General features: G+C 64.3%; 43 protein-coding genes and 1 tRNA gene (1 of these 44 running past the window's edge). 27 read left to right on the plus strand and 17 right to left on the minus strand.

The features are described from left to right. Positions 1–171: 171 nt before the first annotated feature. Positions 172–2,298 (minus strand): methyl-accepting chemotaxis protein, encoded by a 2,127-nt coding sequence (locus HU735_RS22655; protein WP_186715466.1) that lies wholly within the window; start codon positions 2,296–2,298, stop codon positions 172–174. 56 nt (positions 2,299–2,354) lie between these two features. Further along, on the minus strand, positions 2,355–3,689 hold the full coding sequence (locus HU735_RS22660; protein ID WP_186715468.1) for an APC family permease: 1,335 nt from the start codon (positions 3,687–3,689) through the stop codon (positions 2,355–2,357). Positions 3,690–4,298: 609 nt separating this feature from the next. Here HU735_RS22660 and HU735_RS22665 point away from each other — a divergent pair. From HU735_RS22665 to nadA, 8 genes are all read left to right on the plus strand, one after another. Further along, a complete protein-coding gene (locus HU735_RS22665) occupies positions 4,299–5,468 on the plus strand; it encodes a sterol desaturase family protein (protein WP_186715470.1) in 1,170 nt (389 codons plus the stop codon). Between the two features lie 3 nt (positions 5,469–5,471). After that, positions 5,472–6,779: an aminotransferase class I/II-fold pyridoxal phosphate-dependent enzyme gene (locus HU735_RS22670; protein ID WP_202888878.1), complete on the plus strand. Its 1,308-nt coding sequence runs from the start codon at positions 5,472–5,474 to the stop codon at positions 6,777–6,779. Next, positions 6,763–7,950, plus strand: a complete 1,188-nt coding sequence (locus HU735_RS22675) for a GNAT family N-acetyltransferase (RefSeq protein WP_186715472.1) — start codon at positions 6,763–6,765, stop codon at positions 7,948–7,950. Before HU735_RS22670 ends, HU735_RS22675 begins: the two co-directional genes overlap by 17 nt. After that, positions 7,940–9,133 carry a GNAT family N-acetyltransferase gene (locus HU735_RS22680; protein ID WP_186715474.1) on the plus strand — a complete coding sequence of 398 codons (1,194 nt, stop codon included), beginning with the start codon at positions 7,940–7,942 and terminating at the stop codon, positions 9,131–9,133. Before HU735_RS22675 ends, HU735_RS22680 begins: the two co-directional genes overlap by 11 nt. Further along, the gene (locus HU735_RS22685) at positions 9,039–10,925 is read left to right on the plus strand and encodes a hypothetical protein (RefSeq protein WP_186715476.1); all 1,887 of its coding nucleotides are present in this window, start codon (positions 9,039–9,041) and stop codon (positions 10,923–10,925) included. Before HU735_RS22680 ends, HU735_RS22685 begins: the two co-directional genes overlap by 95 nt. Beyond that, positions 10,918–11,550 (plus strand): N-acetyltransferase, encoded by a 633-nt coding sequence (locus HU735_RS22690; RefSeq protein ID WP_186715478.1) that lies wholly within the window; start codon positions 10,918–10,920, stop codon positions 11,548–11,550. Before HU735_RS22685 ends, HU735_RS22690 begins: the two co-directional genes overlap by 8 nt. 105 nt (positions 11,551–11,655) lie before the next feature. Then, positions 11,656–13,167, plus strand: coding sequence for a YdgA family protein (locus HU735_RS22695; RefSeq protein ID WP_186715480.1), 1,512 nt, complete (start codon positions 11,656–11,658; stop codon positions 13,165–13,167). 235 nt (positions 13,168–13,402) lie between these two features. Beyond that, a complete protein-coding gene (gene nadA, locus HU735_RS22700; protein ID WP_062574878.1) occupies positions 13,403–14,461 on the plus strand; it encodes a quinolinate synthase NadA in 1,059 nt (352 codons plus the stop codon). 96 nt (positions 14,462–14,557) lie between these two features. Here the strand turns inward: nadA and HU735_RS22705 are convergent, their stop codons facing one another. Beyond that, positions 14,558–15,994, minus strand: a complete 1,437-nt coding sequence (locus HU735_RS22705) for a M48 family metalloprotease (RefSeq protein WP_050704284.1) — start codon at positions 15,992–15,994, stop codon at positions 14,558–14,560. A 107-nt stretch (positions 15,995–16,101) separates the two neighbouring features. Between HU735_RS22705 and HU735_RS22710 the strand changes: the two genes are divergently transcribed. Then, on the plus strand, positions 16,102–16,341 hold the full coding sequence (locus HU735_RS22710; RefSeq protein WP_028692991.1) for a sulfurtransferase TusA family protein: 240 nt from the start codon (positions 16,102–16,104) through the stop codon (positions 16,339–16,341). A gap of 20 nt (positions 16,342–16,361) precedes the next feature. Beyond that, positions 16,362–17,432 (plus strand): AI-2E family transporter, encoded by a 1,071-nt coding sequence (locus HU735_RS22715; protein WP_028692992.1) that lies wholly within the window; start codon positions 16,362–16,364, stop codon positions 17,430–17,432. 102 nt (positions 17,433–17,534) lie between these two features. Here HU735_RS22715 and HU735_RS22720 read toward each other — a convergent pair whose 3' ends face one another. Continuing rightward, on the minus strand, positions 17,535–18,008 hold the full coding sequence (locus tag HU735_RS22720; RefSeq protein ID WP_186715482.1) for a peroxiredoxin: 474 nt from the start codon (positions 18,006–18,008) through the stop codon (positions 17,535–17,537). A 10-nt stretch (positions 18,009–18,018) separates the two neighbouring features. Next, on the minus strand, positions 18,019–18,579 hold the full coding sequence (locus tag HU735_RS22725) for a glycine cleavage system protein R (RefSeq protein WP_028692994.1): 561 nt from the start codon (positions 18,577–18,579) through the stop codon (positions 18,019–18,021). Positions 18,580–18,839: 260 nt separating this feature from the next. Between HU735_RS22725 and dapA the strand changes: the two genes are divergently transcribed. The 8 genes from dapA to HU735_RS22770 all read left to right on the plus strand — a co-directional run bounded on the left by dapA (position 18,840) and on the right by HU735_RS22770 (position 38,348). Further along, positions 18,840–19,727, plus strand: a complete 888-nt coding sequence (dapA, locus tag HU735_RS22730; RefSeq protein ID WP_028692995.1) for a 4-hydroxy-tetrahydrodipicolinate synthase — start codon at positions 18,840–18,842, stop codon at positions 19,725–19,727. 17 nt (positions 19,728–19,744) lie between these two features. Next, positions 19,745–20,860: an outer membrane protein assembly factor BamC gene (gene bamC / locus HU735_RS22735; protein WP_186715484.1), complete on the plus strand. Its 1,116-nt coding sequence runs from the start codon at positions 19,745–19,747 to the stop codon at positions 20,858–20,860. Beyond that, entirely contained in the window at positions 20,861–21,619 is a 759-nt protein-coding gene (locus tag HU735_RS22740; protein ID WP_186715486.1) for an MBL fold metallo-hydrolase, read from the plus strand. Positions 21,620–21,648: 29 nt separating this feature from the next. After that, positions 21,649–22,359, plus strand: a complete 711-nt coding sequence (purC, locus tag HU735_RS22745) for a phosphoribosylaminoimidazolesuccinocarboxamide synthase (protein ID WP_011535129.1) — start codon at positions 21,649–21,651, stop codon at positions 22,357–22,359. A gap of 91 nt (positions 22,360–22,450) precedes the next feature. Beyond that, positions 22,451–22,540 (plus strand) — tRNA-Ser (locus HU735_RS22750). A 173-nt stretch (positions 22,541–22,713) separates the two neighbouring features. Continuing rightward, positions 22,714–22,902 (plus strand): hypothetical protein, encoded by a 189-nt coding sequence (locus HU735_RS22755; protein WP_110697886.1) that lies wholly within the window; start codon positions 22,714–22,716, stop codon positions 22,900–22,902. Between the two features lie 147 nt (positions 22,903–23,049). Next, entirely contained in the window at positions 23,050–37,668 is a 14,619-nt protein-coding gene (locus HU735_RS22760; protein ID WP_186715488.1) for a filamentous hemagglutinin N-terminal domain-containing protein, read from the plus strand. Positions 37,669–38,078: 410 nt separating this feature from the next. Continuing rightward, positions 38,079–38,348: a hypothetical protein gene (locus tag HU735_RS22770; RefSeq protein WP_186715492.1), complete on the plus strand. Its 270-nt coding sequence runs from the start codon at positions 38,079–38,081 to the stop codon at positions 38,346–38,348. Between the two features lie 25 nt (positions 38,349–38,373). On the opposite strand, the gene HU735_RS22775 is transcribed toward HU735_RS22770, so the two are convergent. Next, positions 38,374–38,856 carry a hypothetical protein gene (locus HU735_RS22775; RefSeq protein WP_186715494.1) on the minus strand — a complete coding sequence of 161 codons (483 nt, stop codon included), beginning with the start codon at positions 38,854–38,856 and terminating at the stop codon, positions 38,374–38,376. Between the two features lie 311 nt (positions 38,857–39,167). Here HU735_RS22775 and HU735_RS22780 point away from each other — a divergent pair, with 311 nt between their 5' ends. Continuing rightward, positions 39,168–39,647, plus strand: coding sequence for a hypothetical protein (locus tag HU735_RS22780; RefSeq protein ID WP_186715496.1), 480 nt, complete (start codon positions 39,168–39,170; stop codon positions 39,645–39,647). An 11-nt stretch (positions 39,648–39,658) separates the two neighbouring features. Continuing rightward, entirely contained in the window at positions 39,659–39,901 is a 243-nt protein-coding gene (locus tag HU735_RS22785) for a hypothetical protein (protein WP_186715498.1), read from the plus strand. A gap of 56 nt (positions 39,902–39,957) precedes the next feature. On the opposite strand, the gene HU735_RS22790 is transcribed toward HU735_RS22785, so the two are convergent. Next, positions 39,958–40,248 carry a DUF3077 domain-containing protein gene (locus tag HU735_RS22790; protein WP_186715500.1) on the minus strand — a complete coding sequence of 97 codons (291 nt, stop codon included), beginning with the start codon at positions 40,246–40,248 and terminating at the stop codon, positions 39,958–39,960. A gap of 28 nt (positions 40,249–40,276) precedes the next feature. Further along, complete coding sequence (locus HU735_RS22795; protein WP_186715502.1) at positions 40,277–40,513, minus strand: hypothetical protein; 237 nt, start codon at positions 40,511–40,513, stop codon at positions 40,277–40,279. A gap of 743 nt (positions 40,514–41,256) precedes the next feature. Here HU735_RS22795 and HU735_RS22800 point away from each other — a divergent pair. Both HU735_RS22800 and mqo read left to right on the plus strand, forming a co-directional pair. Beyond that, positions 41,257–41,448: a DUF4223 family protein gene (locus HU735_RS22800; protein ID WP_023630554.1), complete on the plus strand. Its 192-nt coding sequence runs from the start codon at positions 41,257–41,259 to the stop codon at positions 41,446–41,448. A gap of 328 nt (positions 41,449–41,776) precedes the next feature. Further along, positions 41,777–43,414 carry a malate dehydrogenase (quinone) gene (gene mqo / locus HU735_RS22805; protein WP_186715504.1) on the plus strand — a complete coding sequence of 546 codons (1,638 nt, stop codon included), beginning with the start codon at positions 41,777–41,779 and terminating at the stop codon, positions 43,412–43,414. A 90-nt stretch (positions 43,415–43,504) separates the two neighbouring features. On the opposite strand, the gene HU735_RS22810 is transcribed toward mqo, so the two are convergent. After that, on the minus strand, positions 43,505–43,840 hold the full coding sequence (locus HU735_RS22810) for a helix-turn-helix domain-containing protein (RefSeq protein WP_052896291.1): 336 nt from the start codon (positions 43,838–43,840) through the stop codon (positions 43,505–43,507). 51 nt (positions 43,841–43,891) lie between these two features. Between HU735_RS22810 and HU735_RS22815 the strand changes: the two genes are divergently transcribed. Then, the gene (locus HU735_RS22815) at positions 43,892–44,983 is read left to right on the plus strand and encodes an NADH:flavin oxidoreductase/NADH oxidase (RefSeq protein ID WP_186715506.1); all 1,092 of its coding nucleotides are present in this window, start codon (positions 43,892–43,894) and stop codon (positions 44,981–44,983) included. A 102-nt stretch (positions 44,984–45,085) separates the two neighbouring features. On the opposite strand, the gene HU735_RS22820 is transcribed toward HU735_RS22815, so the two are convergent. From HU735_RS22820 to HU735_RS22840, 5 genes are all read right to left on the minus strand, one after another. Beyond that, entirely contained in the window at positions 45,086–46,324 is a 1,239-nt protein-coding gene (locus HU735_RS22820) for an FAD-dependent oxidoreductase (RefSeq protein WP_186715508.1), read from the minus strand. 3 nt (positions 46,325–46,327) lie between these two features. Then, positions 46,328–47,905, minus strand: coding sequence for an aldehyde dehydrogenase (NADP(+)) (locus tag HU735_RS22825; protein ID WP_186715510.1), 1,578 nt, complete (start codon positions 47,903–47,905; stop codon positions 46,328–46,330). A 96-nt stretch (positions 47,906–48,001) separates the two neighbouring features. Next, positions 48,002–48,949 (minus strand): dihydrodipicolinate synthase family protein, encoded by a 948-nt coding sequence (locus tag HU735_RS22830; protein ID WP_186715512.1) that lies wholly within the window; start codon positions 48,947–48,949, stop codon positions 48,002–48,004. Positions 48,950–48,990: 41 nt separating this feature from the next. Continuing rightward, a complete protein-coding gene (locus HU735_RS22835; protein ID WP_186715514.1) occupies positions 48,991–49,917 on the minus strand; it encodes a 4-hydroxyproline epimerase in 927 nt (308 codons plus the stop codon). 23 nt (positions 49,918–49,940) lie between these two features. Continuing rightward, a complete protein-coding gene (locus HU735_RS22840; RefSeq protein ID WP_186715516.1) occupies positions 49,941–51,557 on the minus strand; it encodes an APC family permease in 1,617 nt (538 codons plus the stop codon). Between the two features lie 299 nt (positions 51,558–51,856). Between HU735_RS22840 and HU735_RS22845 the strand changes: the two genes are divergently transcribed. Together HU735_RS22845 and HU735_RS27415 are read left to right on the plus strand one after the other, a co-directional pair. After that, entirely contained in the window at positions 51,857–52,630 is a 774-nt protein-coding gene (locus tag HU735_RS22845) for an AraC family transcriptional regulator (RefSeq protein WP_186715518.1), read from the plus strand. Between the two features lie 111 nt (positions 52,631–52,741). Further along, entirely contained in the window at positions 52,742–53,593 is an 852-nt protein-coding gene (locus tag HU735_RS27415; RefSeq protein WP_202888879.1) for a tail fiber protein, read from the plus strand. 3 nt (positions 53,594–53,596) lie between these two features. On the opposite strand, the gene HU735_RS22855 is transcribed toward HU735_RS27415, so the two are convergent. Further along, positions 53,597–54,484: a LysR family transcriptional regulator gene (locus tag HU735_RS22855; protein WP_186715520.1), complete on the minus strand. Its 888-nt coding sequence runs from the start codon at positions 54,482–54,484 to the stop codon at positions 53,597–53,599. Between the two features lie 201 nt (positions 54,485–54,685). On the opposite strand from HU735_RS22855, the gene moaB reads away from it, so the two are divergent. Beyond that, positions 54,686–55,225, plus strand: coding sequence for a molybdenum cofactor biosynthesis protein B (gene moaB, locus HU735_RS22860; protein WP_186715522.1), 540 nt, complete (start codon positions 54,686–54,688; stop codon positions 55,223–55,225). A gap of 20 nt (positions 55,226–55,245) precedes the next feature. On the opposite strand, the gene HU735_RS22865 is transcribed toward moaB, so the two are convergent. Together HU735_RS22865 and moaA are read right to left on the minus strand one after the other, a co-directional pair. Beyond that, positions 55,246–56,145, minus strand: coding sequence for a bestrophin family protein (locus HU735_RS22865; RefSeq protein WP_186715524.1), 900 nt, complete (start codon positions 56,143–56,145; stop codon positions 55,246–55,248). A gap of 21 nt (positions 56,146–56,166) precedes the next feature. Then, positions 56,167–57,171 (minus strand): GTP 3',8-cyclase MoaA, encoded by a 1,005-nt coding sequence (moaA, locus tag HU735_RS22870; protein ID WP_186715526.1) that lies wholly within the window; start codon positions 57,169–57,171, stop codon positions 56,167–56,169. Positions 57,172–57,426: 255 nt separating this feature from the next. On the opposite strand from moaA, the gene HU735_RS22875 reads away from it, so the two are divergent. After that, positions 57,427–57,671 carry the beginning of an FdhF/YdeP family oxidoreductase gene (locus HU735_RS22875; RefSeq protein WP_186715534.1) on the plus strand. Its footprint extends 2,086 nt past the window's final position, so 245 of the gene's 2,331 nt are visible here — the first part of the coding sequence; its start codon is at positions 57,427–57,429; the stop codon falls past the right edge of the window.

Below are 57,671 nucleotides of genomic sequence, written 5' to 3' on the forward strand. Positions count from 1 at the left end.
CCCCAGCGCTTGACGGGCATCCATGCCCGTCACCTCCCTCCGCAAGGCCTGCGTTCGGCCTCCTGAAGTCGCGAAGGTACGGGCGGCGCCTAGGCTGACGCAGCTGTCGCTAGTGGGGAAGGGGTTAACCTTGCGATCAAGATCAAGATCAAGATCAAGATCAACCCACAGCTACACCCGGAACTGCTCCATCAACACCTGCTGCTGGTTGGCCAGGCGGTTCAGCGCCTGGCTGATCCTCGCCGACTCATCGGCCTGTCCGGCCAGCGACTCGGTCACATCACGTATCCCTGCCACGTTGCGGTTGACCTCCTCGGCCACGGCGCTCTGTTCCTCGGCAGCCGAGGCGATCTGCAGGTTCATGTCGGTGATGACCGCCACTGCCTCGCCGATCCGCTGCAGCGCCGGCAGCGTCTGCTCCATCTGCGCGGCGCTGTCCTGAGCCTGGCGCTGGCCGGCGTGCATCGCGCCGACCACGTCCTGGGTGCCTTGCTGCAGCCCCTCGATCACCTGGCGGATCTCCTCCACCGAAACCTGCGTACGCTGGGCCAGGTTGCGCACCTCGTCGGCGACCACCGCGAAACCACGCCCGGCTTCACCAGCGCGGGCGGCCTCGATGGCGGCGTTGAGCGCCAGCAGGTTGGTCTGCTCGGCGATGGCGCGAATCACCTCGAGCACCGAGCCGATCTGCTCGCCGCGGCTTTCCAGGGCGCGTGCCTCTTCCATGGCCGCGTCCATGCCACCGGCCAGCTCGCCGATCGCCTCGCGGGTGGCGGCCACCCGCGCCAGGCCGTCACGGGTCGCCTGGTCAGCGCCGCGAGCGGCTTGGGCCGCCTGGGCGGCATTGTGGGCGACGTCGTGGGCCGTGGCGCTCATCTCGTTGGCGGCGGTGGCCACCTGCTCGATCTCGCGGTGCTGTTGCTGCATGCCGTCACTGGTCTGGCTGGCGATCAGCGCCGACTGGTCGGCCGTACCACGGGCCTCCTGAAGGGAACCCTTGAGCTGGGCGATCACCGGCTGGAGCTTGTCGAGGAAACGGTTGAACCAGCCGGTCAGCTGGCCCAGTTCGTCGTCGCGGGCGTAGTCCAGGCGCCGGGTCAGGTCGCCTTCGCCGCTGGCGATGTCCTTCAGGCGGGCGGCCACGGCCAGGATCGGCCGGGTTACGCCGCGAGCGGTCAGCCACACCAGCAGCAGCCCCAGCACGGCGGCGCCCAGGCCGATCAGCAGGCTGACCAGGTTGGCGCTCTGGTTCTGACTGTCCAGGCGCTGGTTGAGGGCGACGGCGGGAGCCTGCAGCACCTGCTCGGGCAGCTCAAGCAGGACCTGCCACGGCGCCGCGCCGGGGATTGGGGCGAAAGGTCGGGAAATGCGCATGGTGCCATCGTCCAGACGCTCGACCGCCTGGCCGGCGCGCAGCGGGCCGGTCAGCGCGGTGGCGCTGGCGCCGAAGGCCTGCTCCACGGTCTTGCTCAGCTGGTTGGCGTCCTGGCTGTGGCCGGCGAGCAGGCCCGAAGGGCTGACGATGCTGACCTGGCCCTGGCCATCGAACAGCTCCTGGCGGCCAGCCAGGCTCAGTTGCTGCAGGTTGTCCAGGCCGATGTCCAGGCCGACCACGCCCACCACCTTGCCATTTTCCAGCAGCGGCAGGGCGATGCTTGTCATCAGCACCTGGTGACCGTTGACCTCGTCGAAGTACGGGTCGAGCACGCAGGCCTTGGCGGTCTCCAGCGGGCAGGTCAGCCAGCGGTTGTAGGGCGACCCGTTGGCGCCGATGCTGGTGTCGGCGAGCATCGACTCGGGCATTGCCTCCACCTCGAGGTTACCGGTGCCGGGCTGCGACCAGTACAGGGAGAAGCGGCCGCTGTCGTTGCTGCCGTTGTCGACCTGGCCGGCGAAGCGGGCGTCCTGTTGGTCCAGGGCGTTGGGCTGGAACACCAGGTACAGGCCGATCAGGTCGGCGTTGCCGGCCAGGGCGGCGCGCGCCTCGCGGCTGAGGTCGGCGCGCAGGTTGGCGCCGCCACGGGCCTTGAGTGCCTGTACCAGGCGGGCGAAGCCGTTGCCGTACTGGTAGGCGTCCATGAAGTAGCGCTGGATGCGCAGGGCCTGGGTCTCGCCGTGGGCCTGCAGGCGCAGGCGGGCGCTGTGGTCGAGCAGCTCGGTGTTGGCCTGGAACACCTGCTCGGCGCTGCGCCGGGCCTGGGTGAGCGAGGTGGCCACCAGCAGGGCGACGATGGCCAGCAGGCAGAGGCCGGCAAGCAGGGTGATCTTCCACTGGATGGAGAGACGGCGCAGCAACATGGGCTTTTCCTTCTCGGGCAAACAGGACGCCCGCGGTCAGGCGGGCGTCGGCGGGGTCAGTCGGCGATGCAGTTCGGTGGCGCTACCCTGAAGGCCTTGGTCAGCCAGGCCAGGTAGAGCACGCCAAGCAGGGCCCAGACACCGCCGAACAACAACGAGTGTTCGTTCAGGTCCAGCCACAGCGAGACGATGATGCAGAAGCCTATCGTCGGCGCCACCAGATACTTGAGGTTGTTCGTCAGGCCCTTGTTCTGACCCTCGCGGATGTAGCAGTGGTTGATCACCGACAGGTTGACGAAGCTGAACGCCACCAGTGCGCCGAAGTTGATCACCGAGGTGGCGGTGACCAGGTCGAAGAAGATCGCCGACAGCGAGATCAGGCCGACCACGGCAATGTTCAGCACTGGGGTCTTGTAGCGCGGGTGCAGGCGGGCGAACACCCCGGCCGGGATCACGTTGTCGCGGCCCATCACGTACAGCAGGCGCGACACGCTGGTCTGCGAGGCCAGGCCCGAGGCGATGGTGTTGATCACCGTGCAGGCGATGAAGATCGACTGGAACAGCTTGCCGCCGACATACAGGGCGATTTCCGGCAGGGCCGCTTCCTGGTCATGGAAGCGCGCCATGGTCGGGAAGTAGGCCTGGATGAAGTAGGACACGCCGATGAACACCACGCCGCCGATCAGCGCGGTGAGGAAGATCGCTCGTGGGATGGTCTTGCCCGGGTCGCGGGTCTCTTCCGACAGGCAGGTCACCGCGTCGAAGCCCAGGAACGAGAAGCACAGGATGGTCGCGCCGGCGGCCAGGGCGGCGAACTGGGTTTGGTCGTCGGCGAACGGCACCAGGCTCCAGGCGGTGCCCAGCCCCTCGCCGTGGTCCAGGCCACGCCAGCACAGGTAGATGAACACGCCGATGATCGCCACCTGCACGGCGACGAACAGCAGGTTGAAGTGCGCCACCAGGTTGACGCTGCGCATGTTGATCAGGCTGATCAGGGTGACGAAACCGGCCACCCACACCCAGGCCGGTACCTCGGGGAACATCGCCGACAGGTAGAGCTTGGCCAGCAGCGCGTTGACCATGGGCAGCAGCAGGTAGTCCAGCAGCGACGACCAGCCCACCAGGAAGCCCACGTGCGGGTTGATGGCGCGCTGGGTGTAGGTATAGGCCGAGCCCGATTGCGGGAAGCGTCGCACCAGGGTGCCGTAGCTCACGGCGGTGAACAGGATGCCGGCCAGGGCCAGGAGGTAGGCGCTGGGCACATGCCCGGCGGTGATGCCGGAGACGATGCCGAAGGTGTCGAACACGGTCATCGGGGTGAGGTAGGCCAGGCCGATGATCACCACATGCCAGAGACGCAGGGACTTGCGGAACTGGGCGTCAGGCTGCATGACGTGCCTCCTCTGGCGGGCGGACGGAGGTGTGCGGCAAGGACGTGCGGATGGGCTCCATGTTATTCACCATTTGTAGTTGGAGCGGCAGGTAACGCCCGAGGGCGTGGCAGAAGGTACGCGGATCAGCCGATCGAGGGGCCGGGGCGTGGATGGCGGACGTGCACGAGGGGGTGGCGAAGATGATTCGAGGACGGGATCGGCATGATCGGGGCGCTTGCCTGTAGTTGTGGTTTATCGGGCGCGACGCAAAGCGGGAAAAATAAACGACGAAGGGGGTAGGGGTGTCAAGTGAAACACGACAGCATGTCGGGTTTGTGTGAATTTTTATTGAATGACTAGTCGCTATTTTGGTTTTTTCGTCGTTTTTTGAGTGTTTTCCTCGTTATGTGTGTTGATAAAAATTAACGCTTACCTGAAATGTGTTGTGACGAAATACGTCGCGCTTGCGACGGCTGTCATGGATTTTTCCTTTATCCCTTCTAGGGTGATTCGTTCTAGTAAAAGTACTCGCCTGGCGGCCCTGCAACGGGTTGGCCGGGCCGGGCTCCACGGATCAGGAGTCTGCTGGCGCGCCAATCCTGGCACGCCCTGGGCAAGGGAGCTGGCATGGAGAGCGCGGCGTTTCTGGATTACCTGCTGGTGCTGGTACTCGGCTCGATCGTGGTCGAGGGGGCATGGCTGGCCTGGCGCCGGACAGCGGACTGGCACCCGGCCGAGGGACTGGTCAATTTCGTCCTCGGCATCGGCAACCTGGCGGTCGGCGTGCTGTTCGCCGCGACCAGCCTCGGGCTTTATGCTTACCTGCACAGCCACTGGTCACTGGGGCTGGACCTGGGCAGCCCCTGGGCGAACATCGCCTTTGCCTTCCTCGTCTATGACTTCCTGTACTGGGTCAATCACTGGGCCCATCACAAATGCGCGCTGCTCTGGTGCAATCATCTGATCCACCACTGCGGTACGGCCTTCAATCTCACGACCGCCGTGCGCATAGGCTGGCTGGGCAATTTCACCGTCTGGCTGTTCTTTCTGCCCATGGCGGTGCTGGGCATCCCCCTGCAACACTACCTGTTGGTGGTGGCCGCGCAGCTGATCTACCAGTTCTTCATCCATTCGCCACTGATCCCTGAGCTGGGCGTGCTGGAGCGAATCCTGGTCACACCGTCCCAGCATCGGGTCCATCACGCCAGCAACGACCGCTACCTGGACAAGAACTTCGGCTGTTTCCTGGTGATCTGGGACCGCCTGTTCGGTACCTACCAGCGTGAACTGCCGCAGGAACCGGTACGTTACGGGGTGACCACGCCGATCAGCCAGCCGGGCTCGCCTGGCCACCTGAACTTCTTCCTCTATCGGCATTGCCTGCGTTCGGCGCGGGAAGCCAGCGGGTTGCGTGGCAAGTTGCGGGTGCTGTTCGGCAGTCCGGCGCATACCCGGGTCGTCGAGCAACACGCCAGCCTGGGGCAGGGCGCGTTCGCCTGGCCGGACTACCTGCCGGCCTTGTTTCTCGGTTTTTTCCTGGTGACCCAGTACGCCGTCCTGCCGCCGGGGCAGGCGGCCCTGGCGGCGCTCGCATTCCTGTTGGCGGCCAATAGCGCCGGGCACCGCGAGTCCGGCCTGGCGCACCTGCGCTGGCCGTTGTATCTGGGGCTGGCGCTGGCCAGCCTGTTCCTGTGGTGGCAGGCGACCGGCGGAGCCTGGTTGCTGCTGTTGGCAATCCTGAGCTGCTGCCTGCCCCTGCTGGCCGTGCGGCGCAATCCATTGTTGATCAAGGAGTGATTGATGAACCCGACAAGCGCCTTGCGGGGCTCGGCCGACGACGGGGCGCAGCCCCAGCGGCTGGCCCGCGACAACCAGGCCCTGGAAAGCCTGCTCGAACGCCTCGAAAGTCTGGTGGGGCAGGGCTACATGGATGTCATCGGCCGGGTGTTCCATTCGATGCCGACCAAGCATGCCTCGGTCAGCTTCAGCGAGCATGCCAGGGTCCCCGAGCGCCGTGACGTGTTGCACCTGGGGTCGTACAACTACTCCGGGCTCAATGGCCATCCCCGTATCAACGAGGCGGCCATCGACGCCATACGCCATTACGGCACCACCTCCAGCGGCGTGCGCCTGCTCAACGGTACCAGCGAGCTGCACCTGGAGATGGAGCGGCGCCTGGCGGAGTTTCTCGGGGTCGAGGCGGTGATCACCTTCTCGTCGGGGTTCGCCGCCAACCTGGCGGCCCTGGGCACCCTGTGCCGCGAGGGCGACGTGGTGCTCAGCGACATGCTCAATCACCAGTCGATCGTCGATGGCCTGCGTCTGAGCGCGGCGCGGGTAGTGCCTTACCGCCATGCCTCGCTACGCAGCCTGGAGAGCCACCTGCAGCGCCTTCCCGCGCAACAGCGCAAGTTCATTGTCACCGATGGCGTGTTCAGCATGGACGGCGACCTTGCTCCGCTGGACCGGATCGCCGAACTCGCCAGGCGCTACAACGCCTTCCTGGTCGTCGACGATGCCCATGGCACGGGGCACCTGGGGCCCCATGGGCGGGGCACGCCGGCGTTGTTCGGGGTAGCGGGGCAGGTCGATGTGCTGACCGGCAGCCTGAGCAAGGGGTTGCCGGGTGTCGGCGGCTTCATCGCCACTCGCCATGAAACCGCCAGCCTCTTGCGTGCAGGCGCCAACCCTTACATTTTCTCGGCGTCGCTGCCGCCCCCTGTGCTGGCCTCGATCATCGCCGCGCTGGATGTGCTGGAGGCTTCGCCACAGATCATCGAGCAATTGCGCGACAAGACCGAGTACTTTGTCGCGACCCTGCGCGCCCGTGGCTTCGACCTGCTCGACACACGCAGCAGCATCATCCCGCTGATGACCTACGAAGAGCACAAGGCCTACGAGCTGGCCAAGGCCTTGCACCTGCGCGGCGTTTACGTCAATCCGGTGGCTCACCCGGCGGTGAGCCGTTCGCGTGCCCGGGTGCGCATCAACCTCAGTGCCAATTTCACCCGAGAAGAACTCGACTACAGCATCGAGGCCATCACCGACGTTGGCCGGACACTGCGGCTGATCGATGCGCACGGAGCCCGGGATGGCCGTCGTGTTTGAGTGGACCCGGCAACTGAGTGATATCGGACGGAGCGAATGGCAGGCCTGCTTCGGCGCCGGCAGGGTGACCGCCTCGTACGAATTGCAGCAGGCGCTGGAGCGAGCAGGCATCGTCGACAGCTTTCATTACCTCAGGGTGCTGCGTGACGGCCGGTTGGTCGGCATCGTGCCGTGCTTCGTGATGGACTATTCGTTGTCCGACCTCGCGCCGGTGGAGGTTCAGGCCGTGGTGCGGCAGGCGCGCAGGGTGTATGGGCGCTTGCTCAAGGCACGCCTGTTCGTCATCGGCAGCCCGTTGGCGATCTGTTCCGACCTGTTGGGCCTGCCCGGGGTACGGGAGGGGGCCTGGGATCCGGTGCTTGCGATGCTGCATCAGGAACTGCAGGCCAGGGCCGACGCGTTGGGTATCGGTTTCGTCTGCCTCAAGGAGTTCGACCAGGCCCTGCAGCGTCGGCTTTCAGCGGCATTCGGCGAGCACTACCTGCTGTGCCGCAGCCCCGACACCACCTTTGTGAGCACTGCGGCGGTGAATGGCATGGCGTATGTCGACAACATGCTCAGCAAGTACCGCAACGTGTTGAAGAAGCGCCGCAGGACGTTCGACGAAGCGGGTTTGCGCTGGGTGGTCGAAGCGAACTTCGCCGATCATGCAGCACAAATGCATCGGCTCTACCTGAACGTGCTCGAACGCTCCAGCACCCGATTCGAGCGTCTCTCCGAAGCGTTCTTCCGTGAGGTCTGCCACTGCCTTGGCACCCAGGCCTACGCCTTGCTCTGCTTCGATGAGCAGCGTCTGGTGGCGTTCGAGTTGTTCCTCGTGGGCGATGCGTTGCATCCGCTGTACCTGGGCATCGATTACGCCTACCGCGATGCCGGCAGCCTGTATTTCAACTGCCTGTACCGCATCGTCGAGGAGGCCGAGCGTCGTGGCGTGCCGTACATCGAGCTGGGCCAGACCAGCTACGAGGCCAAGTTCAGCATCGGGGCCGTTTCCTCACCGCTGTATTTCTACATCCGCCATCGTCGAGGCTGGGTCAACCGACTGTTGTACCTGCTGCGCGACGGACTGTTCCCGGCGCCGCAGATTCCGGCGCTGCGCAATGTGTTCAAGCACCACGATGCCTACCTGGACAGCCTCAAGGCCCAAGGATTGCTCGACCATGCTGATTGAAACCTACGACCTGGATACCTGGCAGGTGCAGGTTTTCGACAGCATCGACGACCTCGACCAGAGCCTGTGGGACAGCACCCTGGCCTTCCATCATCCGTTTCGCAGCCACGCGTTCATGCAAGTGGTCGAGGCTTGTTTCCACGATCGTGACTACCGCTACCTGGTGGCGCGCCGGCCTGGATCGGCGCAAGTCGCCGGGATGCTGTTCGTCACCCAGCAGGACCTGGACCTGATGGCCGAAGCGCCAGCCTGGTTGCGCCGTGGCGTTGGCCCGCTGCGGCGGCTGGTGCCGCGGATCGGCATGCTGCGGGTGGCCATGCTGGGCTGTTTCGAAACGGCAGGGCAGCACTGGTGGGTAGCGCCGGAGCATGACCAGGACGAACTGTTCGCGCTGCTGGTGACCAGTGCCGAACGGGCGCTGCCGCGGGCCCGGGTGCACGTGGTGCGTGACCTGGACCGCGAGAACGCCAGTCATGCCGCATTCGACGGCCTGCTGCACAGGCGCGGCTTTCGTCATTGCCACAACTACCCCCTGGCGCTCATCCACCTGCACGGCCTGGACTGGGCAGGGCATTACGCCCGGCTCAAGGCCAACAGCCGCAAGATCCTCAAGAAGGCACTGAGCAGTTTCGAAACCTCCGGTTACCGGGTGCTTCACCATGAGGGCGAGGTGCCCGGCCTTGAGCGGCTGTACGAGCTGTATGTGTGTACACACCGGCATGCGACCGAGTACCAGCGCGAGCAATTGCCACTGGCTTTCCTTCAGCGCCTGCAAGGCAGTGACCAGGCCGTGTTCTCGGTGTTGCTTGATCCGCATGACCGGGCCGTGGCGTTCGTGCTCAGCGGTGTGGGCGAGCGGGTCATCAACCCGTTCCTGTTCGGCCGTGACTATGCCGTGGACCTGCCGGTTAACGCCTACTATGTGCTGCACATCGACCTGTTGCGCCGGTTTGCCTCGCCGGCCACGGAGCGGGTCGACCTCGGCATCACCAACTATTTCGTCAAGCAGAACCTCGGCTCGCAGCTCAGCGGCAGCGGCCTGTACCTGAAGCTGAAGAACCCCGTCCTGAACAGGATCCTAGGACCTCATGTCGCAGAAATGTTCGATATCAAGCAGCCCAGCCAGCGCCGCGTCTTCCGCGCCGCCGCCCAGTCAGAAGCGGAACCGGCAGGCCCTGCGTGACGACTTCACGGCCAGGTCGAGCCGTCATCGGCAACAGGTCGTCCGGCTGTCGGCACGCCTGCGCAAGACCGAGTGGGCGCGCCTGCTGGTGTTCCTGGCCATGCCCACCCTGGCCTGGCATGGCTATGAGAACGGCTTCGCGCCGTGGCTGTGGTTGGCCTTCGGCGGTTGCCTGGCGCTGTTCGTGGCGCTGGTCCGGCGTCATGCCGGTCTGCGCGAGCGTATCGCCCACCAACAGCACCGGGACACGCTCAATCAGTGGGCCCTGGCGCGGCTGGACCGGCGTTTCGACGACCTGCCCGCGTGTCCAACCAGCCTGCGTCCACTGTTCGACAAGCAGGACCTGGACATCAACCTGTTTGGCCCGGCATCGCTGGGCCAGCTGTTGTTCAGCCAGTCCACCAGCCTGGGCGACGAACGCATCGCCGCCTGGCTGACCCTGCCGGCCACCACGGCTCAGCTGGCCGAGCGCCAGGCGGCCATTGCCGAGTTGGCCGAGCGCCGGAGCCTGCGTCAGGTCCTGGCGGCTCACGCGCTGCAGATCAATGCGCGTGGCTACGGGCTGGGGCGGCTGGCCGCATGGGTGGTTCGGGTGGATGCCGGGGTGTTCCCGCCGGCGCAGGTCGTGCTGGGATTGCTTGCCACGCTCGCCAGCCTGGGTGGCGTCGTGGCGGTGCTGGCCGGCGTGGTGCCGCCGTTGGCGTTGCTGGCCTGCATCGTGGTCAATCTGATGTTCTACGGCTGGCGGGCCAAGGCCTGGCACAAGGTGTTCGACGGTGCGGACGATACCGCCGATGCGCTTGGCGGCTTGTCGGACTGGTTGGCCCTGGCCGTTACGCAGCGCTTCGACAGCGCGGGTCTGAGCCGCCAGGTGGCGCGCCTGCAGGCCGATGGCCGGGCACCGGCAGCGGCGATTCGCCAGCTTGACGGCATCCTCGGCTACGCCCGGCTGCGGCACAACCCGACCGTCAGCGTGTTCGCCCAGGCCCTGCTGCTCTGGGACTTCCATTGCGCCCGTGCCCTGGCCCGCTGGAAGCGCGAGCAATGTCGTCGCTTGCCCGAGTGGCTGGAGGTGGTCGCCGAGCTGGAGGCCCTGGCGGCCTTTGCCGGATTGGCGGACGAGAACCCGGGCTGGTGTCGGGCCGAAGCCATCGGCGAGGCCGAAATTCATGCCGAGGCGGCCAGTCATCCGTTGATTCACCCGGAGCGGGCGGTCGCCAACCCGATCGATCTGGTACCGGGGCGGGTCACGGTGATAACGGGCTCCAACATGTCGGGCAAGACCACCTACATGCGTACCGTGGCCCTCAATCTGCGCCTGGCACAGGCCGGCTCGGTGGTGGCGGCGCGGCATTTCGCTTTCGGGCGGATGCGCATGGTCTCGTCGATCTCGGTCAGCGACTCGCTGGAACAGGGGTTGTCGTACTTCATGAGCGAGGTCATGCAGGTCAAGGCGGTGATCGACACCGTGCGCCAGGCAGCGGAGCCGGTGCTGTACCTGCTCGACGAGCTGCTCAAGGGCACCAACGAGAAGGAGCGCAACCTGGCGATCATCGAGATCCTGCGCGCCCTCTGCGCCCATAAGGCACTGGGCATGCTCACCACCCACAACGTGGCGCTGGCCACCGCGCCTGAACTCCAGGGGCTGGGCCGCAACATCTACTTCGAAGAAGGTTTCGAAGAGGGCGAGGCACAGGCGCTGCGCTTCAACTATCAGCTGCGCCACGGCATTTCGCGCAACACCAACGCCATCCGCCTGCTGCGCAGCATGGGAGTGCTCAAGGGTGACTGACACACTGGACATGGGCGGGCAGCTCGCCGATGCCGGGCATGTCGGCCAGGTCGTGCCGCTGGTCGCCAGCATCGCGCCGCAACCCCTGGCGTTCATCTACGGGACACGCCATCTGGAGCCTTACCTGGCGCACGCCTTTGCCCGCAACCTGGGTTGGTTTGGCCATGCCCGGCATCGGGTGCTGGTGCAGGCAGGGGAGTGCCAAGGGGTTGTGGCTACGCTTGGTGCCCGCGAAAAGACCCGTTTCGACCTGGCCCTGCTCACCTCGATACTGCGTTTCTATCCGGGGTTGTCCGGGTTGCGGGTGATCCGCCGCCTGCAGCGGTCGGTGGCGCGCCATCCGCGGCCTGGTCACGATGCGTTGTGGCTGTACAACCTGGCCGTGGCGCCACAGGCGCGCGGGCGGGGGTTTGGCACGCGGCTGCTGCGAGGCGCCATCGCCCGGGCACGGGCGGCGGGGCATGGGCGCCTGCAACTGGATGTGGACGCCGACAACCAGCTGGCGCAGCGCTTGTACCGGGCCCATGGTTTCCAGGTTGACAGCGAGATACCGGGGGTGTGTTGCGACGGTTTTCTGTTCGCCGACCAGTTGCGCATGAGCCTGGACCTGGGCGACCGCGGATAACGATGCGAAAACTTGCGTCTCACGCCGGGCCGGTCAGTGCTAATCTTGCATACCCCCATTCGAGGGGGCCTATCAGCCCTATATGGACAGCAATCGGTTCTATTCATGAAGAAATCAGTAGGCATCCTTTCCGGTCTGGCCGTGGCCATCGCCGTCGCAACCACCGCTGGCGCCTGGTACACCGGCAAGCAGTTGCCCGCGGAGCTGGAGCGCTCCGTTGCCCGCGGCAACGAAGAGCTGAAGAAAGCCCTGGCCGGCAACGGCGGCAGCATGACCATCGAGCTGGTCTCGCTGGACCAGCACTTCTTCACCAGCACCGCGCACTACCGCCTGAAGGCCGAGAACGTGCAGGTCGGCGAAGCCGAGGCACTGAACTTCCAGGTGGGCGTGACCGACCAGATCGAGCACGGTCCGTTCCCCTGGTCGCGGGTCAAGGCCTTCAAGCTGATGCCGGTCATGGCCACCAGCAACAGCGCGCTGGACAAGGATGACTTCACCACCGGCTGGTTCACCGCCGCTGGCGACAAGGCGCCGGTCACCGCCCAGGTCAGCCTTGGCTACGACGGCAGCGTTGACAGCGATATCCGCCTGGCGCCGGTCACGCTCAAGGAAGACGGCGGCAATGTCCTGGACTTCTCCGGCCTGCAGCTCAAGCTGCGCGGCGACCGCGAAGGCAAGGCGGTGGAGATCCACAGCAGCGCCGAGCGCCTCGAGCTGAACTTCGTCGACGAGCAGCAGGCGCCGGTGAAGATCCTGCTCAACGGTTTCAAGGCCGGTGGCAAGCTCACTGAGACCGCCCACGACATGGTTTATGTCGGCAACTTCGACCTGGCCCTGGCCGACACCCAGGTGACCTTCGGGCCGAAGCAGGAAGTGCTGGTGCTCAAGGGGCTGCAGCAGAACAACCTGTACAACGCCGAGGGCGAGGCCAAGGACAAACTGGCCGGGCGCCTGGAGTACAAGGTCGACGACATCAGCTACGCCGGCCGCAAGGTGGGCAGCGCGGAAATGGTCCTGACCATGAAGTCCATCGACATTCCGGCCATGCAGGCGTTGATGGAGTGGTACCAGACCCAGTTGCCGCAGATGCAGCAGGCCGCCGCCGATGGTGAAGCGCCGTCGCTGGAGATGACCCCGGAGGAACAGGCCAAGGTCCAGGGCGACCTGCAGAAGCTGCTGGTGGCCAAGCCGCAGGTGGCGGTGGAGAAGCTGGCGTTCAAGACCGCCAATGGCGAGAGCCACTTCAACCTGGCGATGGACTTTGCCAGCCCGAGCTCGTTCGACCTGCCGCCTGACCAGTTGGGCAAGCAGCTGCTGACGCAACTGAAGGCCAAACTCAGCGTTTCCAAGCCGATGGTCGCCGACTTGGCCACCTTGCAGGCGCTGCTCGCGGGCGAGACCGATGCCCAGACCATCGCCCAGCAGTCCAGCCAGGCCGGTGAAATGGTCGGCATGATGGCGCTGCAGAGCGGCATGGCCACGGTGCAGGGCAGCGACGTGGTGTCGAGCCTGCAATACGCCGACGGCATGGTCGACTTCAACGGCAAGAAGATGACTGTCGAAGAGTTCGCCATGCTGATCAGCGGCCACCTGGCGGCACTCCAGCCGCAGGGCTGATCCCTCAGGCAGACCCGCTCCCGTCGTCTTCGTGGGAGCGGGCTTGCCCCGCGATTGTCTCGCCCCGCAAAAACCCCTTTTGCATCCCTCCGATTGCCTGTAGCCTTCGCGTCCGATAAGAATCCGCGCCCGCAGAGGGGCCGAGACGCTGGCCGTCCGGCACCAATAGCCGATCTGCCAGGGCCGGGTGATACACTCGACTGACGCGCTCTAGCGCCCCGCAGGTCCAGCGATCATGACCCAGATTTCCGAACGCCTGTTGGTCCAGGCCCACCTCGATGCCAAGCAGCCCAACCCGCTGACGCCCGCGCAGGAGGCCGAATACCGTGCGGCCATCGCCGCCGAGCTGAAAAAGCAGAACGCCGTGCTGGTGGCCCACTACTATTGCGACCCGGTGATCCAGGCCCTGGCCGAGGAAACCGGTGGCTGCGTGTCCGACTCGCTGGAGATGGCGCGCTTCGGCAAGAACCATCCGGCCGAGACCGTGGTGGTGGCGGGTGTGCGTTTCATGGGCGAAACCGCGAAGATCCTCACCCCGGAAAAACGCGTGCTGATGCCCACCCTGGAGGCGACCTGCTCCCTCGACCTGGGATGCCCGGTAGAGGCGTTCTCGGCGTTCTGCGACCAGCATCCCGAGCGCACCGTGGTGGTCTATGCCAACACCTCCGCCGCGGTGAAGGCCCGTGCCGACTGGGTGGTGACCTCCAGCTGCGCGTTGGAGATCGTCGAAAGCCTGATGGACAACGGCGAGACCATCATCTGGGGTCCTGACCAGCATCTGGGCCGCTACATCCAGAAGCAGACAGGTGCCGACATGTTGCTGTGGGACGGTGCCTGCATCGTTCACGAAGAGTTCAAGTCGCGCCAGCTGGCCGACATGAAAGCGCTGTACCCGGACGCGGCGATCCTGGTTCACCCGGAGTCGCCGGAAGCGGTGATCGAGCTGGCCGACGCGGTGGGCTCCACCAGCCAGCTGATCAAGGCGGCGCAGACCCTGCCGAACAAGACTTTCATCGTCGCCACCGACCGCGGCATCTTCTACAAGATGCAGCAACTGTGCCCGGACAAGGAATTCGTCGAGGCGCCGACCGCCGGCAACGGCGCGGCCTGCCGCAGCTGCGCGCACTGCCCGTGGATGGCGATGAACACCTTGGAGCGCACGCTGGACTGCCTGCGCAAGGGTAGCAACGAAATCTTCGTCGAGCCTGCGCTGATTCCCAAAGCGATCAAGCCGCTGAACCGCATGCTCGATTTCACCCAGGCGGCGCGGTTGAAGTTGTCGGGTAACGCCTGAGCGGGTCCTGAAAGCATCGCGGGGCAAACCCGCTCCCACGCCAGATGACTTGAAGCGTGGGAGCGGGCTTGCCCCGCGATGCTTTCAGGCTATGTATCAGCGCCCCATCATCTCCTTGACCATTCGCTGCTGTTCCATGATCTCGCGCTGGCGCTGGTCGATCTGCGAGGCCAGCGGGAAGTTGCTGCCCGAGCGGCGCTTGGCGTAGTCGAGCTGCTGGATCGCTTGGTCGAAATCACCGACCAGGGTGAAGTATTCGGCGCGGGCGCGGTGCAGGCCGATGGTGTTGCCCGACAGCCCGCGCACTTCGGCGACGTCGTACCACACGTCCGGGTCATCCGGGCGGTTCTTGACCAGGTCGTCCAGCACCTTCTCCGCCTCGGCCGGCTTGTTCTGCTTGATCAGCAGGTCGGCGCGCACCTGTTTCAACGGATAGTTGGCCGGGTACAGCGCCTGCATGCGTTGGGCGCGTTGCTGGGCATCGGCCAGGCGGTTGTTGGTGATGTCCAGGTCGATCTGCGCGAGGTTGTAGGTAATGTCGTTGGGCGCCTTGGCCAGTAGTGGCTTGAGGTTCTCCCGCGCTTCGTTGAGCTGGCCACCCTTGATCTGCGCCAGCGCCAGGCCATAGCGCGCGGCGTCCATCTGTGGATTCTCGTCGAGCTGGGCGCGGAAGCGCTTGGCGGCCAGGCCCGGGGTGCCTTCATAGGTGAGCTGTACCCGTGCACGAATCAGCTGGTAACGCAGGCTGTCCTCGACGCCCCCCTTGGGCGCCTGCTCGGCACGGTTACGGGTATCGGCTACCCGCGACTCGGTCACCGGGTGGGTAAGGAGGAATTCCGGCGGCTTGGCGTCATAGCGGTACTGGCGCGCCAGGCGTTCGAACATGCTGGGCATGTTGCGTGGGTCGTAACCGGCTTTTTCCAGATTCAGGATACCGATACGGTCGGCTTCCTGTTCGTTCTGCCGGGAGAAGCGTCGCTGCTCCTGGATCGCCGCCGCCTGGGTGCCGGCAATCACACCGATGCCGGCATCGCCACCACCGCCGGCGGCCAGGACGATACCTGCAAGCAGCGCGGCCATCATGGGCAACTGCATGCGCTGCTGGGCTTCGACGCCACGAGCGAAGTGGCGCTGCGACAAGTGCGCCAGTTCGTGGGCCAGGACCGAGGCGTACTCGCCTTCGGTCTGTGCATTGAGGAACAGGCCGCCGTTGACCCCGACAATGCCACCAGGCGCGGCAAAGGCGTTGAGTTCCTTGCTGTCGATGAGGATGAACTCCAGGCGCCGGTCCTGCAGTTGGCTGGTCTCTGCCAACTTGTACACGCTGGTTTCGACGAAGTCCTTGAGCTGCGGGTCGTTCAGCTGGTTGACCTGGCCGCGCAACAGGCTCAGCCAGGCGCGACCGAGCTGGTGTTCCTGTTGCGGCGAGACGATCGCGGAGCTGGCGTCGCCCAGTGACGGCAGGTCGTCGGCGTGGCCGGGAAGGGCCATCAGGCAGGCCAGCGTCAACAGGGTAGGGCGCAGTAGATTCATGCAGAAGCTCGCGTCGATGAAAAGCCTTACTGTAGCCGGGTCGCGCGATGCCGACCAGTGGCGGTATCCTACCAGACCTTTCTGTTCATACCCCGGAGACGCGCCCGATGAGTGACACCCCGACCAGCGACGCCGAGCTCGACGCCAGCGGGCTGAACTGCCCGCTGCCGCTGCTCAAGGCCAAGATGGAACTCAATCGCCTGGCCAGTGGCGCGGTGCTCAAGGTGATCGCCACCGACGGCGGCTCCCAGCGCGACTTCCGCACTTTTGCCCAGTTGGCCGGTCATACGCTGCTGCACGAAACGGCCGAGGCCGGCGTGTACACCTACTGGCTGCGCAAGGCCTGAGTCTTTCCCAAGGATCGTCAATGTTCAAAGTGCTTCGCGACTGGATGCAGCGCTACTTCTCCGACGAGGAGGCAGTGGTGCTGGCGGTCCTGCTGTTCCTGGCCTTCACCGTGGTGCTGACCCTGGGCGGCATGCTCGCGCCGGTGCTGGCGGGCATGGTCCTGGCGTTCCTCATGCAGGGCCTGGTCAATGCCCTGGAGCGCTTGAAGGTACCCTCCAGGCTAGCGGTCTGGCTGGTGTTCGCCCTGTTCATGGGGGCGCTGGCGGTGTTCATGCTGGTGCTGGTGCCGCTGCTCTGGCATCAGCTGATCACCCTGTTCAACGAACTGCCGGGTATGCTCGGCAAGTGGCAGTCGCTGTTGCTGCTGCTGCCCGAGCGCTATCCGCACCTGGTGTCGGACGAGCAGGTGCTGCGCGCCATCGAATCGGTGCGCGGCGAGATCGGCAAGTTCGGCCAGTGGGCGCTGACCTTCTCGCTGTCGAGCCTGCCGTTGCTGGTCAATGCGATGATCTACCTGGTGCTGGTGCCGATCCTGGTGTTCTTCTTCCTCAAGGACCGCGAGCTGATCGGGCGCTGGGTCAGCGGCTACCTGCCGCGTGAGCGTACGCTGCTCAACCGGGTGGGCGACGAGATGAACCGGCAGATCGCCAACTACATTCGCGGCAAGGGTATCGAGATCCTGATCTGCGGGATTGCCACCTATATCGCGTTCATCAGCCTGGGCCTCAACTATGCCGCCTTGCTGGCGCTGCTGGTGGGCCTGTCGGTGGTGGTGCCGTATGTCGGCGCGGTGGTGGTGACGGTGCCGGTGACGCTGATCGCGCTGTTCCAGTGGGGCTGGGGCGACCAGTTCATCTACCTGATGGCGGTGTACGCGATCATCCAGGCGCTCGATGGCAACGTGCTGGTGCCGCTGCTGTTCTCCGAGGCGGTGAGCCTGCACCCGGTGGCGATCATCTGCGCGGTGCTGCTGTTCGGCGGGCTGTGGGGGTTCTGGGGGATCTTCTTCGCGATCCCGCTGGCGACGCTGTTCAAGGCGGTGCTGGATGCGTGGCCGCGGCAGGACAGGTCTGTGGCGCCGATGCTGTAGCCTTTTGGGTCTGAGGCGGGCTGTCGTGGGAGCGGGCTTGCCCCGCGATTGAGTTCTATCGCGGGGCAAGCCCGCTCCCACGTCGGTGGTCCGGCGTCAGGCTCACGCCTTGCTCAGGGCCTGGGCTGCCGCCAACACCGCATCCACATGCCCTGGCACCTTCACCCCACGCCATTCCTGGCGCAGCACTCCGTCCTTGTCGATCAGGAAGGTGCTGCGGTCCACACCCATGTATTCCTTGCCATACAGCTTCTTCAGCTTGATCACGTCGAACAGCTGGCACAGCGCCTCGTCCTTGTCGCTGATCAGCTCGAAGGGAAACGCCTGCTTGGCCTTGAAGTTCTCGTGCGACTTGATGCCGTCGCGCGACACGCCGAACACCACGGTGTTGGCGGCCTGGAACGCCGCGTATTGGTCGCGGAAGCCCTGGCCCTCGGTGGTGCAGCCCGGGGTGCTGTCCTTGGGATAGAAGTACAGCACCACCTGCTGGCCCTTCAGGTTAGCAAGGCTGACGGTCTGGCCGCTGGTGGCCTGGACCTGGAAATCGGCGACGGGTTGGTCGAGTGCTACGGCCATGGGAGCTTCCTTACATGGGGTTCTGTGGGCGCCACGGTTCGATCAGCGCGTCCAGGTTCAGGGCGTCGGCGAAGTCGAGGAACTGGTCACGCAGCCAGCTGATCTGGGTGCCGGCCGGCAGGATCACAGTGAACTGGGCGTTGAGCATGCTGCTGCCGGTTTGCGGCGCGAGGTAGGTGTCGCAGGTCATCGCTTCGAGCTCGACGCGGTGGTCGAGGAAGAACTGGCACAGCTCGTTGATGATGTCCGGGCGATAGGCGGCGCTGACGTAGGCTACATAAGGCAGGGCCTGCGGGCGCACTTCCTGGTCGGCGCTGCGCACCACGTCCAGGGTCAGGCCGTGCTTCTTGCCCAGGCCCGGCAGGGTGGCTTCGAGGCGGGCCAGGGCATCCCAGCTGCCGCCGACCTGCAGCACCAGGGCGCTGGTCTCGCCGTGGCGCGACAGACGCGAGGTGACCACCGCGCAGCGGTTGTCGAAGGCCGCGCGGCTGAGAACGTTGGCCAGTTCCATGGGGTTGGGGCCCAGGGCGCTGATGACGAGAAATTGTTCGCGAACGGTGGGGGTGGACATGCAGCATTCCTAAAGCGATGAGCGGTCGGTGCAGGACGGGGGCAAGCCTCCTGCATCAGCAGGGCCCGGGCCGGTTTTGGCGGCTGTGGACGCAGGCCGGTAGCACTGTCGACGGCCCGGCGGGCCGTGCTGCACCGATCAAAGGATCAAGGGTAGCGAAAAGCGGCGCGAAGGGGAATGCTCCGCCCGCCTGCTTCGCTTGTGCAAGGCCGATGGCGCCAGTACCATTACCGCTCTCTTTTTCCGGCAGGAGCAGTTACATGATTGCGGGCAGTATGGTGGCATTGGTCACTCCCATGGATGCACAAGGGCGTCTGGACTGGGACAGCCTCGACAAGCTTGTAGACTTCCACCTGGAAAACGGCACCCACGCGATCGTAGCTGTCGGCACCACCGGCGAGTCCGCCACGCTGGATGTCGAAGAGCACATCCTGGTCATCAAGCACGTGGTCGAGCGGGTCAAGCACAGCAACAAGCGGATTCCGGTGATCGCCGGTACCGGTGCCAACTCCACTGCCGAAGCCGTGCACCTGACCAAGAACGCCAAAAATGCCGGCGCCGACGCCTGCCTGCTGGTGGTCCCGTACTACAACAAGCCGACCCAGGAAGGCCTGTACCAGCACTTCAAGCACATCGCCGAAGCCGTCGATATCCCGCAGATCCTCTACAACGTGCCCGGCCGCACCTCCTGCGACATGCAGGCCGACACCGTGATCCGCCTGTCGAAGGTCAAGAACATCATCGGCATCAAGGAAGCCACCGGCGACCTGGTCCGTGCCAAGGCCATCCTGGACGGCGTCGACAAGGACTTCATCGTCCTGTCCGGCGACGATCCGACCGCCGTCGAGCTGATCCTGATGGGCGGCAAGGGCAACATCTCCGTCACGGCCAACGTCGCCCCGCGCGAAATGGCCGACCTGTGCGAGGCCGCCCTTGAGGGCAATGCCGAGAAGGCCCGCGCGATCAACGAAAAACTCATGCCGCTGCACAAAGACCTGTTCTGCGAAGCCAACCCGATTCCGGTGAAGTGGGCGCTGGTGGAAATGGGCCTGATGCAGCAGGGCATTCGCCTGCCACTGACCTGGCTGAGCGAAGGTTGTCACGAAAAAGTCCGTACTGCCTTGCGCCAGTCCGGCGTACTGGTTTAATCGAGGAAGTACACCGCATGAAGCGACTGGCTGGTCTTTCCGCTCTCGCCCTGATCATCTCCAGCACCAGTGGGTGCGGCTGGCTGTGGGGCGAGGATGGCTATTTCCGCGACCGTGGCAGCGACTACCTGCAGGCGCAGCCGACCGCGCCGATGCAGCTGCCGCCGGACGCCAGCAACGTCAAGCGCCTGGATCCGCTGCTACCGATCCCGCGCAACGTGGCCGACGATCGCGCCACCGGCGAGTTCGAGGTACCCCGTCCACAGCCGCTGTCGGCCACCGCCGACATCAGCGATTTCAGCCTGCAGCGCAGCGGCAACAGCCGTTGGGTGCTGGCCCAGCGCTCGCCTGCCGAAGTCTGGCCGGTGACCCGCCAGTTCTTCGAGGACAACGGTTTCCGCATTGCCGAAGAGCGTCCGCAGACCGGTGAGTTCAACACCACCTGGCAGCGTTTCGACGAGCTGTCGGCTTCCCTCGGCCAGCGTTTGGCCAGCACCTCCAGCAGCACGGACAGCGAAGTCCGTGTGCGGGTGCGCATGGAGCCCGGCGTGCAGCGCAACACTTCCGAGGTGTATGTGGTCAGCGTCGAGCGTCCGGCCGGCAGCACCGCCGAGCCTGACTTCCCGTCCGCGTCCAGCAACACCGGCACCGACGCGCTGTTGGTCGACGAAATGCTCGCCAGCATGAACCGCAGCGCCGAGAAGGGCGGTTCGGTCTCGCTGCTAGCCGCGCGCGACTTCGATGCCCCTAGCCAGGTCAGCCTGAGCGAGGACGGCAGCGGCAACCCGGTGCTGTTCCTGGGCTCCGACCTGGACCGCGCCTGGTCCGGCGTCGGCCGCGCCCTGGAGCAGGGCGAGTGGCGTGTCGAGGACATCAACCGCAGCCTGGGCCTGTACTACATCAACCTGTCCGAGAAGCCCGACGACAAGCAGAAGGAGCCTGGCTTCTTCAGCCGCCTGTTCGGCAGCGAGCCGAGCAAGGAAGAGCGTGAAGCCCGTGCCGAGCGCTACCAGGTTCGCCTGAGCAAGGTCGGCGACAACGTCCAGGTGACCGTCGAGAAGAACATCAACACCGTGGCCCCGGCCGATGTCGCCCGCCGCGTGCTGAGCGCGATCCAGGACCACCTGGGCTAAGTGCGCTTCGCGGTTCTAGGAAGCGGTAGCCAGGGAAACGGCACGCTCGTCGCCAGTGGTGATACCTTCATCCTGGTCGATTGCGGGTTTTCCCTGCGCGAGACCGAGCGGCGCCTGGCGCGGCTCGGGGTGTCGGCCACGCAACTGAGCGCGGTACTGGTAACCCACGAACATGCCGACCACGTGCATGGGGTGGGGTTGCTCTCGCGCCGCTACAATGTACCGGTCTACCTCAGCCAGGGCACGTTGCGCGGCATGCGCAAGCCGGTGGAGGTGGCCGGTTTTCTCGGTTGTGGCGATGAGCTGCAGATCGGCGATCTGCAGGTCAGCGCGGCACGGGTCGAGCATGATGCCTACGAGCCGCTGCAGTACGTGATCAGCGATGGTCGTCGACGCTTCGGCATGCTCACCGACCTGGGCAGTTACGACGCGCGGTTGTTGGAGCGCTATCAGGGGCTCGATGCCCTGCTGATCGAGGCCAACCATTGCCGTGACCTGCTGGCCCGTGGGCATTACCCGCACTTTCTCAAGCTGCGGGTCGGCGGCAGCCAGGGACATTTGAACAACCACCAGGCCGCGAGCCTGGTGGCCGAGTTGGGCTGGCAGAACCTGCAGCACCTGGTGCTGGCCCACCTCAGCAGCAAGAACAACCTGCCACATCTGGCCCGCCAGTGCTTCGTCGACGCCCTCGGGTGCGACCCGGACTGGCTCCAGGTGGCGAATCAGGATCATGGGCTCGACTGGCGCCAAATCGCCTAGCCCACCCACTCAAGCAAGCGGAGCCCATCATGGAAAAACGCGACGAACTCTACCGCGGCAAGGCCAAATCGGTTTACAAGACCGACGACGCCGACCGCTTGATCCTGCTGTTCCGTAACGACACCTCGGCGTTCGACGGCAAGCGCATCGAACAACTCGACCGCAAGGGCATGGTGAACAACAAGTTCAATGCCTTCATCATGCAGAAGCTCGAAGAAGCCGGCGTGCCGACCCAGTTCGACAAGCTGTTGGGCGACAACGAGTGCCTGGTGAAGAAGCTCGACATGATCCCGGTCGAGTGCGTGGTGCGCAACTACGCCGCCGGCAGCCTGGTCAAGCGCCTGGGCGTGGAGGAGGGCATCAAGCTGGAGCCGTCCACCTTCGAGCTGTTCCTGAAGAACGACGAGAAGGGTGACCCCTTCATCAACGAATCCCACGTTGTCGCCTTCGGCTGGGGCACCGCCGAGCAACTGGTCGAGATGAAGAAGCTGTCGCTGAAGGTCAACGAAGTGCTGAGCAAGCTGTTCGACGACGCAGGCCTGCTGCTGGTCGACTTCAAGCTGGAGTTCGGCGTGTTCCACGGCCAGATCGTCCTGGGCGACGAATTCAGCCCGGACGGCTGCCGCCTGTGGGACAAAGAGACCCGCAAGAAGATGGACAAGGACCGCTTCCGCCAGGGCCTGGGCGACGTGATCGAAGCCTACGAAGAAGTTGCCAAACGCCTGGGCGTGCCGCTGTAAGCGGCGCGTTCACGCAAGCGCCTGATACCACGCGAATTTTTTTCAAAAAAGGTTTGCCAGAAACGAAATCGCTGGTATGATGCGCGCCATTGGAGAGATGCCGGAGTGGTCGAACGGGACGGATTCGAAATCCGTTGTACTGGCAACAGTACCTAGGGTTCAAATCCCTATCTCTCCGCCATACGCGAAGTAGTCGAAGCCCCCGAAAACGTTGAGTTTTCGGGGGCTTTGTCGTTTATGCTGCGGATTTTTGCCATTCTCTGGCAGCACGCGGTCACGCAATTTTCTTGACGTCAGATTTTCTGCTCAATTAGTATCTCGGCGCCATGATGGCGTAATGATATCTGATGGGCCATGTCGTTTCACTACCTCGCGATGAGGTTGCGCTTTTCCCCTCGACACCCTCGAATCAAGGTCGCCGACAGCCAGTCCCCGGGGGATCGTCTGTGCCTGGCCGCCAGCGCCACTTTTGCCTGTTCCCTGGAGCGCCCGGGCGTGAGCCGAGCGCTGATCGCCCACCTGTTACGGCTGGAGCTGTTGTAGCAAGCACTGCCACTGCTGACGCGAGACTACGACATGGATGCCCGTCAATTCGTTTTCCTGACCCGACTGCCTTCGGCGACTGTGCAATCGCGCGGATCTTTTTGCGGTATTTCCAAGCGCGCGCTGGCGTTCCTGCTGGCGAACGTCATGTTTTGGCAGCCGCTGTGGGCCCAGGCCGAAGGCATCGCGGTCAGCGCGCCGGGCACGGGGCTGGCCCAAGCGGGCAATGGCGTGCCGATCGTCAACATTGCCACGCCGAATGCCAATGGCCTGTCGCACAACCAGTTCAAGGACTACAACGTCGATGCCCAGGGGCTGATCCTCAACAACGCCATCGAGCGCACGCAGGCCACCCAACTGGGCGGGATCATTGTCGGTAACCCGAACCTCAATGGCCGGGCCGCCGACATCATCCTCAACGAAGTCAATGGCGCAAACCCCAGCCAGTTGCGTGGTTACACCGAAGTAGCGGGCAAGTCCGCGCATGTCATCGTCGCCAACCCCCACGGGATCAGCTGCGACGGTTGTGGTTTCATCAACACGCCCAACGTCACGCTCAGCACGGGCAAGCCGGTGATCGAAAACGGCCAGTTGAGCCGCTACCAGGTCGATCAGGGCACGGTGTCCATCCAGGGCGCGGGGCTCAATGCGAGCAATGTCGACCAATTCGAAATCATTACCCGCGCCACGAAGATCAATGCGCGGATCCAGGCGAACAAGCTGGACATCGTCGCAGGCCGCAACGATGTCGATGCACGCACCTTGACCGCTACCGCCCGCAGAGGCGACGGTAGCCCGACGCAGGAGCTGGCGATCGACTCATCGGCGTTGGGGGGCATGTACGCCAACACCATTCGCCTGGTAGGTACCGAGGCGGGCGTCGGGGTTCGGCTGGCGGGCGACATGGTCGCTGGTGGCGATATCCACATTGATGCCAACGGTAAGCTGGACCTGGGACAGGCCTCCGCGGGCGGCACGCTGGTCGCCAAGGCGCAGGGTATCGATGTGCAGGGGCCGGTCCATGCCGCCAAGGACCTGGCGATCACCAGCCAGGGTGATCTGCGCAACCAGCGGAGTCTGGCCGCCGGCGATAGCCTGCGCCTGGACAGCGCCGGTCGGGTGCTCAATCAGGGCATCGTCGAGGTCGGGGTCAGCGCCGACGGCAGTCGCAATCGACAGGGCGATCTGCAGGTGACCGCGCAAGCCGTCGACAACAACGGGCACACCCTGGCTGCCAGCCGCGACCTCGCTATCAACACCAATGATCTGGCGAACCAGGGCGGCACCCTGAGTGCCGGGCGCAGTGCCCGGATCGACGTGCAGCAGTTGGACAACCAGAATCGGGGGCGTGTCTTGTCTGCAGGGAACCTTGGTGTCAACAGCCAGACCCTGCTCAATGGCCAAGGTGGCTTGATCGCCGGCAGTGGTGCGCTGGACGTCAACAGCAGGACCTTGATCAATCGCAAGGGTGAGCTGTCCAGCCTGGGTCAGGTGACGCTGCGCGTGGCCTCGCTGGACAACGTTGCGGGCCTGGTTTCGGCTGGCCAATCCCTCGACTTGCAGGCCGCTGGTCTGCTCGACAACCGTGGTGGGCAGGTCAATAGCGCGCAGCAACTGACGGCCAGCATCGGCAGCCTGGACCAGCAGGGGGGCGGGCGCCTGCACAGTGACAGTGGCCTGCGCCTCGACGTGCGCCACGGTCACCTGGACAACCGTGGCGGGGTGATCAATGCCAATGGCCAGCTGGTCCTGGAGCATCTGGCCAACGTCGACAACCGCCAGGGCGAGATCTCCAGTAATCGCGCGTTCAGCGTGATGGCGAGTGGCCTCGACAACGGTGCCGGCAAGTTGCTGAGCGACCAGGCCTTGACCCTGAGCATCGCCGGGGCACTGGGTAACAGTGCCGGCCTGATCAGCGCCCAAGGCTTGTGGATCGATGCCGCCAGCCTGCTCAACGATCAACGGGGCATGGTTTCCAGCCAGGGTGGTCTGGGAGCCCGCGTCGCGGGTGCGCTGAACAACCATGACGGCAACCTCAGCGCGCAGGGCGACCTGCAGGTGGCGGTGGGCAGCCTGGACAACAGCGCCGGGCGCCTGCACGGCCAGTCGGGCCTGCGCCTGGACCTGAATCACGGCGCATGGAACAACCAGGGTGGGCTGGTCACGGTGCCTGGCCAACTGCAGTTGCTCAACCTGGCGGCGGTGAACAATCAGGCTGGGGAGATTTCCAGCGCGCTTGGTTTCGAACTGCGCGGCGACCATCTGGACAACCGCGGCGGCAAGCTCAAGAGCGAGGGTGGTCTTGGCCTGGTGGTCGGTGCCGGGCTGGACAACCGGGGCGGTGAGGTGCAGGGCGCGGATGTCCGGCTCGGCCTGGGCGCTTTGGACAACCGCAATGGCCGGATCCAGGCCAGCGCAAGCCTACACCTGGACAGTGCCGGTATCGATAACGGCCACGGTGTCCTGGCTGCGGGCTCCGCGCTGGCGCTGACGGCCACTGGCCTCGACAACGCGTTCGGCAAGCTCACCAGCGGTGCCGACCTGACGGCCATGCTGGCCGGCAACCTGCTCAACCAGAGCGGTCTGTTCAGCGCCGGAGGCAACCTGCAACTGACCGGCGCCGACCTGGTCAACCACCAGGGGCAATTGCTGGCGGGTGCGACCTTGCAGCTAGGTGCCGGGCAACTGGACAACGGCACTGCCGGACGCATTTATGCCCGTGATGTAAAGGCCAGTGTCAGTGGCCTGAGCCAGGTTGGCGGCGGGCAGCTCTACAGCCAGGACAGTCTGACCCTCGACCTGAACAACGGCCATCTGGACAACCGCGGTGGCCTGATCAACGCGCCTGGCCAGTTGCTGCTGAGCAACCTGAACGGGGTCGACAACCAGGGGGGGGAGATTTCCAGTCGGCAGGCTTTCACCGTGGCGGTCGCCAGCCTGGACAACCGAGGCGGCAAGCTGCTTGCGGACCAGCAACTGACCTTGCGTATCGCGCGCGCCCTGGACAACACCCTGGGTCTAGTCAGGGCTGCGGCGCTGGATGCCCGCGTGGCTTCCCTGGCCAACCGCCAAGGCACCCTGGAAGCGCGCAACGGCCTGAAGCTGACGGTGGACGGAGCGCTAGACAACCATCAAGGGCGAGTGAGTAGCGACGGTACCCTGAACCTCGCCGTCGCCGGGCAACTGCTCAACCAGGGCGGCGTACTCGGCGCGGTGGGCACGTTGCAACTGAATGCAGCCGGCCTGGACAACCGGCTGGGTGGGCGGATTGCCACGCAGGGCAACCTGACCCTCGAGGCGACCCAGATCGACAACCGTGGCGGCGAAATCAGCAGCGTTTCCGACCTCACTGTCAACGGCGGCCACCTGGACAACAGCGGCGGCGGTCGGGTGGTCGCCAACGGCAACCTGGCACTGACCCTGGCTCGTCTCGATAACCAGGCCAAGGGCATCATCTCCGGCCAGCGCACGGTCACCCTCGTCGCCGGGCAGCTGGACAACAGTGCTCAAGGCAGCCTGTATGCCAAGCAGGGGCTGTCATTGCTGCTGCGCGACGGTAACGGCGCCAATGGGCAACTGGACAATCGCCAGGGCGTGCTGCGCAGTGACGCCGACCTTGGCCTCGACCTGGTCAACCTGCTCAACGACAGTGGCCGGGTGAGCGGGGCGGGCAACCTGACACTGACGGCGGGGCAGGGTGTTGGCAACGCCGGCGGGCAACTGCTCGCCGGTGGCGCCTTGACCCTGGCCAGCCTCTCGCTCGACAACAGTCGGGGGCGCATCGCCGCCGATGCCGGATTGCGTGTGACCACTGGTGGCTTGAGCAATCAGGCTGGCTACCTCACCAGCGGCGACCGCCTCGACCTCAGCGCCGGCCAGGTCGACAACCTCGGCGGGCGGATCGCCAGCGACAAGGCGTTGAGCGCCACATTGGCCGGGCTCGACCAGCATGGCGGTGGCCAGTTGTACAGTGCCAGTGCCCTGACCCTGGACTTGAGCCAGGGGCTGCTGGACAACAGCGATGGCCTGATCAACGCGGTGGGGCCATTGCGGCTGCGCAACCTGTCCACGGTGATCAACCGGTCCGGCGAGATTTCCAGCGAACAGGGCTTCAGCCTGGTCGCCGAGCACCTGGACAACAGCCACGGTGATCTGCTCAGTGGCCAGGCCATCGATCTGCGCATTCGCCAGGCTTTGCTCAATGTCGGCGGCCAGATTGCCGCAGCCGGCCTGACGGCCGAAGCGGCCAGCCTGGATAACCACGACGGGCTGTTCAGCAGCTCCGCCAACCTGGACCTGACATTGGCCGGCGCGCTGCTCAACGAGGCGGGCGAAGTATCCGGCGCCGGCATCAGTACGATCAGGGCGGCCAGCCTGGCCAACGGCCAGGGCCAGGTGATGAGCGACGGCAGCCTGGACCTGGGCGTGACGGGGGCGCTGTTCAACCAGGGCGGGACCCTGGGTGCCGGCCATGCGTTGAAGGTTGCTGCCACGAGCCTCGACAACCGCAGCGGTGGCAGTCTGGTCAGTGACGGTAGCCTGTCGCTGGCACTCAGCGGTCTGCTGGACAACCAGGCCGCAGGTGCCGTGCTCGCCAAAGGCACCATGGAACTGCTGGTCGATCGCATCGACAACCGCGCGGGTCGTCTTTCCGGGCAGGGCGGCCTGAGCCTGCGTGGCACCTCATTGGATAACCGCGGTGGTGTCGTGCGTGGCAATCAGGACCTGACCTTGCGCCTGGCATTGCTCGACAACCGTGAGGGCCTGCTCAACGGTGCGGGCAAGCTGGATCTCGACAGCGGTGAACTGCTCAACCAGCAAGGCCTGGTCAGTGCGGGTGGCCAGGTTCTGCTACACGCCGACACTGTCAACAATGGCAAAGGGCGCATCGCCAGCCAGGGCGATCTGCTCGCCACCGTTAAAACACTCGATCAACAGGCTGGCGAGCTGGTGGCACAGGGTGGCCTGAGCCTGATCGGCGGCCGGCTGGACAACCGCGCGGGCGGCTTGGTGGGCAGCACGAAAGCGCTGAAGATCGAGGTGGATTCCGCTGACAACCGCGGTGGTGAAATTTCTGGCCAGCAAGATGTCGGTGTCAGTGCAGGGCAGTTGGACAACAGTGGCGGCAAGCTGTTGGCCGGCACCCGCCTGGACATGACCGTGGCCAAGGTCATCAACCAGGCGCGCGGCCTGTTGTTCGGCCAGGATGTCAGCCTGATCGGCGGGCATCTGGACAACACCCAGGGTACGCTCTCGGGGCGGCGCTCGCTGCAGGTTCGTCTCACCGCACAGCCGGCGGCGCTGCTCGATGGCCACCTGTTGAACGGCCAGGGCAAGCTTGTCAGTGAAGGCGCACTGAGCCTCGACGCTGAACAACTGGACAACCGCAGCGGCAGCATTTCCAGCGCCGGCCCGCTGGTGTTGACCAGCGCGGCTGGTTTGCTCAATCAGGGCGGTGTCGTCGAAAGCGCCCAGCACCTCAGCCTCTCCAGCGCCAGCCTGGACAACAGCGGGCAAGGCCTGATCAAGAGCCAGGGCGCTGCGAGCCTGGTCACCGGGCGTCTGGACAACCTGCTGGGTGGCCGGATCATCAGCGACACGACACTGAGCCTGCGTGCCGGCCAGGTCAACAATGGTGGACGGATCGCCAGCAATGGCGTACTCGATGCCCGTATGGCGGGGCTGGTCCAGGATCATGGCGAATTGTTCAGCAACAGCCAGTTGACCCTGAACCTCGACCAGGGGGATTTGAGCAACCAAGGCTTGATCAACGCGTCGCAACTGGTCCTGAAGAACCTTGGCGTGGTCACCAACCGCGGGGGCGAAATCTCCAGCCAGAATGCCTTCACGCTTGCCGCACGCAGCCTCGACAACGGCGGCGGCAAACTGGTCAGCGACCAGGGCCTGGTCTTGCGCAGCGAGCAGGGGCTGGGCAACAGCCAGGGGCGGATCAGTGCCGCGAGTCTCGACCTGGGCAGCCTGAGCCTGGACAACCGCGATGGCCGTATCAGCAGCCGCGGCAGCCTGACGGTGAACGCCCGCGATGCGCTGGTCAACCAGGGCGGCACGCTGATCGCCGCTGGCGCGCTCACGGTCGCCAGCGCCAGCCTGGACAACCGCCACGGCGAGATCGCCGGCAAGGCGCTGGTCGAGGTGAACGTGGCGACCATCGACAACCAGAGCGGCCAGTTGATCGGCACCGACCGCGTCGAGGTGACGTCCTCCCATCTGGACAATCGTGGCGGCCTGCTGGGTGCGACAAAAGCGCTGAAACTCTCGGTCGACACCTTGGACAACCGCGGCGGTGAGCTGACCGGCAACAGCGATGTCTCGGTCACCGGGCTGAGCCTGGACAACAGTGATGGCGGCGTGGTGTTCGCCGCGGGCAACCTGGCGCTAGCCGTGCAGCGTGTTATCAACCACAGCCGCGGCCAGATGAACGGTCAGGGCGTGAGCCTGGTGGGGGCCAGCCTGAGCAACAGCGGCGGCTTCATCCGTGCGCAACTGCCGCTGGTGCTCAAGCTCAGCGGCGACCTGGACAACCAGCAGGGTACCCTGAGCAGTGAGTCGACCCTGGCGCTCACCGCCGACAGTCTCGACAACCGCAACGGTAGCCTGGGCAGCGCCGGCGCACTGTCCTTGAACCTCAAGAACGGGCTGGACAACACCCATGGCGAGCTGGTGAGCGATGCCAGCCTGCTGTTGCGCAGTGCCAGCCTGGTCAACGACCAAGGCAGCCTCAGCGCCAAGGGCGCGGTCGACCTTGTCACCGGGGCCTTGAGCAACCGTGGTGGCCGCCTCAACAGCGCGCAAAGCCTCGACCTCACCGCTGGCCAGGTCAGCAACGGCGGCAGCATCGGCAGCCTCCAGGCCCTGACCGCCAAAGTCACAGGTCTCGATCAACTGGGCGGCAAGCTGATCAGCGACACCCGCCTGAGCCTCGACCTCCAGGGCGGCAAACTGGACAACCAGGGCGGCCTGATCCATAGCGCAGGCCCGCTGCTGCTGGGCAACCTGGTCGATGTGAGCAACCGTTCCGGCGAAATCTCCAGCACCCAGGCGTTCACCCTCGAGGCTCGCAGCCTGGACAACGACAATGGGCGCGTGCTCGCCAGCCAGGACTTGAAACTGGTAATCGCCAAGACCTTGAGCAACATCAAGGGCCTGATCGGCGCCGCCAACCTGCGCATCGACGCGGGTAGCGTGGACAACCGCACTGGCCTGCTCAACAGCCGGGGCGACCTGCAACTGGACAGCGGAGGCCTGCTCGACAACCGCCAGCAAGGCCTGGTCAGCGCGGCGGGCACACTGAAGCTGCGCAGCGGCGACCTGAACAACCAGGGTGGCAGCCTGCTCGGCACCGGTAGCGTGGCCCTGGTCGCGCGCACGCTGAACAACAGCGCCTCCGGCCTGATCAATAGCCAGGGTCGTCTCGATATCACCGCCGAGGGGCTGGACAGCAGCAACGGCGAAGTCTCCGCGCGCGGTGACCTGGGCCTGAAGCTCGGTGCGTTGTCGGTGAACAACGGCCGCATCCTCGCGGAGCAGGCGCTGAGCCTGGACCTCGATGGCCACGACCTGAGCAACCGCAATGGCTTGATCCAGGCGGGTGGCGCGTTGAACGTGCAGCGCGTGGGTGTGTTCGACAACGTGGGCGGCGAGCTCTCCGCCAAACAGGGCCTGACCCTCTCGGCCAACCGTCTTGATAACGGCAATGGCAGGTTGATCGGTACTCGTCAGGTGTTCCTGAACGTCGGCAGCGTCGCCAACCAAAACGGCCTGTTGTCCGGTTGGCAAGGCTTGACCCTGTATGGCGGCAGTCTCGACAACCGCAATGCCGGTACCTTGTCCAGCCGCAGTGGCGCGCTGGACGTGCAACTGTCGGGGAGCCTGCTCAACAGCGGCGACGGAGCCCTGGTCAGCCAGGGCCGCATGGACATTGGCGCGGCCAGCCTCGACAACAGCGGTGGCGTGCTGTCCAGTGGCGACGCCCTGCAGCTGAACGTCACCAGCCTCGGCAACCAGAGTGGCAGCATCGATGCCCAGCAATGGATCACGGTCAATGGCACCGACCTCGACAACAGTGCCGGGCGCATCGCGGGCAACGGCAGCCTGACTCTGGATCTGCGCGGCATCTTGACCAATACCGGCGGCACCCTGGTCAGTGCCGACACCTTGCTGCTCAAGCAGGCGCTGCAAGTTGCCAACCAGGGCGGCAAGATTGTCAGCCGCGGCCGTCTGGAACTGAATGCGGGTAGCCTCGACAACAGCCAGCTTGGCACCCTTGCGGCCAAGGAGCAGGTCAAGGTCAACGCCAGCTCGATCCTGCGCAACAGCGCTCAGGGATTGATCTACAGCGAGAATGCTGATGTCCGGTTGCAGGCTGCCGAGCTGATCAACCAGCAGGGCGAAGTGCAAGGGCACAGCGGGCTGCTGCTGGATGTCGGTGCAGGGTTGGACAACCGTGGCGGCAAGCTGCTTGCCCAGGGTGGCAACCTTGTGGTGCAGCGTGCAGGCAGCTTGAGCAACCAGGGTGGCATCCTCGCCAGCCTCGCCGGGTTGCTGGACGTCAATGTCGGCGGCGTGCTCGACAATCGGCGCGATGCCAGTGGCAAGGGTGGAGTCGTGCAAGGCCAGCAGTTGCTGATGGTCGCCGGCGTGGTCGACAACAGCGGCGGTCGCATCGCCGCGCAGTCGGGTGATGCACGCATTCGTGGTGGGGATCTGATCAACGCCGGTGGCGGGCTTTACGCCAAGGGGCTGGTGCGGGTCGATGGCCTGGGGCTGGACAACAGCGCAGGACAACTGGCCGGTGGACGTATCGAGCTGGCGCTGGGCGATGAGCTGGTGAACCGCTCGGGCGTTATTGAAAGCGATACCCTGCTGCAAGTGTCGGCGGGGGCGGTGGACAACCAGAGCGGCCAGTTGCGAGCCCTGGGGACGACAGGCAAGAGCGATTTCCAGATCCGAGGCGGCTTCGACAACCGCTACGGCCGGGTGGAAATCGGCAACACCGACCTGACCCTGAATACCGCCAGCCTGAGCAACCTCAACGGTATGGTGCTGCACGGCGGCACGGGCAACTTCGACGTGTCCATGGCGAACCTGGCCAATAGCGGTGGCAACTTGGTGACCCGCGGTGGTCTGACCCTGAACGCCGCCAGCTGGACCAACAGCAGCGTGATCCAGGCCGGGCGGCTGACCGTCAATGTCGGTGAACTGAACCAGACCGCCGAAGGGCGACTGCTGGCCTCGGAAAGCTTCAGCGGCAGTGGCAACAATTGGTCCACGGCGGGCGTGATCGCCAGTGACGGTCGTTTTGACCTGACGCTTGGTGGCAGCCTGAATGCCAGCGGGCGCACCAGCAGCCTCGGCGCCATGAACCTCACGCTGGGCCAATTGACCGTGGGAGGGAGCGCCAGCCTGTCGGCCGGCGACAACACCATGGTCAAGGTGGGCGGCCTGTTGAACAACGCCGGGCGCCTGACGTCCGCCGTCAACCTGACCCTCGAGGCCGGCGGCATCAACAACTACGGCTCGCTGGGCAGTGGCCAGGTGTTGACCGCCAGCACCACGAACCTGCTGAACCAAGGCGGGTTCATCTTCAGCGGCGCCGACATGGCGCTCTATGCGCAAAACCTGACCAACCGCGAAGGCGACATCTACAGCCTGGGCGCGATCCGCGTGGCCAGGGATGCGCAAGGCACGCGGGCAGCCTTGCTGGAAAACATCTCCGGGACGCTTGAGAGCCTTGGCGACTTCACCATCGCGGCCACGACCGTCAGCAACAAGCGGTTGGACTTCGACCCGAAGCCGACGGCGCAGTCCGGCTACATCGGTGTTCGTTGCTACAGCTGCTCCAGTTACATGAATGGCAGCGTGCCGATTTCACCGTCGTCGCATCTGGTGTGGGCACAAACCTATGTGTATGACGCGGTTGGGCAGGTCGCGAAGCAGTCCAGCCTGTTCTCGGGCAGGAACCTCTCTGTCAGCAGCGACACGTTCGCCAACTCCAACTCCACGGTTTCCGCCGCCGGGAACATCGATATCAAGACCGGTACGTTCTCCAACACCGGTACTTCGCTCAATGGCTACACGGATCTGAAGTACATCGATGTCGGAACGCCGGGTGGCGGACTGTGGAAAAGCATCTTCAAGTACAACGCCGAGAACGACCTGGGCTACAACGGTGGCATACGCTTCTGGAATGCCGCAGGCGCCGAGTCGATGGCGGCGATTACCGGAGGGAGTCGTCCCATCGGCAAGGGAGAGACCCGTTCGTGGCTGAACTTCGCCAGTATGCGGCTGGACACCAGTCGAGACGCAGGCAAGGCTTACTACGGGTCTTCGGACTTCATGTATCCGGCCAACTATTCAAGTGGCTCGGCGGGCAATGCTCCGGCGATCATTCAAGGCACCAATCCGTTTCTCACCCAGCGCGTAGAGAATGCCGGTTCCAACTACCTGCCCTCGGTGGTAGAGGCCGGCGGCGCCGTCTCCATTACCGCCGCCAGCAAGATCACCAATGGTGTCGAGCGCGCCTACAGCCGTGGCGCGGCAGGGGCTGCCCGCAGCCTGGACACCAAGGTGGCGGGCAGCGCGCCGGTCATCGTCCTGAACCGGCAACTGCCGCCCAACCTGGCCCAGCAACAGGTCAACCCGTTGAGCCTGCCGGGCTTCAGCTTGCCCACCAACCCGAACGGCCTGTTCCGCCTGAGCGACAAGGCTGCCAGCGCGGCAGGCGTTGCCCAGGGTGACAGCACTTCCGGCAATTGGACCTTGGGCGGTGCCAGCATCGATCTGGCACAGCGCGAGCAAGCCGTGCCTGGTGCCTCCGCACGCACCCTCAAGCTGGACGACATCGGTGCGCTTGCGGCAGGCGCGCACCAGGTGGCAGTGACCGCCCGCGAAGCCGCCGTCATCGATGGCAATGGCCGGCCGATCCTGGTTTCCCCGGTTACTGCCGTCGACAACGGCACCTGGCAATCGGGGCGCACCAGCGCCGACGCAATCACCTGCAACGAAGCGATCGGTAGCCAGACGTCCGTCGCTGACAGCACCGGTTCGGTCAGCGCGACGGTTCAGGGGGCCGGCAACACCGGCCCAGGTGATGGGCAGGTGGGTATCAGCCAGCCCACCCGGCCGGACCTGGCGCCCGTGGTGAGCCAAGTCCCGGTCGTGGTGCCTGCCAGCGAACGTGCGGACGTCCCTGGCATCGATGCGCGCACGGCGAAAGTGACGGCGCCCGGCAGCACGCCGGCGACCGCGACGGCTGGCCAGGTCATCCAGCGCGTCGAGGGCCTGCCGGATCGCACGGTACCGCCCCAACCGCACAAGTACCTGGTCGAAACCAACCCGCTGCTGACTGACCTCAAGCAGTTCATGAGCTCCGACTACCTGCTGGCCGGGCTTGGCTACAACCCGGATGAAAGCGCCAAGCGCCTGGGGGACGGCTTCTACGAGCAGCGCCTGATCCAGCAGGCGGTGGTGGCCGCCACCGGCCAGCGTTTCCTCGCCGGGCAGACCAGCGACGAGAAGATGTTCAAGTACCTGATGGACAACGCCATCGCCAGCAAGCAGCAGTTGAACCTGGCGGTGGGCGTGGGCCTGACCTCGGAGCAGGTCGCCGCGCTGACCCACGACATCGTCTGGCTGGAAGAAGCCACCATCAATGGCCAGAAGGTGCTGGTGCCGGTGGTCTACCTCGCCAACGCCAACAACCGCCTGGCGCCCAACGGTGCACTGGTGGCGGGCAAGAACCTCGACCTGATCGCCGGGCAGGACCTGGTCAACGTCGGCACCCTGCGGGCCACCGACAACCTGTCGGCCAGCGCCGGCAACGACATCCTCAATGGCGGCCTGATCCAGGCCGGCAACCGTGTCGACCTGCTGGCGGGCAACGATATCGTCAACAAGGCCGGCGGCATCATCTCTGGCCGCGATGTCAGCCTCACCACGCTGCTTGGCGATGTCGTCAACGAACGCTCGGTGACCAGCCATGTCACCGACAGCGCCCGCCTGTCCGCGCGCAAGGACTACGTAGACAGCGCCGCGCGCATCGAGGCCGCCAACGACATGAGCATCAACGCTGGCCGCGATCTTCTCAGCGCGGGCGGTGTGTTGCAGAGCGGGCGGGACACCACGCTGCAGGCAGGGCGCGACATCGTGCTGGGATCGGCCGAGGCCGTGGACAGTGCCGCCTACGGGCGCACCAAGACCCAGTCGATTGTCCAGAGCGGTTCCAGTGTCACCGCGGGCCGGGATTTCACCGCGGTGGCCGGGCGTGACCTGACCGCGGTGGCCAGCCGGATCGAGGCGCAACGCGATATCGATATTTCTGCTCGGGGTGACGTGACCCTGGCGTCGGCGGCGGATGAGCAGCACGCGTCCTACACCTCGAAGAAACTCAAGACCCAGGAAGACCACGTCAGGCAGGTCGGGTCCGAGCTCAAGGCCGGCGGCGATATCGCCATCAGCGCGGGTGAAGACCTGGCCATGAGCGCCAGCCGCATCAGCGCGGGCGACGAAGCCTACCTCGTGGCGGGTGGCAAGCTTGCCTTGCTCGCCGCCGAGGACAGCGACTATTCGCTGTACGACAAGAAAAAGAAAGGCAGTTTTGGCAGCAAGTACATCAAGCGTGACGAAGTCACTCGGATCACCAACGTCGGTAGCGCGATTACCACGGGTGGGGATCTGACGCTGGTCAGCGCAGGAGACCAGCTTTACCAGGTGGCGAAACTCGACAGCGGTGGCGACCTGACCCTCAGCAGTGGCGGGAGCATCACCTTCGAAGCGGTCAAGGACCTGCATCAGGAAAGTCACATCAAGAGCAAGAACAGCCTGGCCTGGACCAGCGCCAAGGGCAAGGGCAACACCGATGAGACTCTGCGCCAGAGCCAACTGGTAGCCCAGGGCGAGGTGCTGATCAAGGCCGTGGATGGTCTGAAGATCGATATCCGCCAGATCGACCAGGAAACGGTAAGCCAGGCCATCGATTCGATGGTTGCGGCCGACCCGCAACTGGCATGGCTGAAGGACGCCGAACGGCGTGGCGATGTGGACTGGCGTCAGGTCAAAGAGCTGCATGAGTCGTTCAAGTACAGCCATTCCGGCCTCGGGCAGGGGGCCATGCTGGCCATCATTATCATCGTCACCGTGTTGACTGCCGGCGCGGCCAGCGGCGCGATTGGTACTGCGGCGGGGGCCACCGCAGGCTCTGGCTCGGCGATGGCGGCTGGCACGGCGGCGACCGCGACAACCGCTGCAACCTCGGCTGGCTGGGCGAATATGGCGCTGACCGCGGTGGCCACCTCCGCCGCCAGCGGCGCGACGATCAGCACCATCAACAACCGCGGTGACCTGGGAGCGGTATTCAAGGACGTCACCTCCAGCGAAAGCCTCAAGAACTATGTCATTGCAGGTGTCAGCGCCGGGGTGGGTGGTTACGTCGCCGATACGTCGTTCATCACCCAGATGGGCACGCGCCTGGCGGTCAGTTCGGCGCTCAAGACGGTCGCCAGTGGCGGCAAATTCATCGACAACGTCGGAGAAGCGGCGCTGGGCCTGGCTGCGGATGCGTTGACAGGTGCTGTCTACAACCAGGTCGGCAGCAGCCTCGTCGGTTCCGGCTTGCCTACGCGGGTCGCTGTCCATGCCATTGTCGGCGGCTTGATTGGCGAGATGGCCGGCGGGGACTTCGCGACCTCGGCGTTGGCGGCAGGGGCCAACAAGGCGTTGATCCAGATGTACGGGGAGAAGATTTTCCCCGGTGCGGCGCATGACCAGCTGTTGGCCATGACTTCTCAGTTACTGGGGATGAGCGTTGCGGCGGTAGCCGGAGGAAGCGACAAGGACCAGCAGGTTGCCGGTTGGGTCGCCCAACAAGCGACGGTGAACAACTACCTCAAGCACGAAGAGGTGGACAAGTTCGCGCAAGAGTTGGTGGGGTGCCGGGGCGCGCAGAACCCTGCGGGCTGCCGCAGCGGTGTGCTGGATAAGTACGAAGGGATAAGGGTAAGCAAGACCGGCGCCTGGTTCGAAGGCTGCAAGGCAAAGGGGGAGGGCGATTGCAGCAATCAGTACACGGATGTCAAGGCGGGTTCGAGTGCACTGGATGCACTGGCTGAACTGTCGACGCTGACAAACGATGAACGGGCGATGGTGCGCATCATCCAGGATCGCCACTATGACGAGGAACGCCAGGCACAGTATTTCTGGTACCAGACGTTCATGGCGGAATCCGGTGCGGCAGGGATTGCTACGGGATTGGCCGGACGGGGTAGCAAAGGCACTGGTCCAGCTCGGCCGGATTCAGGCCCCACCTCGGGTGTGCTAGGCTCGGAGCCTGGGTCGGTTTCATCGAAAGCTGCTCAGAACGACTTCCCCAGTACGAAAAATGGTCCAAAAGGTACTCCTGCTTGGGATAACGCTATATCTAAAGCTGACGGAGACTTCGGGTATCTCCCGCCTCTCCGGCAGAGCTATGTTAAAGATGTTTACGACTTACAAGGTTCGGTGGGCAAGATGCGTGCCAGTGGCGCTAGCGCAGAAGAAGTTGCAAAGTATGCGCATAACGCAAGAAACGAGTTGAAAATAAAGTACAGGGAGTATACGCCTCCGGAAATGCTTGACGTCATCGATGCAAGGAATTTGGAGCGATATGGTAACAAGATCGGACCCGCATTTGATGATTTGGTTAAAAAGGGTAAAACCTTTGAACAGATAATTGAAAGTTCCACGCGAGCTGGTGGTGGAGATCTTTTTTAATGAAGGATTTTGTTGATGAGAAAGTTTTTTCTCTCGGTCGTATGAGGTCTGGGAGATTGTATGTGGAACTAACTTCTGATGTGGGTTGGGAAGGCTTTCCTAACTATGCTGAGGGATTTGTTAAGTTATTTTCTGGCGAAATTATTAGCAGAAGTGATTCTGTTGATACTAGAGTGTGGGGGGTAATTATAAAAGATCAGCTCCTACGATTAGTTTATGAGGACTTTCCTGTGATGATTAGTTTGGAGTCGCAGAGTGAGGACGGGGATCGTTTTATAGAGGAGTTAAAATTTTATTCGCATATCACCCGATAGTGCTTGGCTCGTCAGCATGTGGCGGGCTTTGTGGCTCAATACCATAGAGGAACCACAAGCGTCCAGATCTATAAAGTCTAGGTATACGAAGCATGAATGGCTTTTCTGAGTCTACGTCCGAAGACAGCCATTTTATTTTTTTTCAATGGCTATGAGGAGGAACGGTTCCACGAGTTTGTCGAATTTGTTCTAACCACCTTGGGGGCTAGGGAGCCTGAGCGTGAGGAAGGGCCATACTCAACGCTGGTCATCACGGAGTACAAAGGGCAGAGGCTGGTTTTGACAAGCGGTTCATTTGAAGGCTGCTTTATTTCCATGGACAAGGAGGCTGCATGGTTGGCAAGGGAAATAATCAAGGCGTTCTGATATGGGGCCAGTAAGCGGCGTGTTTTTATGCGTCGGGTGCAGCGTGGTCCAAGGCGGGTGCCTGTATCGCAGGTGACGGCTGGGGCAGGATGGCGATGTCGCCTTTACCTGTTTGATAGAACGTCACGCTCAGAGCCGCCACCGTTACACCCAGCGCAACAGCGGTAAGCATGGCTCCCCAGATATTCAGCTTCAGACTCCCCAATCGATCAATGTCGCGGCGCACACCTGCGATCGAGTCGTCCAGGCGCTTTTCGCGCTCACTCTGGGCAACGAGAAAACCATCGATTTTCGACGCGATGGCTTCTACCCGAGTGTCCATCTTGATCTCGATGGTCTCGAGCTTGGCGTTGAGTTCGTCACGGGGCAGGTCATTCATGGTTGCGGTACCCATCCTTTTTACTGGCGAGTCATGTCTATCCAGGCTCATGCCTGCTGCATAGAGCCGTTGAAAATAGTTGGCCCAGGGCTCCTGCAGCTGCCTGTCTGGCATATCGTTATGAGGCATCTAGCCCTCCGCTTCGAATAGCGCCTGAGGCACCACGCTCTGCTCGTCCATGGTCTTCGATGCTTTCGGGCATCATCCATACGGCTTGTGGGGCATCTGCAATGTTCTTGATAGTGCTGTCGATGAGGCCGCGATGAGGAGAGACTAGAGCGCTACCTGGTCAGCGGCAATGCTTCGGCGGGCCTGGATGCGCGATTCGGAAATGGACTACTCGCAACAGGGCAGCAGGCTGGCATAGCCAAATGCCACCGTTTGCGTACCTGCCGCGCCTTGTAGAGAATCGCACCCTTTGCCTCGAAAGGATGCGTGCAATGAAGTTCGAAGGGACTTTTCAATACATGGGCAATCACGGGATCGTCTTCAACGTCTCGCAGATCACCCTGACCGACAGTGAGCGCGGACGCCTGCGCGAGCTGCATTTCGGTGAGGCGAGAAGCGCCCATTACGAGGTCAACAGCAAGGTCGTCGAGACCTACGACAGGATGCTGGCCAAGGGGCTGCCCTGCGTGATGAAGATCGGTATCTCCAAGCCTTTGACCCGCCAGCAGGGCGATACCCTCAATGCCCAGCGCACCAAGGTCGCCAACCTTGCCGCCTCGGCGTTCGCCGCCGCCGCGAGTTCTGTAGCATCGCCCTATGTTGGCGTGCCGGTGGGCGCTGGGGTGCGTGCCTATGCCAATGACATCCTGCCCACCTACCATGCCGGCGATGTACTGGTCAGCATCGAGGCGCAGGTCAATGGCGGCATTGGGCCGCAGCACACCACCTCGACCCTGATCATCAAGACCTGAGGGAGACGCCTGTGTCCGAAATTACCTATGCGGTCATCGCCCTGGTGCTTTACGGCCTGTTGGATCGGTTTCTCAGGCCTTACTCGCTGCGCAAGTGGCTCGGTGTGGCGCTGGCGGTGGTTGGTGTCGTTGGTTGCATCGTTGTCAGCCAGGCCCGTTCCTTCGGGTTGGACCTGGGATTGCTGTCGGTGCTTGCCACGGGGGTGGGCGTGGGCCTGTTCGTGAGGCGGCGGCGATTCGAGCAAGTTGGTTGAAGCGATAAAGGTTTTTACCCGAAAGCCCCGTAGTTCTTGCTACGGGGCTTTTTGCATCAAACAGCGGAGCTGTTCGTTACTGCGTGGGAGACATCTTGCGATAGTGCTTTGGCCATGCCGGTGAGGTAGTGCGCGGCTACCAGCAATGTAGGTGCGTTCTTCAGATCCTGAGTCAGCGCGATATCGCTCAGGGTGTAGGCGCAGGTTATCAAGTTGGTGGATTGTTCCAAGGCATAGTCCATGGGGTGGCCCGCAACGACCTGGAACAGTGGGGTTTCGTTATCGATTTCACCGCTTTCGCCAAAGCTGCCGATGCCGACGGTGGTGATGCGCTTGTCTTGAGTCATACCTGTTCTCCTTGTTGTCAGGGCGCGATCAATGCCTTGCCTGTACACGGCTCAGGGCCATTTCGACCAAGCCGCGTGCGCTGTCGATTTCGTGCACGGCGGTCAGGGCCATGACCTGGCCCGGCGGCTTGCTGTGGATCATTGCGGCGTGCTGGGCGGCGGTGAGGGCGCAGACGAGGTACTCGGCAACTTGAACGAGCAGATCTTCAATCTGATGTGGGGCGTCGCCAAGGCTGTTTGGCGGATCTGGAACCATCTTGCGCATATGCATCTCCGGAGTCGGTGGTGCTGCAACAAGCTTGCTGTCAAACAAGGGGGTGGCAGCGGTACGTGGGTTGACAGAGCGAGGACTCCGGGACCCGGCGCACACAAGGTGCCCCACGTACTGCCGCCATAAGGGGTGCACGTGCTCGGAGTAGTATTCGGCCTGTCAAAGCCGGTCGTTGAGTTGGCAACGACGGGTCGAGACTAGGCCGCGAACCGAGCAGCTGCAATGGCTTGAATGGGGAAAAAGTGTGCTTGGGAAATGGACTACAGGGAATCAGGAAAGTCTGATGAAAATCTGTAGGAAGCTGAAAGAAATTGCCAGGAAGTTGGTCTTCGCAATCTTCAGTTCGCTTATTTGCTTCCCTTGATGCAGATGGTGGCGGCCTTGAGTGGCCTGACCATCAGCTTTACTCCTGGAGCAATGTCTTTCAAGGCAAATGCGATTCTTGGGTATGAGCGCTCCAGTTCAAGATCGCCGGGGTCGCTTTGCGACCCTGTCGCGGCACAAGGCCGCTCCTACAGGGGGCGCGGTAGCTTGTAGGAAGGGGTGATCTGTGCGAACCACGCCAACCTGTAACGTTTTAGCAAGTAGATAAATACGCTTAGTTGCCGTGGCGACAACTTGTTAGTTGACCCCCGTCAACTAGTGCAACTGTACTAACGCCTTTCGCTCACACCCCCTTTTCCCGTATGATCCGCGCGCCATCAGTTTGATGGTGGATCATGGACTAAAGGATTTTTATGAAAAAGCTGATCAAAGCTACTGTCGCTGTTGCTGTCGTTTCGGGCGTTGCCCTGCTGTCCGGCTGCACCGGCCAGGTCTACAACCAGCCTAAGAACTGCTCGTACGACTACCTGTTCCACCCATCGGTTTCCATCTCCAAGATCATCGGCGGCTGCGGCCCGATCGATAAACTGCCTCAGCAGCAGTAATCTTGGAAATACCCTGATTGGGTCGTTCACGGCCTGATCCAAGACCCCCGGCCATGGATGTGGCCGGGGGTTTTTGTTTTTGGGGGGCGTGGTGGCTTGTCGCGTGGCAACCTGTCGTCTTGACGCCCCGGCGCGCGTTTGTTTGTGCTGGCAATTCGGTTACAATCCGTAAATCGTTTCAGCCTTGTCGGTCAATCCGACCAAAGGCTGGCGCGTCCAATGTCTCTCTGGCTGCTGAACAATGATCACAACAAGCCTGCGCTGAAGAACATGGAATACCTGGGCCAGCCACAGGCCCACCCTCCGTTCTACTGACTGGAATCGATCAATGTTCAAGAAAGCTGGCAAGACCTTGCTGGGTCTGGCAGTCGCGGCGAGCTTCATGCAAGCGCACGCCGAAGACACCAAGAAAGTCGACGTGCTGCTGGTTGGCGGCGGCATCATGAGTTCCACCCTGGCGGTCTGGCTCAACGAGCTGGAACCGAGCTGGTCGATGGAAATGGTCGAGCGCATGGACGGCGTCGCCGAAGAAAGCTCCAACGGCTGGAACAACGCCGGTACCGGCCACTCCGCGCTGGCCGAGCTGAACTACACCCCGATGGACAAAGATGGCAAGGTCAACATCACCAAGGCCATCGAGATCAACGAGTCGTTCCAGATCTCCCGTCAGTTCTGGGCCTGGCAGGTACGCCAGGGCGTGCTGAAGAACCCGCACTCGTTCATCAACACCACCCCGCACATGAGCTTCGTCTGGGGCGATGACAACATCAAGTTCCTGAAGCAGCGCTACGACGCCCTGCAGGCCAGTCCGCTGTTCCGTTCGATGCAGTACTCGGAAGACCACGCGCAGATCGCCAAGTGGGTCCCGCTGATGATGGAAGGCCGCGACGCAAGCCAGAAGCTGGCCGTGACCTGGAGCCCGATCGGCACCGACGTCAACTTCGGTGAGATCACCCGTCAGTTCGTCGGTCACCTGAAGACCAAAGAAAACTTCGACCTGAAGCTGTCCAGCGAAGTGCAGGACATCACCCGCAACGAAGACGGCTCCTGGCACGTCGAGTACAAAAACCTGAAGGATGGCACCGAGCACGCCACCGACGCCAAGTTCCTGTTCATCGGTGCCGGCGGCGGCGCGCTGAAGCTGCTGCAGAAGTCGGGCATTCCGGAAGCCAAGGAATACGCAGGCTTCCCGGTGGGCGGCTCGTTCCTGGTGACCGAGAACCCGACCGTTGCCATGCAGCACATGGCCAAGGCCTACGGCATCGCCTCGACCGGCGCGCCACCCATGTCGGTTCCGCACCTGGACACCCGCGTGCTGGACGGCAAGCGCGTGATCCTGTTCGGGCCATTCGCCACCTTCTCGACCAAGTTCCTGAAGAACGGCTCGTACCTGGACCTGCTGAGCAGCACCACCACCCACAACGTCTGGCCGATGGCCCGCGTTGGCATCGATCAGTACCCGCTGGTCGAGTACCTCGCCGGCCAGCTGATGCAGTCCGACGACGACCGTTTCGCCGCCCTGCAGACCTACTTCCCGAACGCCAAGAAGGAAGACTGGAAACTGTGGCAGGCCGGTCAGCGCGTGCAGATCATCAAGCGTGATGCCGACAAGGGCGGCGTGCTGAAGCTGGGCACCGAGGTCGTGGCTTCCGAAGACCGCACCATCGCCGGCCTGCTGGGCGCCTCGCCAGGTGCCTCGACCGCCGCGCCGATCATGCTCAACGTGCTGGAAACCGTGTTCAAGGAGAAGGTCGCTACCCCTGAGTGGCAGGCCAAGATCAAGGAGATCGTCCCGAGCTACGGTACCAAGCTGAACGATTCGGCTGCCGCCACCCAGAAAGAGTGGGACTACACCGCCGAAGTCCTGCAGCTGGAGAAGCCGCCGGTGATCGACCAGAGCGTCAAGACCAGCGTGGCGCCAGCCGCACCGGTCGAGAGCAAGCCTGCGAACGACATGGCGCTGTAAGGCCCCTGCTTGCCGGGCTTGCCCGGCAACACCAACCACGAGGATCGCCCCTGGCGGCCTCGTGGTTTTTTTGTGCCTGGATTCAGGGGCTCAGCGCTGCTCGAGAATACTGCCCAGCAACCCCGGGAAGCGGCTTTCGAGTTCTTCGCTGCGCAGCGAATTCATGTGCGTGGTGCCGACGTTGCGGGTGTGCACCAGCCCGGAATCGCGCAATACGCGAAAGTGATGGGACATGCTCGACTTGGGCCGGCCGCCGTCCAGCTCGCCGCAGCTGGCTTCGGCGACACCGGCCAGGCGACGGACGATTTCCATGCGCACAGGGTCGCTCAGGGCGTAGAGCAGGCGCTCCAGCGTCAGGTCTTCGGGGTTGGGGTGGGTATAGGCTCGCATGGACGACATGATAACGGGGGTTTCACAAATTGCCATAGTTCGAATATGATCGAACAATCGTATCCACCCTGTCCTTGGAGTTACCTCATGGCCGCCTTGTTCGAACCCTACACCCTCAAAGACGTCACCCTGCGCAACCGCATCGCCATTCCGCCGATGTGCCAGTACATGGCCGTGGATGGCCTGATCAATGACTGGCACCAGGTGCATTACGCGGGCCTGGCCCGTGGTGGCGCCGGCCTGGTGGTGGTCGAGGCCACCGCGGTGTCGCCGGAAGGGCGCATCACCCCCGGCTGCGCCGGCATCTGGAACGACGTCCAGGCCCAGGCCTTCGTGCCGGTGGTCAAGGCGATAAAGGCCGCCGGTTCCGTGCCGGGGATCCAGATCGCCCACGCCGGGCGCAAGGCCAGTGCCAACCGTCCCTGGGAAGGTGACGACCATATCGCCGCCGACGATGCCCGTGGCTGGGACACCATCGCCCCGTCCGCTATCGCCTTCGGCGGCCACCTGCCGAAAGTGCCCAAGGCCATGAGCCTGGACGATATCGCCCGGGTCAAGCAGGACTTCGTCGATGCCGCGCGCCGTGCCCGCGATGCCGGCTTCGAGTGGATCGAGCTGCACTTCGCCCATGGTTACCTGGGCCAGAGCTTCTTCTCCGAGCACTCCAACCAGCGTACCGACGCCTATGGCGGCAGCTTCGACAACCGTACGCGCTTCCTGCTGGAAACCCTGGCCGCGGTACGTGAGGTGTGGCCGGAGAACCTGCCGCTGACCGCTCGCTTTGGCGTGGTGGAATACGATGGCCGTGACGAGCAGACCCTGCAGGAGTCCATCGATCTGGCCCGTCGCTTCAAGGCTGGCGGCCTCGATCTGCTGAGCGTCAGCGTCGGCTTCACCATTCCCCAGACCAACATCCCGTGGGGCCCGGCGTTCCTGGGGCCGATCGCCGAGCGGGTGCGCCGCGAGGCGAAGCTGCCGGTGACTTCGGCCTGGGGCTTTGGCACGCCGGAGCTGGCCGAGGGCGCGTTGCAGGCCAACCAGCTCGACCTGGTGTCGGTGGGGCGTGCGCACCTGGCTGATCCGCACTGGCCGTATGCCGCTGCCAAGGCACTGGGTGTGGACAAGGCGGCGTGGACGCTGCCGGCGCCTTATGCGCATTGGCTTGAGCGTTATCGCTGAGTGAGGCTGGGGCCGCTTTGCGGCCCTTTCGCGACACAAGGCCGCTCCCACAGGGAACGCGCGGGCCTTGCACCGCGAAAGGGGCGCAAGGCCCCGGCAATCTCAGAAACGATCCAACTTGTATGCTTGTTCCACTTCGGCCCCGGCAGCCAGCCGTCCCACCCACTCCGCCGTCACCGCCGCCTGGGTCAACCCCAGGTGCTGGTGTCCGAAGGCCAGCAGCACCTTGCCATCGGCCACTCGGTCGATCACCGGAAGCGAATCCGGCAACGAAGGCCGGAACCCCATCCACGGCGTCGCCCCCTCGGCATCCAGCTCACGCCGGAACAAGCCCTTGCTCAACCGATGCAGTTGCCACGCCCGCTGCATGCTAGGCGGCGCCTCGAGCCCGGCGAATTCCACCGTGCCGGCCAGGCGCAGGCCGTCGGCCATGGGCGTCATGATGAACTTGCGCTCCAGCGAGGTGACGGCGAATGGCAGGCGCTGGTGCTCCGCCGGCAGCATCAGGTGGTAGCCGCGCTCGGTATCCAAAGGCACCTGCCGACCGGTCAGGGCGGCCGTGAGCCTGGCCGAATGTGCCCCGGCACTGATCAACACCTGGCGGGCCTCGAGGGTGCCCTGGTCGCTGGCAAGGGTGATGCCCTGGCCATGCACCCGGCCGCCATCGACCTCGGCGCGCAGGAAGCGCACGCCGCTGGCCCTGGCGGCGCTGAACAGGTCGCAGACCACCTGGTAGGGGTCGAGGAAGTGACCGGTGCGTGGGAAAAACAGGCCGCCCAGGATCGACGGGCTTAACTGTGGCGCCGCTTCGCTCACTGCTTCTGCCGACCACAGGTCCACGGGCACGGCCTGTGCCTGCAGGCGGGCGCGCAATGCCGCGAGCGCCTGGCGCGATTCGTGGCGTTCGAACACCAGCAGCGAACCGTCTTCCTTGAGCAGGTGGCTGCGGTCGATGGATGCGAGCAGCCGTTGCCAGGCGCCGAGGCTGCTTTCGTTTAGCACACGAAGGCCTGCGACGCTGCGCTGGAATGGCGCCGATCGCAGGTTGAGCAGCAGGCGGGTGAACCAGGGCAGGGCCCGTGGCAGGTACTTCCAGTCCAGGCGCAGCGGGCCCATCGGGTCCAGCAGCATGGCCGGCAGGCGCTTGAGAATCGACAGGTCGGCGATGGGAAACACCTGCTCGGTGGCCAGGTGCCCGGCATTGCCGTACGAAGCGCCGTGGCCCGGCGCCTGGCGATCGATCAGCATCACCCGGCGGCCCTGGCGGGCCAGCTGCAGGGCGCAGGCGACGCCGACAATACCGGCGCCGACCACGGCGATGTCCGTGTCAGAGGCGGTCATGGTTCAGCCTTCCCGCCGGCCATCGAGCAAGCGGTGCAGCTGCAGCGGGTTGCCCTGTTGCAGCGCATCGGGCAACAGTGCATCGGGGAAGTCCTGATAGCACACCGGGCGCAGGAAACGCAGGATCGCCGCGGTGCCTACCGAGGTGCCGCGGGTGTCGGAGGTGGCCGGGAACGGGCCGCCGTGGACCATCGCGTCGCAGACCTCGACCCCGGTCGGCCAGCCGTTAACCAGGATCCGCCCGGCTTTGCGTTCGAGGGTGGGTAGCAGATGGCGGGCGCAGTCGAGGTCGGCGGCGTCCAGGTGCAGGGTGGCGGTCAGCTGCCCTTCCAGGTGTTCGGCGATCTGGCGGATCTGCTCGTCGTTGTCGCAAGCGACCACCAGCGAGGCGGCGCCGAACACTTCGGCCTGCAGTGCCGGATCGGCAAGAAACGCCTGGGCCGAGGTCACGAACAGGTGCGCCTGGCACTGGTTCGGGCCTTGATGGGGCTGGCCGCTGGCGATCTGGCGGGCATTGCGGTTCTCACCCAGTGCGGCGACGCCGTTGGCATAGGCACTGGCAATGCCGGGGGTGAGCATGGTCTGCGCCGCGGCTTGCCGGACTTGCTCGGCGGCGGCATTGATGAAGCGTTCGAGGGCCGGCCCCTGACGGGCGATCAGCAGCCCGGGGTTGGTACAGAACTGGCCGGCGCCCTGGGTCAGCGAAGCGACGAAGGTTTGGGCCAGCGGTTCCGCTCGGGCCTGCAGGGCGGCTTCGAAGAGGAACACCGGGTTGATCGAACTCATCTCGGCATAGACAGGGATTGGCTCGGGACGTGCCTGGGCGGCCTGGCACAAGGCGAGGCCGCCGCTGCGCGAGCCGGTGAAGCCGACGGCCTTGATGCGTGGGTCGCTGACCAGACCGATACCGACCTCACGGCCGGCGCCGTACAGCAGCGAGAACACGCCTTCGGGCAGCTCGCACTGCGCGACCGCCCGGGCCACGGCCTGGCCGACCAGTTCGCTGGTGCCGGGGTGGGCGCCATGGGCCTTGACCACCACCGGGCAACCGGCGGCCAGTGCCGAGGCGGTGTCGCCGCCGGCCACCGAGAAGGCCAGCGGGAAATTGCTGGCGCCGAACACTGCCACCGGGCCCAGGGCAACCTGTCTTTGGCGCAGGTCGGGACGTGGCAGTGGCTGGCGCTCGGGCAGGGCGTTGTCCACCCGTACATCCAGCCATTCACCGGCCCGCACCACGCGGGCGAAGGTGCGCAGTTGCGCGCAGGTGCGGCCGCGCTCGCCCAGCAGACGCGCCTTGGGCAGGCCGGTCTCGGCGTTGGCGCGGTCGATCAGGGCATCGCCCAGGGCTTCGATCTGCTCGGCGATGGTTTCGAGAAAGTGGGCGCGTTGTTCGAGGGTAGTTTCGCGGTAAATATCGAATGCCGCCCAGGCCAGGGCGCAGGCCTGGGTTACCTGTTCGGCGCTGGCGCCGGCGTAGGGTGGGTCGAGCGGGGTGTCGGTGGCCGGGTTGATGGCATGGATCGCGGCCTGGGTGCCTGTGACGGCGCGCTGGCCGATCAGTAGATTGCCGGTGAGGGTCATGGGGCGTCCTGGAGAATCTGGGTGAGGTCTGGACCTGTTGGGGGCGCTGTGCGCCCCTTTCGCGACACAAGGCCGCTCCCACAGGGATTGCGGTGATCAGGCGATGTTCTGCTCGGCCGACCAGCTGGCGTACCAGGTGCGGAACAGCGTGTACTGCTGTTCGGCGTAGTGGCGCTGGGCGTCGGTGAGGGCGTCGGTTTCGTTGAAGTGCAGGCGGTACTCGGTGTCGCCGTTGAGCACCATCAGGTGCTTGTAGTACAGCACCAGGTCGCAGCCTTCATCGAACGACGACAGCACCGCCAGCGCCGACTCCAGCTCCCGGGCCTGGCGTCGGGCCTTGGCATCGCCCTTGGCGGCACGCTTGCTCAGGCTGACCAGTTGCAGCACTTCGCGGGGCAGCGCGTTGCCGATGCCGGTGATGGCGCCGGTGGCGTTGCAGTTGACGAAACCGTGCACCACTTGCGTGTCGACGCCGACCATCAGGGTCACGTCATCGTCCTGGGAGGTGATGTGCTCGGCGGCGTAGCGCAGGTCGGCGGCGCCGCCGAATTCCTTGAAGCCGATCAGGTTGGGGTACTCGCGACGCAGGGCGAAGAACAGGTCGGCGCGGGTGGCGAAACCGTAGTAGGGGCTGTTGTAGATCACCGCCGGCAGCTTCGGCGCGGCGGCGAGGATCGCCGAGAAGTGGTGTTGCTGGGCGGTCAGCGAGGCGCCGCGGGACAGCACCCGGGGGATGACCATCAGGCCGGCGGCGCCGACCTTGGCGGCGTGGGCCGCGTGGGATACCGCTTCGCGGGTGTTCACCGCGCCGGTGCCGACGATGGTCGGGATGCCGGCGGCGACCAGGCGCGCCACGCCTTCCTGGCGTTCGGCCTCGGTCAGTAGTGGCCAGTCGCCCATCGAGCCGCAGTACACCACCGCGCTCATGCCGGCGTCGATCAGTTCGCGGCCCTTGCGCACCAGCGCGTCGAAGTCCGGCTTGCGCTCGGCGGTGCAGGGGGTCATCAGGGCGGGCATGGTGCCGGTGAAGATGTTGTCGGTCATTGTTGTCACTCCTGGCGGTATTCAGTGGGAAATGAACGGGGTCAGATGCCCCAGGCGAACGGATCCTGCTCATCGATCAGCAGGGTGCTGTCGGCGGTCATGTGGGCGCGGCCGGTGATGAACGGGCGAATGCGTTCACCGTCGCGTTCGTAGCGGCCGTGGAACTGGCTGCCGGTGATGCTGGCCTGGACCCAGGTCTGGCCTTCGGCGAGCTTGCCGTCGGCGGCCAGGCACGCCAGCTTGGCGCTGGTACCGGTGCCGCAGGGCGAACGGTCGTAGGCCTTGCCGGGGCACATGACGAAGTTGCGACTGTCGGCGTTGGCGTCGTCGCCAAACAGCTCGACATGGTCGATCGGGGCGCCGTGTTCGCCGGTGATACCCTGGGCCTCGAGGGCCTTGAGCAGGGCCCAGGTGTAGTCGGTGAGGATTTCGCGGTTGTCCAGTTCGATGCGCTGGCCGTGGTCGGAAACCAGGAAGAACCAGTTGCCGCCCCAGGCGATATCGCCGCGCACCGGGCCATGGCCCGGCACGTCCACCGCCACCTGCCGGCGGTAGCGATAGGACGGCACGTTGCCGACGGTGACGGCGCCGTCGTCATGCAGGGTGGCGCTGACCTGGCCGACCGGTGTGTCGATCTTGTGCACGCCCGGTTCGATCAGGCCCAGGTGGCGCAGCGAGGCGACCAGGCCGATGGTGCCGTGGCCGCACATGTTCAGGTAGCCGGCGTTGTTGAAGAAGATCACCCCGCAGGTGGCATCCGCAGAGACCGGCGGGCAGTACAGCGCGCCCACCAGCACATCGTTGCCGCGTGGCTCCAGCAGGCAGGCGCGGCGCCAGTGGTCGTGCAGCTCGCGAAGTTCGTCGCGCTGTTCGGCCATGCTGCGGCCGTGCAGGGGTGGGAAACCCTTCATCACCAGGCGGGTCGGTTCGCCGCCGGTGTGGGAGTCGATTACATGAACCTGTTTCATCAGCGTGTCCATTCGGTAGTGGGTCAGGAGGCGACGGCGGCGGGGTGCTGGCCGGCATGGGGTTCGCTGCCGGCTTCGCTTTCATCGTCGCCATCGAGCCGCACTAGCCGGGCCGGCACGCCGGTGGCCGCGCCCCAGTAGTAGATGCCCAGGGCACAGGCGGCGACGATCACGGTGTCCAGCGGATGGCCGATCACACCCAGGCCGCCGAAGCTGCCCAGCCAGGAGAGGAAAATGGTCACGGCGTAGAAGCCGATCAGCCAGGCCGATGAGCGCACCTGCTGGCCCAGCGACAGGTGTTCGGTGGGCACGAAGCGGCGGCACAGCAGGTACAGCACGAACATCACGATCTGCAGCGCCAGCAGCCAGGACACGGTGTTCCAGCCCGACCAGTAGACGATCAGCGCGGCGATGATGAACGACAGCGGGCCGAGCACGCCCATGCCCTTGACCCGGAACGGCCGGGCCATGTCGGGGGCGCTGCGGCGCAGGGCGGCGACCGACACCGGGGCCACCGCGTAGCTCAGCACCAGGGCGGCGGACACCACGTTGATCAGTGCTTCCCAGGACGGGAACGGCAGGGTCCAGAACACTGCCAGGCCGAAGGTCAGCCACAATGCGGGGCGCGGGATGCCGGACTGCTCGTCGATGCGGGTGAAGTACTTGAAGAAGGTGCCGGTCTGCGCCCAGCCATAGATCACCCGTGGGGTGGCGTTCATGTAGATGTTGCCGCAGCCGCTGGGCGAGATCACCGCGTCGGCCACCACCAGGTAGGCCAGCCAGCCGACGCCCAGGGCCAGGGCGATGTCACGGTAGGGCAGGGCCAGTTCCTTGGTCACCCCGGCCCAGCCGTTGGCAATCATTTCGGTCGGCACGCTGCCGAGGAACGCCAGTTGCAGCAGGGCATAGATCGCGGTGGACAGCAGCACTGAGAGAATCAGCGCGATAGGGATGGTGCGCTGCGGGTTCTTCACCTCGCTGGCCACCGAGATGATCGGCGTGAGCCCCAGGTAGGCGAAGATGATGCCGCCGGCCGACACCGCCATTTCCACGCCGGACAGGCCGAACGGCGCAAAGCCCTGGACCTCGAAGTTCTCCGGCTTGAAGAAGGTGAACAGCACGCCGATCACCAGCAGCGGCACGATGAACTTGAACACGCTGACCAGGTTGTTGGCCTTGGCGAAGGTCTTCACGCTGCGGTAGTTGAGCAGGAAGAACAACCCGAGCAGGGCGAACTGCACCAGCCAGCCGAGCACCGTCGGGTCGCTGGAGCCGGCCTTGGTCAAGGACGGGAACCAGGCCGCGGCGTACTGGCGCGAGGCGACTACCTCGATGGCGATCAGGCTGGAGAAGGCGATCAGGGTGATGAAACCCATCAGGTAGCCTAGCAGCGGGCCATGGGAGTACACCGGGTAGCGCACCACGCCACCGGCCCGCGGCAGGGCGGCGCCGAGCTCGCAGTAGACGATGCCCAGCAGCAGCACGGCGAAACCGCCGAGGAACCAGGAGAGGATACCTGCCGGCCCGGCGATGGCCGAGACGTGGCTGGCGGCGAACAGCCAGCCGGAGCCGAAGATCGCGCCGAGGCCGATGAAGGTGAGGTCGAGCAATGACAGCTGTTTCTTGAATTTGCCTGACATGGGTGCGCCTTTTTGTAGGTTTTGGATAGGCAGGTCTGATGTCACGTGGTGCGGCTTTTTACGGCCGCGCTCTTGTTGGTTTGGGCGGCTTGCGTGGGGCATAGAGTGGACGGGAACGGGGCGGGGTTCTTGATGGTTTTCTGCAAGGTGGATGACGAAATCGGCACAGTTTCAAAAATGAGTGGCGGCTTTGCAGGCCGGCTAGGTAGGCTGCAGGGCTTGCTGTATAAGGGCTTTAGAGGTTTATGGGCAGTGATTGCCCCGCGAAAGGGCCGTCAGCCTCGATGAAGAGCGTGCAGATGACACAAGACTCCCTGGCAACCCTGTACCAGTCCCTCGACCAGCACCGCCCCGCCACCCTGGAGGCCCTGCTGGCCGGTGTGTCGCTATTGCTGCCGATCCTCGACGCCATCCCCAACGCCGCGATCTTCATCAAAGACCCCGCCGCCCGCTACGTGCTGGCCAACACCACCCTGGTCCAGCGCTGCGGCCTCAAGCGCCTGCAGCCGCTGCTGGGCAAGACCAGCGCCGAAGTCTTCCCGGCCCAGCTGGGCCCTGGCTACACCGAGCAGGACCGCCGAGTGCTGAAGGACGGCCTGGTGCTGGAGGATCAGCTCGAACTGCACCTGTACGGCAGCCGCGAACCGGGCTGGTGCCTGACCCACAAGCGCCCGTTGCGCAACCCGGCCGGGGAGATCATCGGTTTGGTCGGCATCTCGGTGGACGTGCAGTCAGCCGCCGACACCCACCCTGCCTACCAGCGCCTGGCCGCCGTGGACGAACACATCCGCGCACATTTCCAGCAGCCGATCAGCATGGCCGAGCTGACCCGCATCGCCGGGATTTCCGTGGCGCAACTGGAGCGCTACTGCAAGCGCGTATTCCACCTCACGCCACGGCAGATGATCCACAAGGCGCGCCTGGAGCACGCCCATCGCCTGCTGCATTCGGACCTGCCGATCACCGAGGTGGCGTTGCAGTGCGGCTACACCGACCACAGCGCTTTCAGCCGGCAGTTCAAGCAACTGACGGGGTTTACCCCGCGGCAGTACCGGCAGGCGACGTGCATATAGCGACGTGAGTAATTATGTTTAATTGCATTGATTTGTTATGCATTGATGCATATTGTGTGTGCAAGCGGCCCGCTTTGGGCCGTTCTCAGACACATTTGATACAGGACGATCATGATGATGACTCAATACGCTGCCCAGAATTCGCTGCCGTTTTCGGGACTCCCTACCACCAATGGCGTTACCCAATACTTCCGGGCCATCAGCACCAATCCAGGGGAGGCGACCTACGCCCCTGATGGTCTGCCATCCGCGCCGATCTATGGCCTGGGTGGCAAGCTTCTGCAAGGCAATGAAATCGTGGCCGGAGGCAATGTGACACTGATGTCCTACCTAGGCCCGCTGCTCAATGAGGGGGCGCTGTGCTGGATTCTGTTGAGCTGTGACGGAGGTACTCAGCAAGTGGCCGATGCCGTTCACAGCCAGCAGGCGGTGACGCTCGGTCAATTGATCGGGTTTTCGGGTGTAGCACCGGGTGATATCAAATACACGGCTGCCAACACTGTTCCGGTGGGTTGGCTCAAAGCCGATGGATTGCTGGTTTCACGCGCTGAATACCCAGCGCTTTTCACCGCCATTGGCACAACCTACGGTGAAGGCGATGGCCTGACCACTTTTAAGCTTCCCGATCTACGCGGTGAGTTCATTCGTGGTCATGACGATGGCCGAGGCGTAGACCAGGGGCGAGCGCTTGGTTCCTGGCAGAAAGGTAGCATTTATGCCTATGACACCACGCTGAGCAAACCGGATGGTGTGTGGAGTGCGTCTTCAAGCCAGAGCAATGGCCCAGCCTCTCAGGTGGTCATGGGCGTTGATGCATACGATACCGGTGACTATGCATCGGTTGCTATTGGTGGTGTAGGTCTTTCGGTTACTTATGCATTGCCGGGTTTGTACGGGGAACGTGGTTACTCTGGCGTCACGCGTCCCCGCAATGTGGCGATGCTGGCGCTAATCAAGTACTGATAATTAGCGCTGGGCAAACAGCGCTCGCGCCTCGTCAAAGCACTGCTCGGCAATCGCCGAACGTGGCTCGCTGCGGCGCAGCAGCAGGCCGACCGGGCTGTGGATGCTGGCTTCCTGCACCGGGATGATGCGCATGTGCTTGCTGAGGTCTTCCAGGCCGCAGTCCAACGGCATGATGGCGCAGCACACGCCGGTGTTGATCGCCTGGATCAGCTGGAAAGTCGAGTCGCTCTCGAGCACGGCATTGGGCGCAAGGCCACGGCTGCGCAAGCTCAGGTCGAGGGACTGTCGGTAGTGCATGCCTTTGCTCAGCAGGCCCAGCGGCAGCTCGCCGAGGTCTTCCCAGCGCAGGCTGTCGGCCTCGAACTGGAAGTGCCGGGTGTCGTGCAGCAGGCCCATGGTGGTGGTGCTCAGCTCGATCACTTCGAAGAAGCTGGTGTTGACCTGGTCGAGGTAGCAGATGCCCAGGTCGAGCTGGTTGCGGCTCAGGCCGTCGATCACCTGCTCGGAGCTCAGCGACGACAGCTGGAAGTGCAGCTCGGGGTACTTCTCGCGCAGGGGCATCAGCAGTTGCATGGGGTTGAAGCTGGCCAGCGGCACGGTGCCCAGGCGCAGGCTGCCAACCACTTGGCCCCGGCAGCTGGCGGCCTCGGCCTGCAGGCCGTCATGGGCGGCGAGCAGCGTGCGGGCCCAGGCCAGGATGCGCTCGCCGGCTTCGGTGAAGCCTTCGAAGCGCTGGCCGCGCTTGACCAGCACCAGGTCCAGTTCGTCCTCGAGGTTGCGCAGGCGCATGGACAGGGTCGGCTGGGTGATGTGGCACAGCGCCGCGGCCTGGCCGAAGTGGCGGGTCTGGTCGAGGGCGATGAGGAACTTGAGCTGTTTGATGTCCATGGTGCGGCCTGGGGTTGCGGGGTGGGTAGACCTTAACCAAGAGTGAAGCACCTGGCTAATCCTTGATGAACATTTCACCGACCCGGAAGTGGGGTCGATAGCGGCGATAGAATCCGTCGATCACCCGGTACGTCCTATCGATTGGACGCTGCCGGGGCTTGTCTCTAACGTGGCCGCGAAGCCAATCCTGGAGCAAAGGTCATGAGCGTTAAACCGGACGCGGTGTTCGTACCGCTGAACATCGCGGTGCTGACTGTCAGCGACACCCGTACCTACGACACCGATACCTCCGGCGAGCTGCTGGCCAGCCGCGCCGTCGGTGTGGGCCACCGCCTGGTGGCGCGGGAGCTGCTCAAGGACGACCTGTACAAGATCCGCGCCCAGGTCGCCACCTGGATCGCCGACGACCAAGTGCAGGTGGTGCTGATCACCGGCGGTACCGGCTTCACCGGGCGCGACAGCACGCCGGAGGCGGTCGACTGCCTGCTGGACAAGCGCATCGACGGGTTTGGCGAGCTGTTCCGCGCCCTGTCGATCCTCGATATCGGCACCTCGACCGTGCAGAGCCGGGCCCTGGCCGGCATGGCCAACGGCACCCTGGTGTGCTGCCTGCCGGGCTCGACCGGCGCCTGCCGCACGGCCTGGGAAGGCATCCTGGCCGAGCAGCTGGATGCGCGGCACCGGCCGTGCAACTTTGTCGCGCACCTGAAGCCAATCGGGGCCTGCGAAAGCCGAGGCTAGTGCTTTCCTGTACCGACTATTCAGCTCAGCACATGATCCACCGGCACCAACGCCGGTGGCAGCGGCTCATGCCCCAGCGCCGCCAGGACATCGCGCTCGATGGTGCGCACCAGCGCATCGGTCGGCAGATCGTTCTCGTCCCGGCCGAACGGGTCCTCCAGTTCGTTGCCGATCGCATCCAGGCCGAAGAACGTGTAGCTGACGATGGTGGTGAACAACGGTGCCAGCCAGCCCAGCGGTTCTGCCAGGGCGAACGGTAGCAGCAGGCAGAAGATGTAGATGGTGCGGTGCAGCAGCAGGGTGTAGGGGAACGGCAGCGGCGTGCCCTTGATCCGCTCGCAGGTGGCTTGCACGTCCGACAGGCCGGCCAGGCGCTGCTCCAGGAGGGTGTAGCGGAACTCGCTGATCGCGCCGTCCTTCGCCAACCGTGAGCATTGGGCACCGATATCGCGCAGGATGCCATCGCACACGTTGTGCGCGGTGATCGGCGCGCCCTCGGCCAGCCAGGTGCGTGCCAGGGGCAGTTCGTCTTCGTTGCGCAGTCGGGCATTCAGGGCATGGGCGAAGCCGCACAGGCCGCGCAGCATCTGCGCGCGCAACTGCTGGTCCTCGATCGCCACGCTTTCACGCACGAACGAGCGCACCTCGATGATCATCCGCCCCCAGGCCTTGCGGCCCTCCCACCAGCGGTCGTAGCAGGCGTTGTTGCGAAAGCTCATGAAGATCGACAGCGACAGCCCCAGCAGGGTGAAGGGCGTGGCGCTGACCGGGTAGAACAGCGCCGGGTAGTGCCGCTCGATCAGCACGATCAGCGCCGCCAGTAAGGTCACCGCCAGGCAGCGCAAGGCGATGCGCTGGACGATCGAGCCCTTGAGGGTGAACAGCACGCGCAGCAGGTCAGGGCGTGAGTGGACGATCAAGACGGTTCCAGAGGCGGCCGATCAGCCGCCGGTCATGTTCATGAAGCGCAGGATCTGCACCTCGCCGCCCACTTCGAAGTGGTGGCGGTAGGGCTTGAGCTGCATGGCGTCGCGCAGGGTCTTTTCCAGGCGGGCGCTGTCGCCGGGGTGCTGGCGCAGGACCTGCTTGAGGTCCACCGAGTGCTCGTTGCCCAGGCACAGCAGCAGGCGGCCTTCGACGGTCAGGCGCACGCGGTTGCAGGTGGCGCAGAAGTTGTGGCTGTGCGGCGAGATGAAGCCGACCCGGGTATCGGGCGCTTCGGCCAGGCGCCAGTAGCGCGCCGGGCCCTGGGAGGATTCGGCCGACTCGACCAGGGTGAAGTGCTCGGCCAGGCGGGCGCGCACGTCGTCGCTGGAGCAGAAGGACTCGCCGCGCTCGTGCTCGCTGATGACGCCCAGGGGCATTTCTTCGATGAAGGAGATGTCCAGCTCGCGGTCGATGGCGAAGCGCACCAGGTCGACGATTTCGTGGTCGTTGCGGCCCTTGAGCACCACCGCGTTGAGCTTGGTGCGGCGAAAGCCCGCGGCGCGCGCTGCGTCGATCCCCGCGATTACCTGCTTGAGGTCGCCGGTACGGGTCAGGGCGCGAAAACGCTCGGGGTCAAGGCTGTCGAGGCTGATGTTCAGGCGCGAGACGCCGGCATCGAACAGCGGCTGGGCCAGGCGGCCGAGCTGCGAGCCATTGCTGGTCAGGCACAGTTCGCGCAGGCCGGGCAGGGCGGCGATACGCGCGCACAACCCGACGATGCCCTGGCGCACCAGGGGCTCGCCACCGGTCAGGCGGATCTTGCGGGTGCCCAGGGCGACGAAACGCTCGGCGACCAGGTACAGCTCCTCGAGGCTGAGAATCTGCTGGCGCGGCAGGAACTGCATGTCTTCGGCCATGCAATAGACGCAGCGAAAATCGCAGCGGTCGGTGACCGACATCCGCAGGTAATCGACTTTGCGGTTGAAACCGTCGATCAGGGCCTGGGGGTTGTTTTCCACGTTCGCGCTCGACCTGTGCAGTGGCTGGGGGCGGCGAAAGGCCGCAGACAAGCTTCAAGCTATAACCTGCGCCCAGTGACGTCAAATTGCTTTCCCCGACCGTTCGATCAGTCTCCTCTATCACGGCTGCAGGCCGCGCAGTACAAGGGCTATACCGGGTGATCGAGACGGTTTATCACGCTGTCATTTATTTCGATTGGACGCACTGGGAGCGGCTTCTTAGGCTGGAAAAAACACCGTGCGGAGAAGCGCAGCATGAGCCAGGACGAACACATCAGGGACTACAAGGGGCCGGCCGCCGGCTGGGGCGCGCTCAAGAGCGTGACCAAGAGCTGGCTGGGTAGCGAGAACGCGTTCAAGAACCTGCGGGCCATGCTCAAGACCAACCAGAACGGCGGTTTCGACTGCCCAGGCTGTGCCTGGGGCGAGTCGCCGGAAAGCGACATGGTCAAGTTCTGCGAGAATGGCGCCAAGGCGGTCAACTGGGAGGCCACCGGCCG

This window comes from Pseudomonas sp. BW16M2, assembly GCF_014268865.1.
GTDB classification, from domain to species: Bacteria; Pseudomonadota; Gammaproteobacteria; order Pseudomonadales; family Pseudomonadaceae; genus Aquipseudomonas; species Aquipseudomonas peradeniyensis.

What these genes read in the sequence shown, in the direction of transcription:
- HU735_RS22835 (WP_186715514.1), bottom strand. Translation starts at nt 49,917, where the DNA reads ATGAAACAGGTTCATGTAATCGACTCCCACACCGGCGGCGAACCGACC.
- HU735_RS22830 (WP_186715512.1), bottom strand. Translation starts at nt 48,949, where the DNA reads ATGACCGACAACATCTTCACCGGCACCATGCCCGCCCTGATGACCCCC.
- dapA (WP_028692995.1), top strand. Translation starts at nt 18,840, where the DNA reads ATGATTGCGGGCAGTATGGTGGCATTGGTCACTCCCATGGATGCACAA.
- HU735_RS22665 (WP_186715470.1), top strand. Translation starts at nt 4,299, where the DNA reads ATGGAGAGCGCGGCGTTTCTGGATTACCTGCTGGTGCTGGTACTCGGC.
- HU735_RS22800 (WP_023630554.1), top strand. Translation starts at nt 41,257, where the DNA reads ATGAAAAAGCTGATCAAAGCTACTGTCGCTGTTGCTGTCGTTTCGGGC.
- HU735_RS22790 (WP_186715500.1), bottom strand. Translation starts at nt 40,248, where the DNA reads ATGACTCAAGACAAGCGCATCACCACCGTCGGCATCGGCAGCTTTGGC.
- HU735_RS22725 (WP_028692994.1), bottom strand. Translation starts at nt 18,579, where the DNA reads ATGTCCACCCCCACCGTTCGCGAACAATTTCTCGTCATCAGCGCCCTG.
- HU735_RS22710 (WP_028692991.1), top strand. Translation starts at nt 16,102, where the DNA reads ATGAGTGACACCCCGACCAGCGACGCCGAGCTCGACGCCAGCGGGCTG.
- HU735_RS22825 (WP_186715510.1), bottom strand. Translation starts at nt 47,905, where the DNA reads ATGACCCTCACCGGCAATCTACTGATCGGCCAGCGCGCCGTCACAGGC.
- HU735_RS22780 (WP_186715496.1), top strand. Translation starts at nt 39,168, where the DNA reads ATGAAGTTCGAAGGGACTTTTCAATACATGGGCAATCACGGGATCGTC.
- HU735_RS22715 (WP_028692992.1), top strand. Translation starts at nt 16,362, where the DNA reads ATGTTCAAAGTGCTTCGCGACTGGATGCAGCGCTACTTCTCCGACGAG.
- HU735_RS22755 (WP_110697886.1), top strand. Translation starts at nt 22,714, where the DNA reads ATGTCGTTTCACTACCTCGCGATGAGGTTGCGCTTTTCCCCTCGACAC.
- mqo (WP_186715504.1), top strand. Translation starts at nt 41,777, where the DNA reads ATGTTCAAGAAAGCTGGCAAGACCTTGCTGGGTCTGGCAGTCGCGGCG.
- HU735_RS22655 (WP_186715466.1), bottom strand. Translation starts at nt 2,298, where the DNA reads ATGTTGCTGCGCCGTCTCTCCATCCAGTGGAAGATCACCCTGCTTGCC.
- HU735_RS22720 (WP_186715482.1), bottom strand. Translation starts at nt 18,008, where the DNA reads ATGGCCGTAGCACTCGACCAACCCGTCGCCGATTTCCAGGTCCAGGCC.
- HU735_RS22675 (WP_186715472.1), top strand. Translation starts at nt 6,763, where the DNA reads ATGGCCGTCGTGTTTGAGTGGACCCGGCAACTGAGTGATATCGGACGG.
- HU735_RS22845 (WP_186715518.1), top strand. Translation starts at nt 51,857, where the DNA reads ATGACACAAGACTCCCTGGCAACCCTGTACCAGTCCCTCGACCAGCAC.
- HU735_RS22820 (WP_186715508.1), bottom strand. Translation starts at nt 46,324, where the DNA reads ATGACCGCCTCTGACACGGACATCGCCGTGGTCGGCGCCGGTATTGTC.
- HU735_RS27415 (WP_202888879.1), top strand. Translation starts at nt 52,742, where the DNA reads ATGATGATGACTCAATACGCTGCCCAGAATTCGCTGCCGTTTTCGGGA.
- HU735_RS22705 (WP_050704284.1), bottom strand. Translation starts at nt 15,994, where the DNA reads ATGAATCTACTGCGCCCTACCCTGTTGACGCTGGCCTGCCTGATGGCC.
- HU735_RS22810 (WP_052896291.1), bottom strand. Translation starts at nt 43,840, where the DNA reads ATGGCAATTTGTGAAACCCCCGTTATCATGTCGTCCATGCGAGCCTAT.
- nadA (WP_062574878.1), top strand. Translation starts at nt 13,403, where the DNA reads ATGACCCAGATTTCCGAACGCCTGTTGGTCCAGGCCCACCTCGATGCC.
- HU735_RS22855 (WP_186715520.1), bottom strand. Translation starts at nt 54,484, where the DNA reads ATGGACATCAAACAGCTCAAGTTCCTCATCGCCCTCGACCAGACCCGC.
- HU735_RS22775 (WP_186715494.1), bottom strand. Translation starts at nt 38,856, where the DNA reads ATGCCTCATAACGATATGCCAGACAGGCAGCTGCAGGAGCCCTGGGCC.
- HU735_RS22770 (WP_186715492.1), top strand. Translation starts at nt 38,079, where the DNA reads ATGGCTTTTCTGAGTCTACGTCCGAAGACAGCCATTTTATTTTTTTTC.
- purC (WP_011535129.1), top strand. Translation starts at nt 21,649, where the DNA reads ATGGAAAAACGCGACGAACTCTACCGCGGCAAGGCCAAATCGGTTTAC.
- HU735_RS22840 (WP_186715516.1), bottom strand. Translation starts at nt 51,557, where the DNA reads ATGTCAGGCAAATTCAAGAAACAGCTGTCATTGCTCGACCTCACCTTC.
- HU735_RS22760 (WP_186715488.1), top strand. Translation starts at nt 23,050, where the DNA reads ATGTTTTGGCAGCCGCTGTGGGCCCAGGCCGAAGGCATCGCGGTCAGC.
- HU735_RS22795 (WP_186715502.1), bottom strand. Translation starts at nt 40,513, where the DNA reads ATGCGCAAGATGGTTCCAGATCCGCCAAACAGCCTTGGCGACGCCCCA.
- HU735_RS22685 (WP_186715476.1), top strand. Translation starts at nt 9,039, where the DNA reads ATGTCGCAGAAATGTTCGATATCAAGCAGCCCAGCCAGCGCCGCGTCT.
- HU735_RS22680 (WP_186715474.1), top strand. Translation starts at nt 7,940, where the DNA reads ATGCTGATTGAAACCTACGACCTGGATACCTGGCAGGTGCAGGTTTTC.
- HU735_RS22815 (WP_186715506.1), top strand. Translation starts at nt 43,892, where the DNA reads ATGGCCGCCTTGTTCGAACCCTACACCCTCAAAGACGTCACCCTGCGC.
- moaB (WP_186715522.1), top strand. Translation starts at nt 54,686, where the DNA reads ATGAGCGTTAAACCGGACGCGGTGTTCGTACCGCTGAACATCGCGGTG.
- HU735_RS22670 (WP_202888878.1), top strand. Translation starts at nt 5,472, where the DNA reads ATGAACCCGACAAGCGCCTTGCGGGGCTCGGCCGACGACGGGGCGCAG.
- HU735_RS22660 (WP_186715468.1), bottom strand. Translation starts at nt 3,689, where the DNA reads ATGCAGCCTGACGCCCAGTTCCGCAAGTCCCTGCGTCTCTGGCATGTG.
- HU735_RS22695 (WP_186715480.1), top strand. Translation starts at nt 11,656, where the DNA reads ATGAAGAAATCAGTAGGCATCCTTTCCGGTCTGGCCGTGGCCATCGCC.
- bamC (WP_186715484.1), top strand. Translation starts at nt 19,745, where the DNA reads ATGAAGCGACTGGCTGGTCTTTCCGCTCTCGCCCTGATCATCTCCAGC.